The sequence below is a fragment of the Streptococcus salivarius genome (assembly GCF_009738225.1).
Classification (GTDB): Bacteria; Bacillota; Bacilli; order Lactobacillales; family Streptococcaceae; genus Streptococcus.
Genome location: NZ_CP018188.1, coordinates 57,672 through 115,342, shown reverse-complemented (window position 1 = coordinate 115,342; position 57,671 = coordinate 57,672). Strand labels below are relative to the sequence as shown.

Sequence of the window (57,671 nt, the reverse complement as noted above, 5' to 3'; positions counted from 1 at the left end):
AACTGCAGGCCCTAAGTCGAGATAGAGAATATCTCGCTTAGTAGCAAACTGCAATGCGTGGTCATCAGCTTCAAACAAATCTGAAGCTAGAAACGTTTTCGTAAAGACGGTTTCATCTTTACGCTTAAATGTTGCTGTATAACTATGTTTAGTCATTTTTTCTCCTTCTAATATTCATATTGTCCTTTGACTCCACTATAGAGCCAGTAAACAGCTTTATCATAACCTTGCTGAAGGGTGCCGTTAGCATCCTCCATTAGGTCTCTCAAGGAATAAAATCCCCGGTAACTATCTAATGCTGATTCCATCAAACAGAAAAGATATGTTGGCATATCTTTTGTTTCCCAAGCTAGAAGATCTAACTGACTTAAATCATCTCTTGCTTCCTTTGGAAAACGACTCGGAAAATTACTTGTCGTAAAATTTCCACATTCTTTGGCACGCTGTAACATAGTTAAGCGAGCTTCCAACATGCGAATATCCGATTCTTGAAAGGCTGCGGCATGTTCCGCTGTAACAACTAGCTTGGATAACCCCGGATTTATTTCTTCAACTTCATAATAAAGTGAAGATTCAAACGGGATTTCAATAGGTGGAAGATTAGATACACCCTCTCGATTCAAAACCACGTTTCTAACGGGTCTGAATCGCAAACTTTGTTGCATATCCGTCTTGTTACTAGCAATAATCGCTGAAATTCGATCATTGATTAAGTCTGACGGAAAGCCACCAATATTCGTATTATATTGGTGAACCTTTTCAATATAGTAGAGACCTTGAGTGATTCCTGTCATTGTTTTTCTCCTTCTTGATTCCAATCACGCCATTACAACATCGTCAAGACCGAGCTCCTTGAACTCTTCTTGTGTCTCGCTATTGCTTTCAGTTGTCATCAATTCGATGACAACATTCAGTCCCATAACACGTGCTTGTAACAATGCTGAAGCAAGTGCTGGTTCAGGTTTTCCCTCAACGAATAAGGTTTGAACCTTACGCTCCTTCATTTCTAGAATTCTCTTGAGATAAAGACAAGAGAGTTCCAAAAATGAATAAGATTGAGCGTTATCAATCCGAGGGAATGTTGTAACGCCTTCAAGAAGGTCTTTAGCAAAAAGATCTGCAAAGACTTCCTGTGTTTTTTTATTTTTATAAATATAGATATGTTTTTTTGTCATTGTTTTTCTCCTCCATAGAAAAAAGAGGAGGTGTAACCTAGAATTACTACCTTCCTCTTTCTCTTATATATCCAGTATACGATGTATCTTACACGATATACTATTTATAGATGTGAATTACCACTGCATCTCATCAAGTTCTCGTGGGCTTAACTTACGCCCCAATTTTTCTTCAACACGCGCAGCCCACACAAGATTACCGTTCTTGATCATTTCAATCTCCTCTGGTGTCTTGTATGGTTTTTCTGGTAAACCTAAAGACTTCCAATCGGCCTTAAATTGTTCTACTATCCTCATGGTTAGTCTACTCCTTCCTTCAAAAAGCGGTCAATAAGCAACTGGCATGCTGCCGTATGAAATATCACACGGTTGGTGTTTGCAATACGACTGCATCCATAGCGACGCACGTAGTAGTCTAAAAGAGCAGTCTTTGAAAGACACATCATGACCCCCTCAAAACCACGATTGAGAGCATCTTGGGCAACATGTGCTAACAAAAGCCCTGCTATCCCTTGATTTTTCTTGTCCATACGAACCTCTAACTTATGAACAAAGGTGTATGCATCACTTGGCTCTGGAGTGAACTCAATCATTCCAGAAACCTCCCCTTGAATCACAAAACCACTGGTAATAGCATTAGATGAACTCCTTACCGTCCAATCAACTTCAAAACCTTCTGACGTCAAATCAGATAAGGTCGAGATTGCATCTGAACTAAAGTTCCAAAAGAATGTCTCTTTCATGCTCTGTTTCCTCGCCAACATGTTTTTCTTTATGTCTATTATAACACCATTTTTAGATAGACAGTCGGCCTAAAGCAAGCTCTTGATCATAGGCTTCCTCTAGCTCTTTTAGATAAGACTCTGAGTAATCCCCAAGGTCTTCATCTGTTAAGAGTTCAGTGGTTACCCCTTTACCTGGGACATTGCGAGTCATAACGGTTGCTTTATAAATAAAGTTCACGCCAGACTCTGCATCTACATAATCAAATGTGGCAGACATTGGGATATCGCTAAGAGTGGTATCTTGCTTTAAGATGTTAGTCAAAAAGCTATCGATATTCTCTCGAATATTCCAGTTCCCACAAGCTGTAAAAGGAAGTGTCACTGAGACAAGTCCTTCTTCAGTTGTGATACAATCTGCTTTTCTTGGATGACCTTTTAGAGTCGTTGGGATCCAAGCTTTTTCATTGATTACCCTATGAGTAGCCACAAGCACCTCAATATCTGACATTGTTGGTGCGGAAATAGTTACCTTGCCAAAGGCATTAGAGATATTTCCCATTCTTTTTCTCCTTTCCTAGAAACAACGCATTCTTCCGTTATCTCTAAAAGAATAGTAATTATCCTTCGTTACGATAACATGGTCTAAGACCTCCATTTCAAAGAGCTTTGCAGCATCTTCAAGGGCCTCAGTAACATTAATATCATTACTGGAAGGAAACACACTCCCAGAAGGATGGTTATGAGCTACCAGCACGTAGCGAGCTAAATTCTTCACTGCATAGTGAAAAATCTCTCTTGGACACGCCATACTACGATGAACGCTACCGATGAAAACTACTCGCTCCTCGATAACGTTACAATGCACATCCAAGTACCACACTACAAGATGCTCTTGTTTCTTATGTCCATAGGCTTTTTGGATACTTTGAGCAAAATATCCAGTCCCAGTGACACAAGTTGGCTTTTCTTCCTCACCTTCTGAACGTTTGAAAAGTTCAAGCATTGAAAGAAAGGCAATAGCATCTCTCTGAGTTAATCCATAATGTTTTAACTCCTCGATACTTAACTCACAGACCTTCTTAAAGACCTTCTTAAAATCTCCTTGCAATTCAGAATACAAGGCATCAACCTTTTCTGAAGGAATCCAGTGAGTGAAAGCCCTTTTGAATAGCTCTCTATCACCAAAGTCTTTTGGATGTCTAACTTGTCTCCTAGTAATTGTTTCTGTCATTGTTTTTCTCCTTTACCTGTTAAACCACAAGCCATTTTTCCTGCAGTTGCATAGCGACAGTTACTGTTGTGCTTACTTTAAAAAGCAAACGCTCTTGATCATCTCTTGCAACTACAACAGCAGTACTACCCTTATACAAAACCGAAATGGTACTTTTTCGAGGAAGTGCTTCTAGCAGAATACTGATTCTATCCATAACGACCTCCTCCTAGGCTGGTGCTACTACCCACATAGAGCGGATAGCTTGCACCTTTCGATTCGTTTCTGCACGGTCTAAGCGACAATCGCTATCAAAATTAGTACCGTAGACATCTTCGTATACCTCTCGCATACGTTTGCCCAGGTCCTCAATATGAGACAATTGCGCTTTCGAAGCGCGTACATTCAGGTCAGTCATATAACGATGATAAGCTTTTCTAAACATCGCATTTAATCTGGCATCATTCTCTAGGTACCATTTAAGGGAGTAGTTCTTGTAGTGCTCTTGTAACCACAAGGCTTTTTCTCTTTTTGTCATTGTTTTTTCTCCTTTATAAAATAAAAAAATGGCCCCTAGGACCATTTTTCTGTTCATGTTTTGAGGACTGTCAGTTCGTTAAGCATGGCTTCGTAGTAAAGTCTCCGTTTCAGACGTGACGAAAACAAATCCACAAATTCCTTGTAGTAATGAATATCTTCATTCGTATAGGATTTACAGGGACGATCTTCATCATAAACGATTAACCAGACTCTTTTTCCGGGGACAGCTTCACTCATTGTATTGACTCCTCTGTTATCCAAAGCTTCAAGACCTGCTAGTGAAACATACCCTACTCGAACCTTATGCCCGTCGTTCTTTAGATAAGTACACACTTTAGCCATACATTGCCTATGTTTTTTTGGCTTATGGGCACCCTCTAAAAAACACAGTATATTAATAATAGACGTCTCCTTCCTTTGTCCAACTACAAAAAGGTGTTGAATCCCTTCTATCAAAAGAATGAGAATTAGAAATACTACGGCAACTACAGGTTAAAAACCAATTTGTTGCGAAGCAAGTTACATAGGAAAAAATAGTCTAGAATGGCCACAAACCCAATAAATAACAATTCTGGATGTGTCTGTTTAGAGAAAGTGTACCAAACTTGTTGTTCGACATAAGTTCGGTTTGAATGGAAAAGATCTAAAAGACTCGTGATTGTCTATCTGACAAAGTAGTCACGACTAATCACCTCTTTTTGCTTCTGTTGCAAAGCATGGTTGTACATATTTAGCAAAGACTCCTTCTTAATAGAGTCCTCTTCTGCGATATATGCTTCAAAAAGATCGTTAATGTTTTGCATATCCATTCCTACCTTCATTCTTATAAGATCATGTTGTATAATTCTCATCCTATTATATCATACTCTTTCTCACCCAGGGATAGTTCCACCCTCTGGATAATGTTCACTTAATGCCAATCAGATAATGGCACTAATGAACATTTCTCTTATTTTGTTGCCGTAATAAATCCTGACCACTTTTTGTTCTACACCTATTGTTGTTGTGCTTGTTGACGTTGTTTGGCAACAAAATCAGATAAAGCTTTGAGTTGAACAGTCAACCCTTTACTTTCGCCTAGTTCCGACCACTCAAGCAGCTGGCTTTCTGTGGCTCCAAGAGACATGGCCGCTTCTTCACCACGAGCAACCATTTGAATCAGTTGATCATCGTTACAAACATTTGCCTTTGTCCCTTTTGGCTCTAGAGTAGCTGTTTCACTCGTTTGAGTAGCTACTTCAGCTTCACTAGTTGCCTGTGATACACTCTCGCTTGCAACTTTGTTAGCAGCTGATGTCACCTCACTTAGTGATGTCTGTTCACTGCTACTCAAAGAAAACGCAACTGACGCAGACTTGGCTGACTTCCCATAACGAGCACCCGTTGGTTTGCGAGGTGTTCTCGCCTGGGCATTTGACTGATAAGTATGATTACTACCATAATTACCAGTCTCTTGTGTTGATTGCGAATGATTTGGCACATTGTCCATATCTAGTTCTTCGCTATCAGCCTCAATACCAAGAAGCGTTTTGACCTCGTATCGACGCAGGTAAGTCACCTGAGCTCCCAGGTTCTTAATGTCATTGACATTGTAGAACACAGGAACAGACTCAATAGCGTAAGAGGCACCACTTTCGTGAAGTAGTGTCGTCACAACTTTGAGTCCATTGGCATTACCAAACGGGATATGTTTGGTTTGCTGCGTCAAAGTTAGACCATGCTTATTGAGTGCTGGACGTACAGCCCCTAAAATCTCTGATAGAGGTGCGAACTTAAAGTCAACGTTCTTAAACGTGACTCTACTTGTCGCAGTTACCGACTCAAACTCAGCTTGAGCCTTGGCCCAAGCTTCAAACAGCGGAGCCATAACCTCTGGCTCCTGTTTAGAATGGTCTTTTTTAGCTTGATCAGCCTTTTGCCATTCTAGTTGCATTTCAGCCTTAGCTAGAGCCACCTTTGCCTCGATGATTTCATTTACCATAGTTTCAGTATTTACAGTCATTGTTTTCTCCTTAATTATAAAAAGTGATCAAGAGACCACTTTATTTCCTATTTATTATTGTTGTAAAAATTCTGCCACTGTTTTTGCTGTAACCAACGACTTATTCGTTAAACAGTAATCACAGTGACCGCATCCTTCGACAGACTTATGTGCTAAAGCATCTTTAAGTACTTCAAGATGCCCATAGAAGATGTCTCTCCCCATTTCAATGATAGTATCATCAATCATAATTAACTCCTTATCTGGAACAGGTTCTTTTGAAACTGCCATAATATAAGGTGTAAACTCATAACCGTAGGTTTGCTTCAGCAACTCCTGATATACGTACATTTGTAGCGTATACTGATATTCTACAATGTTATAGAGAAGAGACTTCGTATAACGATGAAGTGTCGTCGAATATTTTTCTGACTGAAGACTCTCCATCGTTTTCAGGTCTATGAAATAACCGCCTGAAAGATTCAGACTATCAATTTTGCACTTGAAGGGAATCCCTTCTAACGTACCAGTGATAATCCGTTCTTTCTCCACCATTTCATCATCTGTACCATGATACAAACGATTAAATAGCTCCTCTTTTTCTAAAGCAGCAATCATCTTATCTGCTTGTTTGAAAGGGGCTTTTACTTGGCCAGCGGTTTTTCCTCGTTGACTTATGATCTTATCTTGATTCATTTCCAAGAAAGCTTCATGAGCTTCTTTATTCTCAAAATAAGAATGAACATAATTACCAACAAGTAGGCTTTCTGTCTCTGTTTTCTCAGGCAAAAAGCCCAAGTCAACAACTTCCTGCCTTAAGGGACATTTGATGTACTCCTTAAAACGAGAAGTAGACATGTAATGCCTATCTTGGTAGTAATTATCCTCTGTCAATGGAGGTAGAATTGCTACTTCTTCTATCATTTTTCTCCTTTCATAAACAAAAAGAGCTCAGTATGACTGAACTCTCTCTATTTTCTTCTAAAGACCTTGCTATCTAGAAAGGAATATTTTCAAATATAGAAGCATCTAACGGTTCTCCGCCACCAGGAAAGCCCCCTTCTGCAGGTCCAAAATCTGGACTTTGCGAAGAAGTGTTACTATGATCACGAGGCTGTAAGTTGTCAAAATTTGACACATTAACCTCGGTCACATATACACGCTGACCTTGTTGGTTTTCATAAGAACGAGTTTGCAAACGTCCCTCAACTGTCACAAGATATCCTTTCTTGATCCAGTTTGAGAAATTCTCTGCTTTTTTGTCCCAGATTACGAGAGAAATAAAGTCTGTCTCTCGCTCCCCGTTTTGATTTTTATAATCTCGGGGACATGCGATTCGAGCCGTCGCCACCGCCTTGTTAGAAGGTGTGTAGCGTAGTTCTGGAGCGTCTACAAGACGTCCTGTTAGAATTACTTTATTAATCATTGCTTTCTCCTTTCTTAATCCTCTGCTACGACTTCAATGTCGAGGAATACGATTTCCCCTTCATCTAATCCATCAGAAAACTTATGGCTTTTTCCACAAAATTCTTTGTAACCTTTCTTGGTGAAATGGCTACGTGGGGATAAATAATCGATATACCCCTTAACATGATCATTAGACCATGAATTTTTAGGATTTACCTCCCCAGAAAGAACTAAAGTAGCCCATTCTGAAGCAGAGACCATCATGCCCTCTGCATCAAAGAACGACTTTCTTGTTGCCGTTTTCTGTTTTTTTCGTGCTGCTCTGTAAGTAGAGCTTGTTCTGAAGTGTTTTGGAGAATAGGTATCAACCATTCTCATTTTTTTCGTCATTGATTTTCTCATTGTCTTTCTCCTTTAAAAAACTAACTCGAGATCCATCATCTCGAGAACTTCTGCTTGAGTATCTTGTTTAGAGACATACCTTGATTTACCAAGGTACTCTCTGAAGCCTTTCTTAGTCCAATGGCTACGTGGGGAAACTCTCTCAAGTTTCCCTTTAACATTATCATTAGACCAAGAAGTCTTAGGATCTACCTCCCCAGATAGAACTAAAGTAGCCCAATCTGAAGCAGAAATCACCATGCCGTCAGCATCAAAAAAAGTATTTTTTGATGCTGTCATTTGTTGTTTTCTTGCTGCTCTATAAGTAGAGCTTGTTTTGAAAGAATTTCTCATTGTCTTTCTCCTTTAAAAATTGTTGTTGTAAAGTGACCTTGGAAAGCCTCGAACACCTGCTCATAGACTTTCCTCCGCATGACGACCATTTAGATTTGGGAACACCTGTTCCTCACCTCTAATCATCGAGATGTCGCCTTTCTTTTTGTCCAACTACCCAAACTCAAAACAAAAAAAGCATAACAAAGAAGCCGGCAAGCCTTGTCTCAAAAAACAAGATTGCGCGTGCCTATGGCAAACCATAGGATAAACTTCTCGTTATGCTTAGTTGCTAATAACGTTTGTTGTAGCCTTTCAAAGTAAGTAAAGGCAAATATCTCGTACCTGTTATAAGCGTTAAGCCTCTTCTTCTATCTGATGGCTTAACTGATAGCTAAAAGCGAGTACGCTCCCTTTTAACCCCTTATAAAACATGGTATGCCGATTGCTGGGACAGAACCAGTAATGACATCTCCTCCTCCATGCTTCTCTTTTCTTTAGTCACGTGACCAAAGGTTCACCGTTAGAGGTGGTGAATTAGATATAAATTAAACAATTTATGTCTTTAGTATAGCAAACGCATGAAAAAATAGCAACTTTAGATTAAAGGTGACTTACAGTAAAACAAAAAAAACACCTAAAAGGTGCATGATATACATTTTATGCTTTAGTCCCATATCAAATAGAACAGTAACAAAACCATGTACTTTAAAGGTTAACCTTCCTCTAAGTTTTAGTACCATGTCAAATAGAACAGTAACAAAACCTCAACATGGACCAGCTCCCGACCTTCTTGCCTTAGCTTCCGGTTAGGCTATCTGGTATTTACAAGGTTATTCATAATTACCTTGAAGGTTCCTAAATAAACCTTTTAGTCATTATAACATATTTATCATTTGAGGCAAGAAATCAAGCAATGAACCCGATATCACTTTTTCTTATGTTTAATCTTGTTCAGTTTTAGGTCTTTGAAAGAGAGTTTATTCTCTAAAATAGCCACAAATTCATATGGAGCATTAAACATAATTTCAAAGCCTTTTTGTTTTCGATGGTCAAACCAAGACATCTCTTCTGGGTTATAATCCTTACGGGATTGCAAGGATTTGAAGTCCTCTTGATAAAGAGTAAAGGTATCACCCAACATCAAGATCTGATTAGCAATCCGTCCAAAACGGTTCTTTCGTGCTTGTTTTACCTTATGCCAGATATAACGTTTTTGGTCTAGAAGTTTCTTATAGGCTGAGTCCTGCACCCATGCTCTCTTCCCTTTTTTCGGAACACCATTTTCATCGTAGTTGTCTGGGTTTAAGGCTTGACGCTTACTTTCTATAGCTCTATCCAAGTCCGCCAACCGTTTACTATACCCAAAATCATTGGAGAGATCATAAACAATAGTCTCATTATCACGCGCAGCTGTAATCGCCATCTGCTCAACAGATAACTTAATTTCCACGTTTCCTTTATTTGGTAGCTCATGGTCCAATCCATAAGGAACACCATCAAAAACTAATAAAATACTGTATTTCCAAATATTTCCCTTAACAAGAGTTCGCTTAATAGCATATAACGCTAATTTTGGGAATTCTAGTGCATAGGCAACCTTAATCTCTTGTTCTCGGCGAAAAGCAAAAGGGATAAACAGCTTGTCGTTTCTGCCTTTCCCAGTCTCAAAGAATACCCCTTCATCAGTCACGTTGTTATTGCATTTACGGTACCATAAAGTCGTAAAATTCGTTAAGCGACCAATTGATACATGGTTGCTACTTTCTCCTTGTTTACGACGCTGAAGATATGCTCCTTTAACTGTCTGAGCAATAATTTCCATAGTAGACCAGTGGATTATTCCTTCTTCTGCATACCTTTTATACATGGCAGTTGCTTGGCCTAATTCTTTATATCGGATGAATTTACCACTATTAAGGCCAAATCTATCATTTAAGGCTATCCAATCAGCTTTAAGTGTCGCTGAAAGCTCCTTATGAGTTTCCTTCATAGAGAGTTTTTTTGTCTTGTCTTTCTCTTTAGATATGGCTTCCTTTAACTCTGCTAGCTGTTTAGTACGTATAGACAAAGACTTATATTCCTCTGAACTAACACGACGATGTTCTTGACAGTTGATCCAATTTGTTACGGCTCGTTTTAACTTGTAGCCATATTTAAAACGTTTGGCTAGAAAATCATCATAACCTTTGGTATTCAAAGGGATCTCTAAAGTATACACTCTCCTACTCCTTTCTCTAAGAAATTATCCTGGCTATTTTGCTATATAGACCTAGTCCCTAATATATCATAGTATGTCATTATACTGTTTCATTTTCAATCCAATTAAGTAAGTAACAAGTATCACACACACGGATAAAGACAATTTGCTTGTTTCGATGGAGTTATTCGATACTATCATCAAGATGACCACCCATGACAAAACATTTCCTACTAATAATAAGAACCTAAAGTATTTATGTAACCTCACTTAAGTACCACCTCTCAACTATCAATCTTCTAATTCGGCAATATTTGCAAAATTTTTGTCTCTTGAATTATCAAATTAATCTTGGATTGGGGGACACTCTTTATTAAAGACATTTTGCCTATTTAACTTTAACAAACTTTCCATGTAAAGATTTAGTGTTTCTGATATCTCTTTTCTAGAAATGATATCCCGTATAATCTCAGTTTGACCTGTACTGATATCTAAAACATCATAGTTGTCATTAACAAAAGCCTGTAACTTCATCTTATCAATAAAGTACTTGAAATCTCTATTAAACTGCCTTAACCAAATGTATGTTTCTTCACTTTGATAGGCAGCCATCATCGGAGTCTCTTGTCCTCTAAAATAAGATTTTAAATCAAAAAGTAAACAATCAATCCTATCTAAATATTTAGTGTAGCGATAAGTATTGATCGTTGGAGCCTTATGTTTAGGCCACAAAAAATGAAGGTTTAAATTAGAACGAACAAGCTCATAATCTTTTCTCCACTTTTCATAATCATTGTTATGAAAATCGGCAATTTGCTTTCTACCACAAATTATATCGGCTGCAAGTCGAATCTTCCGTCCTTCAACCAAATCTATCAAATGATCTTTTCTAGCAGATAATTGAAATTTTTTACTTAAATCTTGGTATAAACTAACATCTCTAGCATCTGGATCCCCACATAAGTGGTCAAATAGATACGGAATATAGTTTGGGTGATGATTCTCTAGAAATTGGTAAAAATCACTTTTATAAAATGCATCACAACGCTTCAAGTTATCTTTGATTATTTCCAATTGTTCTCCTTACCTTGTAAATCATTAGAGACAAGTTGCTTCGTCCCTAGGAAAGAGCTTGCTATTATTCAATCCCATCCTTAACAAGCTCTGAGACTGAATTTCCTGACTCATGCAATTGAGCAATAGTTTCTTTGAATTATTTAGTGTATTTTTGTGACATTTAGACATCTCCTTTGGTTAGATATTATTCTTCCAGAACATGTCTATCAAATCATACTAACATCAAGTACCTAATAGTGCCATATGTGTCAAAGAAAATGAGTTCAAGTATTACTCATAATTGATGATTTACAAATAGTAAAATTAGTATAAATTCTCCCACTGCGTGATTGAGTCTGGAAGTATTACTTTGTAATTCTCGTAAAAGTCAATTAATTCATTTGGCGTAATAACGACAATATTATCCACCTTATCAGCATTCAATACTTCTGGTGCAAAGAGGAACACTTCATAACCATTCTGGGTAAAATCAGTAAATTGTAATGCATCAAGTGCTTCTGCTTTTCTACCTTTTACTTGAACAACTGCCTTTCTCACCCGTTTAGGATCTCTAGATAAAAACTCGCATTCGACTTTTATAGTCGTCGATTTACTTGCAATAGAATTCGAAAGAACATAATAGTCTTGTTTTACCTGTATATAGGAAATCACTAGCTCTTCCAAATCAAAATCAGGCAGGTTGTCCAATAAACTACCTTCTAATCGAGCAACGTCGTAGTGATTCGTTTGAGATAGTTTATTATAAATTGCTTTTGAGTACTCAACTATAATAGCATCATAAATTTTTTGAGCCGTTCCAGCATTAGCTCTGTTAAATGCTGCCTTGATTTGTCCTGGCACTTGCATACCGAATTTATAAGCATCTATCGGTAAAAGTGCTCCTATGTCTAATCTTTTGTCACACCTTGTAAGCACCTCTCCTTTAGCTCTACATATCCAATAATTACCATCTAAATCACGTGTCCAAAACAAATTATCTTCATGTGTATCCTTAAAGATATTCAACACAGTATTTAATCGACCAGGCTCTTGACGAAGTCGTTCATAAAATTCAGAATAAGTTAATGCTTCTCCCTCACCATATATTCGGCTCCAACCAATAGCCAAATACTGTTGTTTTCCTTTTAAACAAAAATCGATTAATTCTTCACGATAAGGTGTGTCAGTTTTCAAGTTAATTCTAGCTACAAAATTCATATTTCTACCTCTTTAAATAACAAAAGACTAAAGTGAAGAAAAATAATGAGGTATTGCTGTTAGATACTTTATGTCATTAAGACAATTCTCTTCGATTGATATTATAGCACTCTACAATGGAAGGTTCACTATAAAAATAAAACCCTTTAAATCTTTTATATAAGGTCTGAGCCTGTAGCCTCATCATAAACTGATAGTACTTCAGTAACAAAATCTAAGTAAGTGTTTGTCGTCTCATTCTCAATCAGAGGATAACCATAAGCCTTAAGTCTTCGAACTCTTTGACCAAATAATATAAATCTTGGCCAATAAAATGGAATTTCTTCTTCAAAAGTAATAGGTTCTAATGGATAAAAGCCTAATTGGTCAACTCCTTCAGAAATCGTTCCCCCAATTAAGCCCTCTCTAAGATCTTGAAGAAACACTACTTCCTCAATTTCTCTATTTGATATGAAACGTTTAAGGTATGATTTTCGTAAAGCTAGTTCTTTATTTATACGTCCCACTAATTCCAAATTTATCTCTGAGGTTGCAAATTTTTGGTTCTGAAAACCAAACCTCCAGCCATAAGATAGGGCTCTATTATTTACAAATTCATAAACTGTTACCAACTTTGGAAACAATTGCATAGCTTCCTTTAAAATAAGTGACTTCTTAATTACTTTATCAATCGCATTTGGATACTCATTAATATCAATCAAGTAACTATGTTCTAGCACTTCTAGTGACGTTCTATTACTCATATCGATTGCCGTAGCAAATCTATTACAAGCGTCTACTGCCAGTAAAAATTTTTACTCATGACCGTCTTCACTTGAAAAATTGATAACTTTGGGAATAATCATTAATTCTCTGTCTCTATCTAAAGCATGTTCTTTACTTCTAACCATAATCATTTTTCCTTCGTTAGTCATATTATTTATTAGCCTAATTATAGGATAGCACACAATAAAACATACCACTACACCTTAAGTCAGTTATTCTCTAATAATAGGGGGTGTGACACCCCTTAACTCCATTGTATCCATTCTCATAAACTGATATAATTTTCTTGTAGTTCGATGAAACTACACTCGAAAATTAATACTTTCAGTTCAGTCTCTAATCCTCCTAATAGAAATAGAGACTCCTAATCCAGTTCACATCATAATCTCCTACAAACCCAGATGTGAACAAACCTCCTTTAAAACTAGGGCGATGGCCCTAGTTTTTTTTGTGTTTGAAAGTTACAATAGACACTTCTCACGCGCGTGCTAATCCATTTCTCTGAAAAAGATGCAAAAATTTCGTAAAAATCTTTATTCCTTGAAATTTCTTGATACTTAAACTGGTATAAAAAAACACCAGCATAGCTAGTGTTTACATGTATTCGTTCTTATTCTTGTTCTCTTTGAGTTCTATCTTTAGTTGCTAATTCTAGGGCCTCTCTAATAGCTCTTTCATTAGCACGTTTTTGATGTCTTCCAAAGCCAATAGCAGCGGCCACACCACCCCCAATAACAGCAACCACACCAAGTAAAATTAATATTAACCAAAGATTCATTTTTTCTCCTCTCCTCAATACAATTAGGGACTTTCTTATTTTAACAAGTAAATATTAAATTGAATATATAATTTTAATATACATTTTGTCAAAGTTTTTGTCAATAAAATATACGTTCATTTCCCCCAAAATTTGTCGATAATATACATTCTCACTTTTAGTCACTAACTAAAAAACTTGCATGAAATGTAGGAAAATTAGTGTACCTTGCAGGAGCTACGCATTTAAGTTCTTTTTTAGTAATTTCGAACACAGCATAGCTAGAGTACAGTATTGGTAATAAATTAAACAAGAGCTTTATGATCTTCATGCCTATGCTCACTTAAAAGTACTTCACCAAATTGTACCCCACTATCTTCACTGACTCGTTCCTGGCAATCGACACAATACAATTCTCTAGCCAATCGCTGTTGTCGCCCACCTACATAGACCACCTCTTCCATTCCAGGCAACATATAAGGTAGCATGGTATCAACCAGCTCATCAAAATGTGATTCATCGTTACTTAAAAAGAAACGTGCAGGATGATCACTATTATCAAAATCTCCAATGGCCACAAGACTATCTTCTTCTGTCAAGAGATAGTAATAAGCAGCTGTGCGGTCTTCTGTGTATCGAAAGAATAAATGTGATTCATGACAAAATGGGCATGTTCTATACTTATGACCAATAAATGATTTTAACCAACGTACAAGCAAATCCGATAAAGAAGCTTTGATTCCCTTAAACAAGAACAAGACATTAGGTAGAATGAAACCAACAATTATAGGGGTAACAGTTAGGTTATTGTCTACCACCAAAAGATAAAACTGGAACATGGCTGTTAGTCGTAAAAACCAGACAATCGTATTAAGAAAAATCTGATTCGTGCCACTCAGAAAAGTACTGACTACTGTAGACTCTTTATTCTTCACAAAGGTAAGAGTAACACACTTGATGGCAAACATAACTACAAACATAATAACATAGGCTAACATTCACTTACCTCATTTTCAGCATCAGTAAATTCAGAAGCTACATCTCCCAAAAGAGAGATTAACTTAAAAGCACCCAAGGTATTATCTTGACTTAAATTGGCAAGCATACGATCCAGAGTCTTTAGACAACGTTTCTTCTCTGAGAGTTTCCGTCTATCCAATAAAGCACTATCTTCTAAGTCTTCTGTGTTACTAGAGGAACGTAGTTCATTTAGATCATATACATCACCAACGTCTAGGACTGATAGCTTACGAAGAACCCTAGAAACGACTAATGAAGAATAAGTCTGCGCGTGCTCTAGAAGTTCTGCAGACTCTTTCAACTTTTGAATAATGGTGTCTCTTTTGGCAAGTTCTTCCTCATCTAAAAGCAAAGCATCCAATGGAAAAAGTTGTTCCACGATTGTTTTTTGACCAGGGACAAAAGCATTACTTTGTCTCAAACCAGTGCTAGGAACAAAATGCTTTCCGTTAACAACTATAAGTCTCTTTCCTAACCACTTGTCGACAATGCCACGCTCACTAGAAACTATGACACCATCCATTCGTGTTATTTGGATAGCAACCTCGTCACCTACTTTTAGGCTAGCAATCCATTCTGAAATATCTTTTTTTGATAAATACATTATTTTGTTTCCTCCTTTGCAACTGACACAATATCATGGATAGCATCCTCATCAAGACGAGGTGCTTCATGTTTCCCTCCTGCCATTCGTTCAATTCGTTTGGACCATCCACCAGAAGTCATATCCTTATGATAGATAACTGCTGTTGCTGCTTTCTCTACTCCCATAGCTTTAGCTAAATCCTTACCACTTTCGTCAAGAACATTAACATAGATAATCTTGTTTCGTTCTTTTTCAGTTAAGCTCTTATTGAGTACTGGAATTGATTTTTGACAGTAAGGGCAATCAGGTCGAAAGAACACATATATCTCTGAATCTGTATTCTTCTTATAAGGAAAAATGATATTATCTTCTTTAAAATAATCAAGCTGGTTTGATGTAATCTTTGTTGCGTGGAAACTTTGTTGCGTGAGTTCCTGATCAAAAACCGTCGTAACCATACGATTACTATAACTGTATTCATTCTTATAACTAGAGGTAAAACCAATCAGAATTACAGGTAACATAAATAACCCAAGAACAACTTTAGTCGATGTAAACTGGTGGGCATGGTCCACACCTTGATATACGATATAAAAGGTCGTAAGAACCCAAGGTAAGATAATTCCAAAAAGCAAACCAAACCAATCAAACGGAAATGCATAGACAACCCTATGGTTCACTACAACCACCGTCAAAATAGATAACGTCACAAGGATCGCATAGCTAATATACCAACCCTTGTAAAGAGGATTATCCTTTAACTTGGGGAATGCATCACAAAGGGTTTTCCAAGCAGATTCAATTTTTATTTTCATTAATTACCGTTACCTTTCAATCTTTTTTATCTTTAAAACAACACCTGATACTTACAACAAATTCAAACAATCATGTGACTTTCTTACATATTTTTAAATAGTTGAGATAATGATTATATGTTGCAGTTGCTACGCGTGACTTATTCTTTTTTCGCTGATAAGAAGTCATCAACCTTCTTGATAACCTCGTTGTGCGGAACAAATAACGTATAGAGTGTTGGGATGATTAATACGGTTTGTAAAATCATTTCCAGCACATTATTCACGGTTAGCGAATGCCATGATAGGAAAAAAGTAACTACCGTAAACAAGTACAAAATAAAATATGTAACAAGAACTAGCCAAGCAATCGTTAAGAAAATAAAGTAGTTGATTTTACCGATAACTTCATCACTTACTAGGGCCAATCCTTTCAAAAGTCTTGGTCTTTTTACTACGATTACAACTACAAGCGAAACAACTAACCATACAAGTCTTCTTCCTAAGTATTCCAAATAATCCATTCACAAACTCCTTTACTCTATCTATAAACAATAAAGAAATAATCATCAAAAGGGAGTTTGATTTTTTCTGGCAAGACTTCTTTTGGGAATACAATGATCATATGTTCATACTCTATTGAGAATTCTTCATATAGACTAGTTAAATGTGGAATCAAGTCACTTTTGATATATGCCATAGGTATCATAGGGTACTCTTTCAATTCCCAGGAGTCTGTTTCAACAATAGCTGATAACTGGAATTTATCATCATCTAAAGGTTCTGATATCTCCTTTACAAGATAATCTATTTTATGTAGTTCAGAAAAATCATAAGCCTCGCAATCACACCAATCTTTATGATTTGAAAACATCTTTTCTTGAATGATTTCGACAATAACGTCAGAAGCATTTGTTGTTGTTTGACTGAATAAAGAAATATTTTTAAGCTTTAACATGTCATATCCAGTCACACCTTCAACCTCGACCTCATTTACATATTCCAAAAAGTTCATTAAACGTTTAGATACTTGCGTATTATCTTTACGACTACTCTCGAAAACGAAAAATAAACTAGAATTTTCGAATGCTGGTTCTTCTGCGTAACCAAATATTTTAGAAAGTAGAATTGTTTGGCGTTCTGTTGCTCGGTCATACTCAATAAAAAAAGGGTTATCGTTTACGAAGATGACAGCATCAGGAACCATTAGAAGGTTAACACGACTAATCGGAAATACGACTTGGATGTTTAGGTCATAAACTGACTTGTCTTTATTTTTTACAAAAAGCTTGTTTAAGATTTTAGCAACTAATCGTCTGGTCTCTAGATCATGAATATTTACGGTTTGAGGTTTCCCTCCTAATAGATTATTAGTGACAATGCTATATACTGACCTATCATATTCTGTCGTTGTCGTTAGCAACCGAATTTTCTCAATCCCCTTAATCATAGTAAGCAACCAGGTACTAAAACCTTTGTTCAGATAATACAGCTTTCTCTTACCGCTTCTAGCATCCGAACATGCTGAAATAGGATGATTAACCTTTCCAACAAGACGATAAAACCATGAATTAGGCGTTTTGAATTTTCGGGTTACTGCTGTATAAATGAGGTCTACTATTTCCTTATCAAAATAACCAAACCTTAGTAAATGATAAAAGATGATAAGCTCCTCTTCTGAAAATGACAGTGAGATATTTTGATTTTTGGAAACAAAATAAGTAGCTATTTTATTTCTCTGAGTGTAATGAATTTTATTTTTTTTATTTGAAATAAGTGAGGTAAAATCTCTATTTTTTATATCTTGCATTTTGTAGTTCTAAAATAGTCAATCAATAGGGTATATAGTCTAGTCTTTTTTCGAAGAGTGCAGCTATTACTTTTAAAGTCGTGTTATGCCTTTACTATTGCCCTACACAAGTATTCTCTTATACCCGTAAAATGCTGATTGATACTTTCATCTCCTCTCATTCATATAATCGTAGTATGCTGTTATAACGATAACCCTCTAAAACATAGTTTATTCTAGCTATGTAATACTCGACATTTACTCATTTATACTTTACGTGTTTCTAATATTAGTCATCATCCCTATAAATACAGTAAACTCTTAGACTATTGTTCACTGTATACTTTCATTCATAAAATCTGGGTATGACATAATACTTACAACAACCAGTTTTATGGGGTTTTAAGCACTTAAAGGCTACAACTAGGATTCATTTATAATAGGTCGCTATAGTGTTCAGTATACCCAAGAATAGATTATTTTCAAGGGAGTGACATGGGTTGACTTTTAATGTTTTCACTCTATACTATTAGATATAACTAATGAATGAGGAGCAAATTATGGCAGGAAAAAACAAAAAAACTGAATCAGATTTTATTAAGGAACTTGAAGCGTTAGAACAACAAAAAAGAGAAGCTACAGAGCAACTTAAAGCCTATCAAAAATCACAAACTGATAAACTAGGTCAGCTCTATTTCGAATTGAAAAAACTAGAAAATCCAGATTTATCTATTGATGATTTAGTTGTTGAAACACAAAATAAGGTTAAAGGGGTAAAGAAAGAAATTAAGAGTAAAAAAGCAGAAGAAAAAGCAAGAAAGGAGGCTCAGAAGACTAACAAAGAAACATATAATGACTCTCAAAATTAGAACAAAAGCAACGGAAATCCGTTGCTTTTTACGTTATCTAAAAACCTTCTTCATCAATAGCCATTTGTTCTACATTACTTTTTAAAGTTTTAGGTGCTTTCTCACGTGCTACACGAGATAGCTCTTGAGGTAATTCAAACTCTTGATTAGGTGCTTGAATATTTTGAGTATCAACTGTTTCGGGTGTAGATGATGGAGCTAGGATCACTCTTTGAGTTATTTCTTCGTCCTTCAATTCAACGATATCATTATTGTTATTTACAGTTTGTTTTTCTTCAACAACTGTAGGGATTTCAGAGATATTGTTCTCCTCTATTTGCTCAGTACCCTCTGTTGCCTCTTCTCTAATTGAAGTGTTTTCTCTATGTTCTGTCATACTTTCGTTGACTAGGATTGTTCTTTTAACTGATGGGGAATCATCCTTTTTGCCAACCGTATCATTTACATTACTATTAACATTTGGCACTTTGACATCCATGATTGCTTGCCATTCTTCTTCAGTAAAATCACTTTCATAGAGGTGGCTCTCAGACTCTTTTTGGGCATAATATTCTATTACTTCTGCTCTCCACAACTTATAGGCTTTTGCAATTTCCGGCTCTTCTTCTCCAAGCCCATATACCTTATTGAAAGGTGCATGTGAGACAAAAGAGTCCTTTGAAATATCCATTTCAAAATGCGGAGATTTTGTTAAATAAATCATTTTTGAGATTTCATCATCACTGACGATAACACCAGCAAGTTGGAATTTCTCTAGGTTATTTGCATCTCTAGCAGTGAAGTTATCTTCTTCTACTACTTCCTCTGAAGTCGCACTTGAGTTACCTCGATTCCCTGCTAAGAGGTCATCATTTGCTGCACGTTTAGTTTCTTTAAGAGCATAATGTTTTCCTCCTGATCGGAGATTAATGAACTCTACAACCTTTGTTGAGGCTTGTTGGAAGGTAAAGGCATTACGATAAGACATCTTGATTGCATCAGCTCCAGATTCGCCAATAGAGTCCCTAATTTGTTCGTCATGTTGATAAGCATGCATAACTGGAACATGGAACTTACGAGACTCATCAAGGAAGTTACTATCATTACCTGGCATCAAATAACCATTCTTTTCGTCTTCATAAAAAGCAAAGAATGGTGACTTATCTGGGAGACGCCTTTGAGCAGCATTTTGCATAACTAATGTTACCATCTGTGCTACCATTCGAGACTTCTCTTTACCAAGAACACCTTTTGCAGAATTGACCAAAATCATCCCACCCGTTTTCAAAACAATATCCAAATCTTTGGTGCTTTGAGAGAAAAATACACGACGAATTTCTGGTGAAGATGACAGGTCATCAATGACTGCTTTTAGACCAGACACGTTAGCATCAAAGGTATAATAATATTCCTCTGTGTACGAATTTAATTGATGAGCATTGATGAAATAATCATAAGAGCTTTGGAGGTTTTCAAGTTTATTTCTTTCATCATTAAATGCGTTAATAGCTTCATGAACTTTCTCTGGTCTAAGGATAGTATCAAAGAGTTGTTCGTGTTCACGATTGTACTCTGATTCCTCTAACCACTTTTCTTTTTCCTGCTCTAAGAACTCTTCATGCTTTTTCAACGTTTCTTCAAAAAGCCTTTTCTTTCGATTAAGTAATTGTTCAAAAACGGCAATATAGGCTTCAATCCAATCGCTAGAACGTAACATGTTTGAGAATTCAGTTAGGGTTGGAGATTTACCTTTTAACATATAGTTTATTGGTGCATCTGGTATCAACGCTACCTCTTTAATGACAGTAATGATATTATCAGTAAGTTGTCCTTCTTGATTAAGGAAGAAAGAAGAACCAGTCCCACTTGGATCACTAAATCGTTTAAATAAGTCTCGAACCGCCCCTTTTACCTGAGTCGTATCTCCATCTAAAATATTAATTGCACCAGTTCCTGGGTTAGTAGGATCTAGAGTCCAAATCATTTCATCAGGGAATCCCATTTTATGAGCGTACTTAACAATTGTGCCATACATCGAACCTGATGGTTCGGTCATGTAAATACCATTTGTAAGCTCTGCAGCATAACCATTGTTATACCACTGTTCCAACAATTCACGTCTTTTTTTCTTCCGTTCAAACTCTGTGCTAAAGAATTCTTCTTCCAGTTCTTCATCTATTTTCATCAAATACTTACGATAGGATAGGAGATAATATTTCATATTTTCCATATCCTGTAGCATTGCTGGAATCAGAATCGTTGCCGATTTACCAGTACCAATCAAACCAAAGATAATAGTGTGATAAGTCCTCTCATTAGCATGTAAAATCACTTGCTCTCCAGTCTTAGAGTTACGCCCCATAACCAAATTCGCTTGACCTTTTTCATCTTGATTATGAACGATATTACTTAATACACTGTCTTGGAAGTAACGTCCACCTAGCCATTGCTCAACAAGCTTCTCATAGGTTTTTTCAGCAATACCAGTGGCATAACTATTATAAAAAATAAGACCAATTGCTCCTATCGGAGTCAACAATAATAAACTGTTGAACCAGTCCGCTCCTATTAAAGGTTTGAGGGTATGATAACTTAAAACAATACCTGTCTGACTTCCATTTGGTATTGACCAAGGCATATATTTGAGATAATTATCTGCCACATCATACATACGATTGATGAGGGATAAGATAAAATTATTGATTGTTAGTACATATAATCCAGAAGATATAAGTACTGCTGCTAGTGCTGCTCTTATGGCATACTTACCAATAATCTTCTTTCGTTCTGCTCGTTTTAAGGTGTCGTATTTTTCAAATAACACGAAAATTTGACGACTTGTAACATTAGTGTGCCATACCCCAATGTATAAAACTAAAGCCATATTAACGAACAAAAATAAAAATAAAGATATAAATACCCAATTAGGCAAACGCCATCTAAAGATAAACATAATAATATTGAAAGCAAATAATCCAAAAGATATATGATATACCCAATCGATATATTTTCGCCAACAATAAAGTAAGATATCTATTGTTCGCTTACCATTCGTATAATAACGATTAAAAAATAATTTCAAGATTTTTCGCATAAAGCACCTCTCTAGTAAGCAAACATTTTTTTCAAGAATTCCATAAATACAACAATAGCAATCGGACTTATTATTCCAAGTCTAATGAATAGGTTACGTCGTGGTAAACTTGTTGTTTTCTTACCTTCTGTAATCAACCATTGATAGTGATATATATACCCCTGTATAAAACCATATGCAGGCAATATTCCAACTGCTAGAATTTCTATTAAGGTAAAGACTTCTACGAAACTAATCATAGAGAAGTCACCACTATGTACGCCTCCCTTTGATATCATTGCAAGTCCATAGATGATGAATATGGGGACAAATGTAACGATATATAAGAATAAAATTGATTTTAAGGCAAAACTTACTCCCATGATTTGCTTCTCTGGATTATTGATAGATTTCGCATAACTCCACCTACCAATACCGATAAAAACCAAGGTAATAGGTAATACATACCGAATAAAGACTATCAGATAATAGACAATAGCATTGATATTATGATGGTTCATGTTCCCTCCTTGTTTTGTTTCTCTGTTTCGAACGTAAACAAAAAGTTCCCATTTCAGAGGGAACTATATTTGACTCAACTAGTAAAAAAACTTGATAAGATTTTACTGTTCACTCGTTTTGGATAGAAACTATTGAAACGTGATTTGATACGAAACAGACATTTTTTCTCTTCCATATTCTGTGAATTAATGCTCACTTCTTCAGTTTTTTTGGCCACTCGACGCCCTCTGCTATTTGCGTCTACCCAGCGATAATGAGCATCTAGTATAACAACTGAAATTTCATCTCCTTGCTTAAAAGGAACCCGATTTAAGGAGCCTGAGTCCTTCATTTTAATTTTGATACCTGGAAAGTCAACCAACTCTACTGTATGTAGACTCTGTGGATCAAAACTGATAAATCGCACTTTAAACAATCGTCCTATGACTTTCTTATTATCAATCATCTCAATCAAAGCATCTTGAGGTGCTTCTTCGAGAACTTTCATATCCCCTTCGATACGAATATAGTCATGGATAATGTGACGTTCTCTTTGATTTGGACTTGGCTTTTGGGTATTAGCTCCAGTGATTTTTAATTCCACCCTATCAAAAACTGATACTACTTCGTCTAGGTTAACAAAAGAAGAATCACACTCATAACTTACCCTATGTTTAGGAATGAATACCGTTTGTAATTTTTTGGTTATTACCATGATACCTGCATTGCTACCATTGTTAATAACGGCTGATACAATACCTTCATGAGTACGCTCTAAGATATTTTTTCTATCTCGATTACGTGAAGAGTTATCTTTACTCTTTTCAATTTGCTGAAGAAGTTGATAATTAGTTAACCACTCAGCTAACTCAATACTACCTTCAACAACATAGTTTGATGGGTTATTGATTGTGAGTTTATAATTGTCGATAGTTTGGATATGGATGTCAGTTAATTTACAAGGAAAAATCCGTCCAACCATTTTAAAGAAATCTTTTGGCTGACGGAAGCCAGATTCAGTTTGTTTAATATAAACAGCTGTTCCAGCAAGTTCTCCATTTTGGATACGCCCTACTAACATATCACAAAAAGCTACACCTTCACCGATAGGGCGACCATTTCTATTTCTAGGTATAAATGGCTGTGTTTCAAGTACATTCTCTACCACAACTGATACAACCTTATTAGTTGCTTGTTCTAACAAATACTCATCTTCAGTATTTCCGAGATCAATATATGGGAGTGTGTAGTTTCGAATGATATCTGAAACTTCTTCTGGAACACATTCAATTTCTGGTTGCTCAAACCATTGATCTTGTTCATCTTTCCTATCTGCAACAACCAATGTTTTAAATTTTTGCTCCCCTAAACTAGCATAATGGACGTTTTCATAACCGTCCTCTCTTATAAGTTTAAGTGCTTTCATATTTTTCTCCTTTAATGTCTTTTTTGACATTAAAAGCATAACAAAAAAGGTCACTACCTGTAAGATAGTGACCCCCCTTGACTTTTGTTAATTCATTGCGATAAGAAGCCCGACACACAAGACTACAATTGGTGTAATTAAGGCGAAAATTGAAAAGATTTTCTTGGCAATACCGATGACAACGTATAAGAAACTCGCTAATGTAAGTAATAGAACCAAGATCATAAACATAATTCTCACCCTTTCTACTGGCTCTTTATTAATTATTATATAGATTTTTGATATCAATGCAAGGCTAGAGAGCCCCAAAATATTAGAATAAAATCGATAAATCCTATTACATGAGTCAATAGTTAGTTTCAAACCTTAAAAATGGAATATTCATTGTTATCACTTCTTTAAAAGTTCAAAACAGGCATTAATAAGATAAATTCTAATCGACATATATTCTTTAATTGTAATAGACATAAACTACTTTTGGAAAATACATTCACATGTGGTTTATATAAAAGTTTGTGAATGATAATCAAGGGGTCATGGATTATTCGTTGGATTAGTATTAATATTTTTATAAGATAGCAAAATAGAACTTGAAATAATGAAATTACAGAGAAAATTTCAACTGAATTTATTTTTAAAATGATAAATTGTAAAATATAGTGCAACAAAAAACTCATAGCGTTTCATTGATGTAAACTGTAAGTAACCACACAAACAGAACCCGAGGAAAAACTATGAGCTGTTCCCAGCTTACCATAACCGACCGAATAAAGATAGAAACCTACCTAAAATTAGGTTTGAAACCTTGCCAAATTGCAAGTAAACTTGACGTCCATAAGTCTACCATTTCAAGAGAATTAAGACGATGCCAAAATGGTTATTCCGCAGTCTTAACACAGGAACAGTACAAACGTAGGGTTAAGCAAAAAGGTCAGAAGTCTTGTTTGACACCAAAGTTGAAAAAGGAAATTGAGAACAGTTTAAAATCCTCCTGATTGCCTGAACGGATTTATGGCCACTATCAGCTTGAACAAAAGCCAATGTAACTTTTAAAACCTTCACTTCAGACAGGGGAAAAGAGTTTGTCTGCTATCCTCTGGTAGAGAATTTAGGAATTTCTTTTTTCTTTGCGGACGCCTATTCATCCTAGCAGAAAGGAAGCAATGAAAACGCAAGTGGCTTACTAAGAGAATATTTCCCAAAGAAAACAGATTTAGCCGCTATCTCTGATGATGCTTTGAACAAGGCCTTATATGATATCAATCACAGACCACGAAAATGTTTAGCTTATTGAACTGCTTATGAAGCTCTAGAGGATGAGTTCAAGTAAGTGTTGCACTTATTCTTCCAATTTATCATTACTAAAAACTTCGTCATAAATAAACTATTTAAATTTCTAACTTTTTGGGGTCAGTATACTAGCAACAGAGAGAGTTTTCTTACTCCTTGTTGGTATGGAAAATTCTGGCATGGCCGTATAACACTTTTCCATTGGTTAGGACACTTCATACTGGTTTTGAATGAGATTCTCTTCTTTTTTGCAAACCTCTCCTGGTATGAAGATTACAACCGTTTACGACGAATACGAGCTATCAAACCTCAAAAAAACAGTTTAAAAGATTCTCACTTAATCAGAGAAACGACCTTGTTTCACTCGAATTGACAAATTGAGGATAAAGATTTTTCTCGTTTCATATTTTTATTTCTCTCTGTCCGATTTTCGTAATAATCGAAAAAATGACCAACTTATACTTACATTTTCGTTGTTTTTCCAATAAAAGCAAAAGTAAAAAGATTACTAAATAAATAGCAATCTTTTTTCATGTTAATTACGATAAAATGGATAATTTTCTGCATCCTCACTTTGACCAATAACAAGATGGTCTGAATCGCCATTACTAGTTCCAGGAATAGCCCAAAAAGCTGCGCTATCAATATCAGAAGCAATTGTTCCTGAAAAATTTCCATTATTTAAATGTACAGAATAGAGATGATAAGTATAACCACTCCCATTTTGTACTGTGCCATCTGGTGAAATTGTGACAAATTCTCCTCGAGAGTTTGTCCAAGTACCAGCGATTGAACTATAATCACCTGAACTTAGTTGCTTCCCATTAAACGATGATGATGATTGTGTTTCTTCTCCTGTTTTTTCTTTTGTAGGCTCAGCAACTCCTCCTGAAGATAAGACCGTTTCATCAGTGTATTTAGTTGGAGAATCTTTGGCAACAGAAGACTCACTAACCTCAACTGTTTCATCTTTTGTGTCTTCATTTTTTACATGCGGGTTTGAATTTTTCTTATCGTTCTTAGTAGATTTACTTGAGCTTATAGATGATTTCTTAACAATTTTAGTTTGGCTGCTACTTGTACTAACACGTGCAGATTCATGGCTGTTAAACTTAGTCACAAGGAAGATGGCAAGAATAACAATAATGAGAGCCAAGAATGAACCAATAAGCTTACTTGTAGTTTTCATAATTTATGTTCCTTTTAATAAATTTTTTACGTTGTAAATATAACATTTTTATTTCTATATTTCAATACCGTTACATAAAATAATATAGAAATATTTTTCTGCCATCTTCTAAAATTGGATAGCCTTTAAAACTTAGTTAATCGCAATATAACGACGAGCACCTGAATATGATAAGTAAGAAATCCAATAGTGACCATCTGCCTGAATAAGGGTATCATAATTTACTGTATTTCCAGCATCATAATATGCCAACTCAGGTGCAGAAATCTTTGGTTCTGCTTTGATACTTGCATGGCCTTTGAAAGTATAAACACCACTATTAGGAATTGATGGTTTAGAAGGATTAGATGTAGTTGAAGCACTTTCTACAGTTGTCGTTGTCCCACCTACACCAATTTGTTTACCACTATCAGTAACATAATAGAGATGGATAAGATATTCTCCTCTGTCATTCTTATGATCACTGATTTTTACAGAAGTCTTATAGGTACCATCAGATTGTTTAACAGCTTTATACCATTTCAAATCATCTTGCCCATTTTTTGCTGACCAGATTGGAACTTGAACTTCTTTTAGTCCAACATTACTTGAAACATTTGAAATCACAACATCAAAGGTACCTGACTGGTCATTCTTATTTAAAACATTAATGGTTCCTTTAACCTCTGGTTTTACCTCCGTTGAAAGTTTTTGTACTGGAATATAGCGACGGTTTCCTGCATATGATAGATAAGAAATCCAGACATAACCGTCTGCTTGGAGTGTTTTATCATAATTGACAGTATTTCCTGCTTCATAATAGGCAAGTTCTGGGGCAGACATTTTTGGTTCAGCTTTAATGCTTACTCTCTCTGTAAATTGATAAAATCCTGAAGAAGCTAAATTACTTCCTGTATTATCTGTTGGTGTTGGAGTATCAGGGATACTTGTATTGCTACTTTTTAAATCTTTAAAGTGGATGTAACCAGTGAATGAATTTTTGGGAACCACACGACTATGATAACGGAACCGATAGGTTGACCCATAGTTATACTCCTCGATTTCTACATTATCACCTTTGACGGCTGACACCCAAGCAACGTGACCATAAAGACCATCGTCCAAATATGCTACAGAGCCTCTAGTAGGAATATTATCAACTCTATATCCCATACTTCTTGCATTTCCACCCCATTGTCTAGCATGACCTAAACCTCTAGGTGTATCCAATTTATTAACTTGGTAGAGTCTATTAGCAACAAAGGAAGTACAATAAGCAGTTGCATAACCCCAGCTATCCCATTCCTCCGGATTATTACGCCAAGCCACTGGATAGTCATCACCGATTCTAGAATTATTAGACAAAGGTCGTCTAATATTTCCAACACTAAATAACCTCGAATAACCAGTGCTTGGTGTTGATGAGTTATTATCTGTTATAATTTCAGGAACTTTTGGTTCAGAAATTTTCTCTGTTACAGTTGCTTTTTCAGTCTCCTTATCTTCATGTACCTCCGACTCAATTTTTTTATTTGGCTCATTTGGAATGTTTGGAGTAGTAACTTTTTTATCAGATACCTTATCAGTATTTGTCGCTACGTTAACCTTTTCTTCTACTGTTGATATTGGTTCTGAAGTATTTTCAACTTTGTGAGTTTCATCCGCAGTAACTGTTTCAACATGCTTAGAGCTCTCACTTGTCTTTTCTGGTGTCACAGCACTTGAGGGTGCTTCTGCAGGTGCCAAACTTTCCTTTGGAACTGAAACAGTAGCTTCAGAAAGAACAATCTCAGCGTTTGAAGAAGTTACTTTATCTGATACAACTCCATTATCGCTAGTAATATTTGTAGTTGATTCAGAAACAGCCACTTTCTCATCAGCATGAGCAGTCTGTACACCAGAAAGTAGGAAAACCCCTAAAAGCACAGAAGCAGCACCAAAAGAATACTTACGAATTGAGAAACGTTGAGCAACTTGATAAAAACTAAATTTCATAATAATATCTCCTAGTCTTTTTCATAACTCTCTCCTATGCAAAAAAGTATAGCACGACTATGACTATCAAATTAATATAAATCGCAAAAAGTCTAAAAATTGTCACTATTACAAATTTATTATATTTATTCACACAAAATATAAATATTTCTTTCATTGAGATTAGAAAGTCAGTTTTTTGGAAACTTTGCAAGTATTCTGGATATATATATATATATTTAAATAAACAAATATAGGATCAGGTACTTGTTTTCAAAGGACAAAAAAAGATGCGGTTCAATCAAACCACATCTTCTATTTTTAGTGTCTGTTTAAAACGATAGTCTTTAGATTGTGTTGACAAAGAACAATTAGGGTACTTCCCTAAAATCTCTCGAACAGTGGACAGACCTATACCACGTCCTTCTCCTTTACTTGAGCGACCAAGTTTAAAGATACCGACTGTATTGATAGATTCTTGAGCAATGGTATTCTCTACTATTACTACCTTTGTCTCTCCACTGATAAGAGCAATGTTTACTTCTTTAGTACTGCTATCCAGACTAGCTTCAATAGCATTATCCAAAAAAATGGACAGCACTGTTATGAAATCCAACAATTCCATCCTCGATACTTCAAAGATATCACTGACCTCAAGGTGAATGGTAATGGACTGACCTTGTGCTTCCAAGATTTTACTAGCCAAGACACCTTTAACAGCTTCATCTTTAATATTAATCAAGTTGGCAATTTCGTACTGTTTTCCCTCAATCTGAGTCTTTGTTTTTTCAAGAATGTTATCGTAGATATCGGAAATAATAGCCATATCCTTGGAGTCAATGCCGTATTTTATACTAGACAAAACATTTAGGTAATCGTGCCTGAAGCGACGAAGATCCGTATAGAGTTGTTCGATTTGTTGACTATAATGAGCCAAATCACTCATTTGCTTATCTTTTTGGAGAAGGACTTCTTCTTTGAGTCTTTCGCTGAAGGTCGCATTGATATAAACAAGGGTCGCAAGAAAGAGTAAAGCATAGGTCACCACCAGGTAAACATGCCAATCTCTTCCTCCAGGGCTCTGTTGCACAAAAAAGGTAATATATTGGAGAAGCGGGGCATAAGATAACATTGATATATCTATAAGCAATAAAAAGTACTTTGAAAATGACTTTCTAAAACCATAGTTCAACGCTTTGAAATTCACTTTTAAGGTCTTAATGATTAACCAAAATACGGGAAAGACCAACAACCCAATGACAAGATTTAAATGAAAATGGTTAAGTACAATCAGATAATGACGATTGATAACTAAGGCAATCCCATAAATAATAAGATTGTGAACAAGACTTTCTATGACGATTGGAAACAAGCCATAGAAAATATCTAATAACCTATTGCCATAACGATTTCTGTAGAGGGAATAAACAACCAAGAAGGCATGCCCTAAAACATAGGATAGAGCTGGAGAAAGCACAAATAAAAATCGGATAATCAAGGGGATGATGATATACCATCTTAGCTTTATCTTCTCGGAGGTAATGTATTGATAAATGAGAATAAAGAGGATAATCTCCACTAAAAAGTCGAGATTATCCAACACAAAATTGATTGCTATCATAGGCTAATTCTCTCAAGCAATTTCTTTAGTTTCAACTTTGAAACATAACAGATACCACCATTTTCAAAATAGACCGTCCCCGTACTTTTATCTAATTTGGTGATATTTTCTGGATTGATAAGGAAAGATTTGTGGCATTTAAACAGTCTAGGGTCACTCTTTTCAATTTGAGAGAGACTGCCATAAAACTCAATCTGCTCCTCTTTAGTATAAAGGATAACCTTGTGAACGATATCTGACGTCTCAAAGTACAAGATATCATGAAAGGGAACCTGAATAACGGTCTTAACATTCTCAATCCGAAAAGCATCTTCTGGACTCTGACTCTGTATCTTCTTGCAGGTTAATAAGATAATACTTTCCACACGCTTTTGAAAATCCTCTCCCTCCAAAGACTTATCAATAAAGTCTAGAGCTGCCAGTTGGTATTGAAAAGTCAAGGGCAGATACTCTGAATGGGTCGTGAAGAAAACAATATTGGCATAGGGATCATTCTTGCGAATCTGCTTAGCCACTTCCAAACCTTTTTTAGTATCATCTTTAATTTGAATGTCCAAGAAAAAGAGCTGATGAGATCCTCTCTCGGCAATAGACTCTAACAGTTGATTAGGTTTGTCAAAAACCTCAAAGTCCCCTACTTTAATGTTATTTTTCTTAAGAATCGTATGAATAACCTCTTCAATACGATTTTGTTGGATAATATGATCCTCTAAAACATAGATGTTAAGCATACCTTAACTCCTTCAGAATTGTAATAAAAATCACTATAGGTAGATATCTCTACTCCATAAAAAATTTAATCTTACTCCATCTAAAATGAGAGATATCTGTCTTTTAATTTATTTTACAAAAATATTACATTTTTAACAAGAGAACATATCATTAAAATGATAATATTTTTTCCTTCACCCCACCAAAAAACACCACCCTCAAAAGAGTGTGATGTTACAACTCTTAAGAAATATCCACATAGCGTCTTGCACCACTATAGGTTACATAAGACAACCAGGTGTGGTCATCAGCTGTTAGGACCTTGTCATAGTTTACTGACTTACCAGCATCGTAGTAGCTAACATCTGGGTTGGCTACCAAAGGTTGAGTCTTAATACCAGTACGATCTGTAAAGGTATATGAACCTAAAGATGGAAGGTTGTGGCGGGTTGCATTTTGTACTGGAACAGTTGTACTAGTGCCTCCGATACCTATCATCTTACCGTCTTGAACATAATAGAGATGGACAATGTATTCGCCCGCTTCAGCCCTATGGTCTCTAACATTGATGCGAACCTTGTAGCTACCATCACTTTGTCTGTCAGCTTGGTACCAAACTTTCCTTGGGAATTGAAACAGTAGCTTCAGAAAGAACAATCTCAGCATTTGAAGAAGTTACTTTATCTGATACAACTCCATTATCACTAGTAATACTTGTAGTTGATTCAGAAACAGCCACTTTCTCATCAGCATGAGCAGTCTGTACACCAGAAAGTAGGAAAAAACCTAAAATCACAGAAGCAGCACCAAAAGAATACATACGAATTGAGAAACGTTGAGCAACTTGATAAAAACTATATTTCATAATAATATCTCCTAGTCTTTTTCATAACTCTTCCCTATGCAGAAGAGTTCAACATGACTATATCTATCAAATTGTTATAAATCATAAATAGTTAAAAAATTGTCATTACTAGCAATTTATCATATTTTATTCGCATATAATACACATAGTATTATCATCAGATTAGAAAATTGTTTTTCCGAAATTTTCTATTATTCTAAACATATATGTTTTTTACAAAACCAATATCGGGGTAGATATTTGTTACAAAGGACAACAAAAAGATATGGTTCAATCAAACCACATCTCCTATTTTTAGCATCTATTTAAAACAATAATATTTAGATTATATTGATAATGAAGAATTAAGGTACTTCCCTTAATTCTCTTGAACAGGCGACAAACCAATACTATGTTCCTCCCTTACTTTAGTAACCAAATTTCAAAATATGAACAAAAAAGAGGCAATAGCCCCTTCCTCTTAGTGTCCAAACGCTTACGCTGATTATTATTGTAGCATAAAACATTCTATAGTCAATGTTAGGAATTACTTGTGGCTGTACCATCTAAATAGTTAATGTTAGCATTCTTTGAAACATTCTGAAGTGTGACCGAACTCACATTTCCATCACTCGTTGCTAATCCTGCTTCTGATAGTTCAACTCCATATTGTGTCCCATTTTCATCAAAGGATGTCCAGTAAAGCGTTACAGTCCTAGGTACTAACTCATTGTCAGTATAGTTTGCAACAACACAATAATCTAAGTACATATTTTGGTTTTTCTTCAACCATTTGGCTAGTGCATTTTCGTAGTATAGCATACCGTTTGGATTATTAGCATCCGTTTTACTATCAGACATCGTTCCAGCATTCAAATAGCGTGTCATTGGCACTAGATTCTTGATTTCAGAATTTAATCCAGAAAACTGATAACCAATAAGATGCCCACGATTCATCAGATAAGCTTTTTTGACTTTTCCGTGCTCATCTTCGTACTTAAAACGATAGTTATGCCAGCCGACTGGATCAACATTAATTTTACTTTCCCTATCATCTTGTGGCTTATCTGAATACTTTAGTCTGATGTGACCATATGTTGCTCTATCAAGGCTATCCAAATCTCCATTTACCATTAGCTTATGGTTTTCGAAAAGCAATGGAGTATAACTGAAAGTATCTGATTTTACTCCATTGTTTTCAGAAGAAGTGGTCCCGGTTTCCGACGATTCTGACTTGGGAATAAATTTCCCAAATAATTTTCCGACATCACTTGAATTGGCATGCTCTCCTTTACTAATAACATTAAAGCCACTAGATAAAATACCAGGTACATTAATTCCTTGGGACATACCATATCCAGCTATACAAAACATAACAACAATAGCTATCGGTATCCAAATCAGACTGCCAAGACAACCTCTTTTTTCATTGTTTTTTCTAAGCATAAGACCTCCATAATTCTCTATAAATTCATTATAGACTTAGGAGTCACTATTCGTAACCCAGTGACATAAAAAAGGCCTTAAGTGGCCTTCTAACTAATCTGGAGATAAGTTCATACTATCAATCAATAAATCTTATAAGGTGATTCTTATCTAAACTATATCCTTGAATTTCAGCAACTTTCTTAATATCACCTGTCTCTTTATAAACAATAGAGGCGTGGCTGTCTTTTAAAATACTAGGAGTGATTACCTTACCATAAGCATGTCCAATGTTCTTTGCTAGATGACCTATTGTATTTCTCCCCATAGGCTTTTTCAACATGGTTAAAAATAATGACGGTATAGAAGGGTCTAAGTCCCAGCGTCCACGTCGTTCCTTAACAAATGGAGCTATGTAAGGAATGGTGAAAGGAAGAAAACGGATAAACTGTTTCTCGTTGTTCCTAACAACCCAAATTCCTTTTTTACGCAGATCAATATCCCTAACTGTCAAGTTAACAACTTCTTGAGTACTTGCTCCAGTACCAATTATGATCGCAAATATAGCAATATTTCGCTCTTTCTCCTTTTCCCAATTATCAGCTTTTTTCTGAGTTGGTAGAGTTGTAACATAACTGTTTGCCATGAAATCAAGTAGCCCTTCAAGCTCTTGCTGCGTATACAAAATAGTCTTCTTCTTTGATTTGGAATATATTATGTTGTGGTAACTCTCTTTATAAACTATCTTCCATTCATTAAACACGTTACGATAAAACAACGGCATACCTCTCTCAATTGTAAAAGAGGTATTCGTAAGATAATTCCAAAATCCTGCTAAAGTATAGAGAATAAATCTTTTTCCCGCTGGCTTCAGACGTAAATTTGCCAAATATTTTTGAACAAATTCTCGTGGTAATTTTTCTAAGTCTGTCAATGATAATGAGACACCCTCTTTATCAATCGTAATTGCATAGCTATTTAAAAATTTCTGAATCACAGACAAACGTTCAACCATTTTGGGAGAAGGTTCTTCAACATCTACTTGAAGGTAAGCCATATACTCGTCTATTAGTTCTGGCAATTGCCTTCTAAGTGCTAGATATTTATCTTTCTGTTTTGACATGATTCCCCTCCTCTCAACACTGATAGCAATTAACTACAAGTTTACTACTTATATTTTTAGACCTATTATATCATACAAAAATGTATGTTTTTTTAAGATTTAACTAGTATAAATAATCTCTAAAACAAAATAGCGATACACGATGTATCGCTATTATATGTATAATCTATTTACGAAAACATATCTGACGTTATATTTTAAAATAACTCAGTACCTCAGCTAAAAGTTGTTCTCTCGTCTCTTCAAAATGACTTTCAGACAGTGATTCCAATCCTTTCTCACTAAGTTCAGACAGTTTCTCTTGTAACAGATTCTCTGCTAAATGTTTAATATTTACCTTATTGTCTTCATCTGCCGTCTTAGAGAGTTCCATTTTAATAGCTGATTTAACTGCTACTACTACTAGTCTTAAACGGTCTTTGTCATCAGTTCCATTTTCATAATTTGGCTCAGACCAGTCTGGAACATTTGATGAGCGATTATCTTTATTAGTTGGATGCTTATCTCTCAAGTCTGAAAGTTTTGTATATCCTGCTACTTCCCATTTATTAAGCAAGGTTCTTGTCCAACCAAAAGTACGGTTTCCGTCACTTCCTGTTCGTTCCAATGCCTCAATGACAAGTTCATGATCCATTGTTTCAAGCCAATGTTTTAGTTGATTTTTATTATTGTAGTTGTCTGCTTTACTTCCTTTAGGAAAGATTGTGTAGAACTTTTCCATCACGATAGCCATCTTACGCTTGATGTCCAATTCCTTCTTCTTCTCGAAAGTTATGACTTTATCATTTGTGGCAACAATACGTCTCAAATCATCATCGAATGGCTTAAATCTAAAAATATAATGGGTAATAGATTTCCCCTTTTTGATTCGCTCTACTGTTAAATCCTGTATGACAGGAAGGCCATGCTCATCAACTAATAGCGTATTAATTTCATCCAGTGCTTGCTGCAGCTTAGTCCCCTTTGAACGAAGTAAACTAGGACTATCCAAAATCAAAACTTCTTGTTCAAGCTCTTCAGCTGTATCTTTTACAAACCCAGTTTTACGCCAGTCCGCTAAATGCCTAAATAATCGTTTAGAATACTTACTCTTCAATAAGTTATGGTAATCACGCCCATACTGAATATACTTAGCTTTTTTACCCCACTCAGGGTTATTGAAAAGGTCTTTAACTGTACGCTTGACCTCTACTTTTACTTTTGTTCCATCTTCTGTAGTAACTTCTTCATACTCAGTGTATTCCGCATCAGACAAGTGGATTTTAATGAGTTTATTTTCATGGTCTACTCTAAAGGTCTTGAATAGTGGAATAGAGGTGTAAGAGACTACCTTACCATCGACAACTTTTTCGGGATGTCGATATACAATTTTAGTCATTCTTTCCTCTAGTTCCTCAACTGTAGTTTCAAATCGTTTCCCAGTCCTAGGAACAATCTTTTGCTCCCTAGAACTGAAAAAAGTATTTCCTGCTAGCATTGCTAGACTCGAATAAGAAAATATTGCTGCTTCATTTTCGTCATAAACATCTCGCAACTCACCAAATATAGAGTAAATCATATTTTCTTGAAGAGGCGAAAGGTCTCCAAGTTGGAACATTTGGGTAAACTTATTATCATACTTGATGATCTCTCTGAACTCTCTATTCTCTACCAAATGCTTCTACCTCTCTTAGTTCATTCATCATACATATTGGTTGTATTTTAAATAAAAGTAATTATTTTACTATAACCTAATTGCTTACTGCAATATGTGACAGGGTATAAACATATTAATTTACAGCCCTTTTGTATGACATTATACCACTAATTTTCTGATTTTCATAGTTATTTTTAAAATTTACAACCATTTTGTAGGATATACATACCATTTTATATGAAATCCATGCACTTTCGTAGACTTAACATACAACTTTATAGGACATACCTACCGTTTTGTAGGACACACCTACCATTTTATATGAGATACATACACTTTTGTAGACTTAACATGCAACTTTGTGTGACTTTCATGCAAAGTTATAGGATATACCTACCATTTTGTAGGATATACATACAGTTTTATAGGATAATGTTTAGCTAAACTCAATAACATCAAGGGTTTCAGGAGTTCTACTACTTAAACTATATTTAACTACTTAGTTACTATTCTTAACGACTTAATACTACTTAATACTATTTAAACTATTATTACTAAATATTCTTAATCGTAATTGAGACCATTAAATCATAATAAGTTCTTTAAAAAAAGCTACAAGTAATCTAAAAAAGAAAAAGTGTAGAAATACCTACACTTTTGTATGATAAAGAATAATTCATTCTATTTGAAACTCATTTCAGTTTCTACCAATGTATTAAACAACTCCTTTTGTTCTGGATCTAGAAGTTGATACATCTGGTCTAACATCTCAGTGAATAGCTTATCAGATCCACCACGTTTGGGATAATTCCCGTTTTCTCCTTTAAGGTCTTTTTTGTTTAAAACAGCTCTTAGTGCAGAAAAACGTGACATTGATAATTGTGTCATGTTGAGATTTGCACGCGATTTTTCTTCCGCTGTTTTAGCTGGCTCCAGTTTAGTGAGAATTTTGTTTTTTTCTTTTTTCTGAGTAACTGTGTTTACTTTTTTAGGAGAAACAACGGCTTTTTTTGGTTCTACACTTTCTTCAGTTAGATAGGCAATATCATGCTTTTCCTTAAGTTTATCAATTACTACTTCTTCAATCTCTTTCCCTTTAAAAAAGCGTTCAAATACTTCTTTAGCTGTTATGCGGTCATTTGATTCTACTGCTGCTAAAAGGTTATTATAATTTCTTTGTTGGATTGTATTAAGCTTCTTCGCCATTGTGTTCTCCAATCGTCTTAATTAGTTCATTCATAACATTTGTGATTTGTTTTTGAGGGATGCTATAACCTGTATTGGTAAATACATTTGCTTGATTAGCAATCATATCTTTGTATTGTTTATTATTAAACAAGTATTGTTCAAAAACTTTAGTATTATGCTCTTCAGCAATTTTCTCAAGTGTTGCTACTGCTTCCCTAGCTTTAACTTGTTTTATAGATTTTTTACTAAAACCAGACCCCTTATCAACTTGAGTTATAACGATTCCTGCTATAACAATATCAATTCCAAAGAATGAAAATCCTTCTTGAACAGCTTCAATATCTTCAATGGTATCTTTTACCCCTTCGATACCAAACTTATCTGGTGTTGTAGGAATAAGAACATAAACTTTTGAATTTGTAAAAAGGGTACTTGTTGTAGAAACACCGAAAAATGGAGGTGTGTCAAAGAGTACAAAATCATAGTAGTCATTGATATCTTGAACAACGTTTCTTAAACGAAAATCCCTATCTTTTAAACCAGATGCTTCACTCTCCCAGTTCTTCATTAGTTTACTACCTGGAAGTAAATCATATCCGTCGACTGGAATAATAGCATCAACTATGTCTACTTCTTTTTTTAGTACGGAATAGATTCCTTCTTGTTCGTCTTCATTCACTCCTGCTGCTGTAGTTAGATTGCACTGGCCGTCTAGGTCACCAGCACACGTTTTATATCCAGCATTTCCTAGAGCTTGAGCCAATAACAAACTTAACGTTGTTTTGGCTGCCCCTCCTTTTTCATCCATGACTACGATTGTTTTTGCAACCATATCTACTCCTTTCAATCCGATATACGATACACTATGTATAATAAAACGATACATATAATTAACTACTTAAAGTATACCATATAGAAATCTAATATCAAGTAGTATGTAAGATATATCGTAAACAATACAAGATAAACTATGTATAGTACATAGTGGATAACTCTATTTCCAAAATAGCTTATACATAGTGTATCGTTCACTATATGCTAGTCAAAAGAAATCATACTACATAGAATAAAATCTTGACTAGAGTGATATATAATACACGATACAATATATACCTAAAGGTAATACATTGAAGACGATGTACTGTTTTATTATATACTATGTATATTGTAGAGATAAATAGTTTACATAAAACCTGCTAGTTATCTCACGGACTAAGTATAATTTGTCAGGAGACATTACACTATATAATATACATAGTATATCTACATATAGTGTACTATAGAATCGTACACACTTAATAGTGTATCGTAGACGATATAAATATTATCAATGTACTATAGATAGATAAAAATGTATCGTATATATTTGAATTATTCGCATGTTCCATAGGTTGTATAATACCCGATACATTATGTATTGTAAAATATATATATTATATATATTTATAGTATATATTGGATAATCTACGATGTATTGTGAACGATACATAGAAAAACTATATATGACTATTATTCTATTCATCTTAAGACATTTGAGAAATTAGTAAAAGGTTTGGTTTGAATAGCCTACGATACAAGATACATAGTTTAATAATGTATCTTGTATATTCTAGTGAAGATTGCTCCCTATCTTATCATAGTCGAAAAAGCGATACATAATGTATTGTAGATAATATATATTCTATAGTTCTATAGTATATAGTGGATTATCCACTATGTATAGTGAACGATACATTTAAAAACTATATAACATTATTTTTATTCTATTCATCTTAAGGTAATTAAGAAATTAGTAAAAGGCTGATTCGAATAGCCCACGATATAAGATACATAGTTTAACATTGTATCTTGTATAAGCTTTACTAAGAAAGGGTTGTTTCTCTATTTTATTATGTCCATCAAACGATACATAGTGTGTAGTAAACTATGGGCTATGTATCATGTGCTATATATAATGTATTGAAAAATATAATTGAGAGCAGTATATAAAGTTATTATCCGAATAACGATAAACTTGTAATGTTAATTTCTCTTTGCTATACTAAAGACATAAATTGTTTAATTTATATCAATTCACCACACCTCTAACGGTGAATCTTTGGTCACGTGACTAGAGAAAAGAGGAAACATGGAGGAGGAGATGTCATTACTGGATCTGTCCCAGTGAAAAGCATACCATGTTTAATTGGGTTAAAAGGGAGCGTACTCGCTTTTAGCTATCAGTTAAGCCATCAGACAGAAAAAGGGGCTTAACGCTTTGAAACACGTACGAGATAATTTGCCTTGAGTTTTTGAAAGGCTACAACAAACGTTATTAGCAACTAAGCATAACGAGAAGTTTATCCTATGGTTTGCCATAGGCACGCGCATCCTTGTTTTTTGAGACAAGGCTTGCCGGCTTCTTTGTTATGCTTTTTTTGTTTTGAGTTTGGGTAGAAGGACAAAAAAGGAAGGCGACATCTCGATGTTTAGAGGCGAGGAACAGGTGTTCCCAAGTCTAAACTGTCAGTAGGCGGAGGAAAGGCTACGAATAGGTATTCGAGGCTTTCCAAGGTAACTTTACAACAACATTTTAAAGGAGAAAAAATGACTAAACTAATCACAATTGGAAATCAAGAATTAATTCGCGTAGGACGTGATTACCCTTGTCCTATTTGTGGAAAACCAGATTGGTGTCTGGTTTTTGCAGATCAGACTAAGGCAGTCTGTGCTAGAAAGATTGACCCAGACAAACCACAATTTGGTAGTGCTGGGACGATCTATGAATTGGACAAAAATAAAGCCAGAAAGGTGACTTTTGAACCAAGTTGGAAAAGTCAGCCCTTGGCAAGTATCTCAACACTTCACAAGGTGAACTCTCTTGTGATTGATGTGTTAGGATTGACTAAGGACCATGTCAAGCACTTAACAAGTGCAGAACGAGGTCTTTCTGTTGAGACTATTGCCTTACGTGGATATGCTTCATCGACAAAAGAGACACGGCAGAAGCAGGTTGATACTACAGTATCTCATCCTGCAACTATTTGGGAAAAGCTTTTTGTTGCAAATGGCCTTCCTAAAGATGCATGGCGTGGAGTTCCTGGCTTCTACTGGAACGAAAACGCAAAATGTCCTATTTTTGAATCAAAAGATGGAATCCTAATTCCATGTCGCAATTCATGGGGACAAATTGTAGGCTTTCAAGTACGTCTTGATAACGTTAGTTATCAAGCTAAAGTTAATGAAGGCTTTCAAGAGGGACGAAATGCACGTACTGCTAAGGTCTTCCAAAATGACGATGGGACCTTCAATTGGTATGTGTTTGCTAAAGGTTCATCACATGAACTAGCAAGTGGGACAACTAAGGAAACTAGTGTTAAGTTTTGTTCTGGACTTGAGTTGACTTTTAAAAAAGGACAAAAATATGTCTTTGTATCATCAGCATATAAGCCAGAGGGAACAAGTGCTAAGTCCTTTCCACATTTTGCTTATTCAGATGATATTTTAGAACTAGCACGCTTTTCTGATGAAGGTAAGGCTAAAGTCAATCTTATGAGTAAGGTTGATAACCTTCTAGTTACTGAAGGTCTGCTTAAAGGGGATATCACCGCATCGGTTGCGAAAAACACTCGTCTCTCACAACTGGGTAGCATCTGTGTTATTTCTATGGCAGGAGTAGCAGCATGGCGTCCTATCTCGGACTTTATCGGAAAGACTGAACTCAAAAAGGTTAAACCAATTTATCTTGCATTTGACCAAGACTTTGAGGATAATGACTCGGTATTTGAACGTATGTATGACATGGTTAAAGATCTAGTCACTAAGCAGTCTTGTACAGTTCGTGCTCTAATCTGGCCTCACGAAAAGGGAATCGATGATTTTCTTTTAAAAGCTTCCCCAGAAGAAAAAATTAGATTTAAGACCTATAACCTGTAGCAAAAAGGGTTATGGTATAATGGAGAAAAAATATGGAGAAGTATAAGCTTGTGACAGATATCAATAAAGTAGAGCGACTGATCTCTGAAATCAACACCATTCATAAAAAGTACTCAGAAGAGTATTTTGAAAGTGGTAAACTTGCTAAAGTTAATCTTAAGCACACTTTTGTTAAGGTGCCAGTTGATGAGATTCTAAAATATCGTTTGAATCTGCACGAGTCAATCAACGATTATTTGATGGTAGCAGATGTCAGCGATATTAGTTACTTCTATCGAGTGAAAACATCTGAATCTATTTTAGATAAGATTGAGCATTTTACTAAAAGACCCGAAGGGTATCCAGTAAATTCAGTTTTAAATGATATTTTTGGAGCACGTGTCATTTTGCCAACATCTGTCATTACTGAAGTGGTGAATCGTTTAGATGATTGGAAGGAAGAATACGGTCTTAAAAATTGGTATTTAAAGGATACAGAAGACTACACTGGTATCTATGTCTATTTCAAAAACGGAAGTAATTTTTCTTATCCTTGGGAATTACAAATCTGGGATAAGAATGATATTTCTCGAAATATAGAGAGTCACAAACGCCATAAACGAGATTTCGCAAGGAAACTTGATAACAATAATTAGGTTTCCTTTTTTTACGCGATAAATAGCACATCATAATATGTATAGTGCATAGTGTATCGTACATAATACATATAAGAGAAAGAGGAAGGTATTAGCTTTGAGCTAACCTTCCTTTTTGCTATGAAGGAGAAAAAACAATGACCAATTTACTAACAGTAGCACAAAAAACTGCTAAAAAAGTCACTTTTCCCAAGATAAAAGAGACTGATAAAGCTTGCGATATCGTGAGAAAGTTTTGTACTTATTATGCGAATATTCGCAGATATCACTGTCAGGAACTTTTATCTCAAGAAGTCGGAGCACTAGCAGTAGAGGTATTCGGACAGGAAAATGTCTATACAGCCTACAAAGTCAAAGACATTATGGCTGATATTGAAACCATTGGTTATGATCAAGCTCATTTTTCGAATAAACTAAAAAGACTGTTCGAGGGTATGAATTTGAGAGATGAAGAAAATAAAGAACACCTCTTTGGTGAACAGATTCTTCTCACACTACATGGAAGTAGATTACCTGCTACTAAAAGTGCAGAAGATACCAAACGAACCTTGTATCTTCTCATTATTGACGATTCAAAGGTTAGAGTACCGTTGAAGAAAAACCTAAATTTTTGGAGAGAGAGTAGCTCTCAAACGAGGTATGGACTAGTATCTTTTAGCTTTCTTGAATTGATGTCTATCCATAGTGAAGGTATCTACAAGGAATGTAGTTATTATGGAAATATCCAAAAAATAGCTAACGTCCTTAAAAGAGAGTATGAAGATGCACTTGCAGCCAACCTCAATGCACAATATGTTAATCAGTCAACTAAGACGATAGCTAGTGTGCGTGAGGATAAAATCTTTCAAGATTATGAAATGAACAGTAACACGTCATTTCTTGATTTAGGGTTTTCGAAAGTTGAAGTTGATACTGAGCGTTATCGAGGTAGTGATTTTAACAAGGAGAAATTCAAGGTTCTAGAGAAGGAATGGGAGAAGTTGTGTAATCACTTACCTCATTCGGCTGTAGAGCCAGAACTCAAATTCCGAAAGCTAGGAAAACATAAAGCAAGCGGACTTTATGTGCCTGGATTAAATATCATGGCAGTTGATGTAAGAGATTCCTCATCATTCATACATGAGTATGGACATTATTTAGACTATACGTATGATAAAGCTGGGATCATTAGTTCTACATCACATAGCTTTAAAGATATTCGTCATATCTACAAGGCTAGCTTGCTGAAGTTAATTCAAATAGCTGAGGAAACCAGAACGGACTTAGCTCAAGCTGTTCACATTAAGAAGAAGTTGGACTATTATTTGACACCAACCGAGGTGTTTGCACGTGGCTTTGAATGGTGGGTTTTTGAAACTTATACCAAGGATTCAGAATTGCTATCTGATGAAGCAACTTACTATACTCGATTAGAGTATAGGGCTTTAAGGCAATGTCGACACCTTTTGTTTGCATTTTTTGATACGTTCTTTGAGAACTATCGTGCTATGCAACCAATTTATAAGGTCGAGAAGGTGCCAAAAGCATTAGTAGCTTGTCGAAAGCCACATGATGATAAACCAACGACTGAAGGAGAGCAGTTAAGCTTGTTTGAGTTCTGAGAGGAGAAAAACAATGATTACTTACATTAAACAGGCTTTTAAAAAAGCTATCGATAACAATATCCAAGATATTACCTTCTTCCCACATGGTGAAGAATACGAGGTAGCATTTAGAAAAGCTGGTGTCAAACAGGTCTATGACCACATTTCATCAGAAGATGCGGATGTTCTATTTAATCATATAAAAGTTATGGCTGATATGATTGTAATCGAAAAACGGCGTGGGCAACTAGGTACTTGTGACTATCCGTTGGATGATGGTAGAGTTATCACCATCAAGATATCAACGGTAGGCGATTTTCGAGGTCTAGAAACGATGGCTATACGACTATTAGATTGTATCAATGGGGATGAGCATCGAGTTTCTTTGCGTGACTTTGATTTTGATAGTAGCTTGGAAAACGTACTTGAACAAGTACGCATTCCGGGCTTACACGTCATTACTGGTTGTCCAGGTGTTGGTAAAACGACTTTAGCCTACTTGATACTTGCTGAAGCTTTTAAAGAAGGGCAAGTAATGACAATTGAAAGACATGTCGAAATTAAGGATGTATCTTTTGGCCAGCTACAAGTCAATGAGGTTAACCGTATGGACTATGATGCTCTGGTCACTTTAGTCCCACGCTTTAATCCTAATGTCTTGTTTATCGGTGAAGCTAATACACAAGAAGAAGTAGAAGCAGTACTTAAGGCTGTTGCTGCAGGATTAAGTGTCGTTACAACAGCCTATCAAGATGACTTTTTAATCCCACATGATGTTTTAGAAATGAAACAAGGACAAGATGGGAAACGAAACGTAGCTTTAGTTAAATAAAAGAGGAGAAAAACAATGACAGATAAAATTAAGATTGATGCTTTTGACCGCTTCATGGCAGTAAGCCATTTTGATGATGAAATGGCAGAAGCTCACACCCCGACTGAGGATGCTATTCATAATTGGATAGTTGATCATCAAGAGGATGATGAGCTGATTTCTGGAATCCTCACACACCTTGATCGTACGATTAAGAATGCTATGCGTTACTGCATCAGAAAAGCCAGTAAATCTGACTATAAAAATGGTCAAGGGGCCATGGTTGATGATGATACGGTCTTTTCTTGGGTTAAGGAGTATTTTACTGCGGAAGAAGTAGAAATAGGTTCTGTTTTTGGTAGGATGTCTACTGGTAGTAAGAAACCAACAAAAAATCCAAAAAAGAAGAGCCAAACTAAAAAGAAAACCCCTAAAGTTGAGACTAAATCAGTAGTAGGTAAAATGACTACTGGTAGCAAAGAATCAACCAAGAAGCCTAAAAAGAAACAGACTAAAAAGACCCCAAAAACAAAGAAAATGCCTAAAGAGGTTGGGGAACAGTTAGATCTTTTTTCAGATTTATCTATTGAAGAAGGGGAATTTTAACAACAAGGAAATAAAAAATGGTCCTAGGGCCATTTTTTATTGATTAAGGAGAAAAACAATGACAAAAGAAATGACTATTCAAGAAATCGTTGACAATCGTCTAAAAGTTCCTAACGGATTTTTCAAGTGGGCGATGAATGATTTTCCTATCTATGAATGGACTAATAAGTCCAGGACAATTATCTCTTCAGACCGAAAAAAATTTTCGAAAAAGGTTACAAAACGCTTATCACTTAACAGCCGTTTAACCTTTGTAGGTGATACTTTTTACTATGTCTGGATGGGAGTCACAAAGAAACGCATTGAAATGCAGATGTATTCTGTGACTCAATCCTTCGAAAAAGGAAAAGAAAAGTTCAAAGTCAGACTTTACAACTTTTATCAGCTTGCCAACAATAAGATTGTTAAAGCACACCGGGATCCATTTCTTTCAGCCCAAAAAGGTAAAGATATCTATAGAAGTGGATTCCAAAATCAGAGGAATGCTCTCTTTTTTGGTTCTGGTGCATTTAGTGTCTATACGCTTTATGGGGATATGGAAAGTCTTATTCAGAAATTACAAACAAAGTCTGAGTTGAGATATTTAGATTTTGGACAAGTGATTAAAGATAATTTTGAGATAAGCTTAGTGCTACCTCATCTTTATAAATATAGAGAGCGTATTGAATTCGCTCAAAAAATCAAGGCGCGTGGAATCGTCAAAGATTTGGTAGGGTCTACGTTTTATAGATCATATTACTCATATAGTCTTGGGCACAAGCATACAAATATGGGGAAGGCTACCATGAACTTTCTTAAAAGGAATAAACCGTATCTAAAAAATACGGATATAAATGTTGAAAAGGCATTTTTCGAGGAAGATTTGCGTAGACGATATGGTCGAACCTTCGAGGGGTTATATGAGTTGATTATAAACGCTATGATTTCTGACAAGAAGCCACTAATTAAGCGTTTGGAAAGTATCATACCATCCACTGTGAAACCAATTCGTTTTATTAACTGGATGATGAAAAACAATATCTCCCTTCGTGATTATGAGGACTATCAAGAAATGGTAGAAGCTCTGGGAATTCCATTTGATGGAGATTATGTAGTTATCCCAAAAAATTGGGAAAACAAACATACAGAGGTCGTAGAAAATTATTCAGCTCTTCTCGAGAATCAACAAGCACGTGGTACATATTTACGTGTAACTAATGCTGTCAGAGATTTGAGAGAAGAGAAACAACGCCTTGAGGACGAAAAGAAAGAGGCGAAGTTGAAGATTGAAACAGCTAAACGTTTGACAAACATGATGAAGGCTCAGACCGCATTTGACAAGTATGCTTTTATCTTTCCTAAAGACGAAAGTGAAATTGTCAAAGAAGGCAAAACCCTACATCATTGTGTTGGAAGTTATGCAAAAAAACACTTTGTCTACGGAACTTCTATTATTGTCTTTGTTCGTGATAAAACTGACAGAGAAACCCCTCTCTATACTCTTGAATTGAAAAACAATAGGATCATTCAACTGAAAGGAGAAAGGAACAAATCCGCAGATGAAGAGGCAAAGAAAGAAGCAGAACAATTTTTAGCCCATTGTGGAAAGCTTAACATTCAGTTTTAGATAAAAGGAGAAAGATAGAATCGTCAATAGGTTATTAGTCAATCTCGAATTTTCTGTGCTATACTAAAGAAAATATTAGATGTATTCTCTAGTAAAATGCAGGGAGGGACAATAAAAGTAATGAAATTGACTATTATTATATATAACAACAAAAGGATGATTGGGAAATACCTAGTTGATACGGTTAGTGAGACTATAGAAACGTTTGTAAGAAAAGATGATTATCTGTTGAATACAGAATTCACTTATGAACGTATGGTAGACTTTCTAAAAGGGCGTCAAATTGATTTTGGGCGAAAAAATCGAAAAGAGCTTTTAGGCTATACTTATAAAGCTCCAGATGTCTGGCATGAAATTGCCATGACGCACGGTTTTGATACCGATGATTTTTATTGGATATCAATACCAGAACTTAATAATGAGCCATTTGTTTTAGAAGATCATCATCCTAACTTGGTGAGACGATAAACAATTACTTTAACGAAAAAGAAAGACTTGGTATTATACCAGGTCTTTTTTAGTTTTAAGGAGAAAGAACAACAATGGAAGAACAAAAAAATAATACTAAAACAATGACAAAAGCAGAAAAGGTTCAAGATAACCTTTCTGCCATTAAACTTGTGAAAGCACTCGAAGCAGATAACCGTCTAGCCGATAGTGCAGAACAAGAAATTCTCTCTAACTATGTTGGTTGGGGAGGACTTGCTAACGATTTCTTTGATAGTAAGATTAATCGTTTTGCAAAAGAACGTGATGAGCTAAAAAGTCTTGTCACTAAAGAAGAATATCGTGCGATGGAAATGAGCTCCCTTACGGCTTACTACACAAGTCCAGAGATTGCTACTGCAATGTGGGATAAGATTGTAGAAAGTGGTTTTAAAGGAGGTAATGTTCTTGATCCATCAATGGGTACTGGTATCTTCTTTGAAACAATGCCAGAGGATATCAAGAAGAATTCTACTCTTTATGGAATTGAACTTGATACCATTACTGGTGCTATTGCTAAACACCTTCATCAAGATGCTACTGTTTTAGTCCAAGGATTTGAAACAGTAAACTTTGAAGGGACACCATTTGACTTGGTCATTACGAATGTTCCATTTGCGGATGTTCGCATTGTCGATAAAGCTTATGATAATAAACCTTATCGTATTCATGATTACTTCTTTAAGAAAGCTATCGATTTGGTACCCTATCATGGGATGGTTGCTGCTATCACTTCAACTGGTACTGCAGATAAGAGTGCTGGTTCAATTCTGCCAGAACTCCGTCGTAGCGGAACTCAGTTTTTAGGTGGTGTCCGCTTACCAAATACTGCTTTTAAAGATGCTGGAACACGAGTGGTAACAGATATCCTATTTTTCCAAAAAGGAGCTTTTATCCCTGTTCCCGATAATAATATTGACTTCTGGTCTTCAGATAGAAATAAACTCCCCTTTGATAAACGTGTCTCGCTCAATCCCTATTTCTTCCAGGATGCTATTTGTAAAAATCCTTGTGTCCTAGGTGATTATCAGGTACGTAATTTCAATGGTGGAACACTGGATCTTGTGGTAGATAGCTCTTTTGATTTAGCTTCAGAGCTTCAAGAAGCACTATCAAAAGTAACCGTGCCTTTCGAAGTGGAGAGACTAGAACCTCGTGATATTATCCTTAAAGAAGAAGTGAATCATCTTGACCAAGAATTACTTGCTTCACTTGATATTCGATTGAACGAGTATGCTTGTGATAAAAATGGGCGTGTCTATTATCGTGATAACACGTCTATCCGTCCTAGCTCACGCGCAGCGGAAATGATTTTTTATCAAGACGAACAAGGACAGTTCGTAAAATATGATGATAAATACAAAGAAGAGGCCATTTTAGACTTTGAAGCAGCAGTAGAAGCAGACCCTAATATTGTTACGAATACATGGGTAAGTCAAACACCTTCTAAAGCAGCTAAAAGTAAAGGGCTTTACAAAGGTATTTATTTCTATGAAACACCCCTTACGGATACAGAAAACAAGCGTATCCGTGGCATGGTTGCTATCAAAAATGCTTATCAAGCCATTATTGATATTCAAATGACGACAGACTATGATGAAGGTAAATTCAAACAACTGCTTGCAACACTTAATCAAGCCTACGATACTTTCAAGAAGAAGTATGGCTATATCAATCAAGCGGTGAATGCTCGCCTCTTTGACCGAGATGATCGTTATCCTCTTATCGCTAGTCTTGAATTAGAGGAGTTGGACGAGAATGACAGCTCAAAGGTAGTTTTTGTGAAGTCAGATGCTTTTAAAAAGCCAACTATTCGTCCTAAAAAACACCTCCATCAAGTGATGTCAGCAGTAGAAGCCTTGAATGTATCGCTTTCGGAAGGTCGTGGCGTTGATTTGAATCTCATGAGTTCTGTTTATCCAGATGTCTCAGAAGACATGATGATTTCAGAACTAGGTGAGACAGTGATGATTGATGTGGAACGCTATAGTGATGATAAGACGGTACACTATGTTACTAAGGATAAATTCCTTTCAGGTGATGTGCTCACTAAACGTGATTGTATTAACTCCCTTATTGAAGAAGGAGATACACAAGCGGATTGGGAACGTTATTTGGAATTGATTTTATCTGTTGTACCAGAACCAGTTGTCTTATCTGATATTGATTTCAGTATTGGTTCTAGCTGGATTCCTGGTAACGTCGTTTCTCAATGGGTGTTTAGTAACCTTTTGGATGAACCAGTTGGTCTCCATTCTGATGAAGCTAAATCGCTATTAGTGAAATCCAGAATTGGACGAGGTTTCAACGAACGATTGTTAAACCGCTATATTCATCGTCAATCTAACCTACGTTTAGGTTTACGTGATGAGTACAATAAAAGCTACTCACACGCAACAGATATTGTGGCTCACTTGCTTACAAGTAATCAACCAACTATCATGCGTAACTTCGGTACGACTGAAAACCCGCAACGTAAGGTGGATGAAGTGGCTACAGCAAACCTACGTGAGTGTGAACGTGTGCTACAAGAGAGTTTTAAAAACTTTATTCATGAAAACCCAACAGTCCAAGAAGTGATTGAAGATACCTACAATGAAGTCTTTAATCGCTATGTAACACGTCAATATGACGGTAGTCTCTTGGAATTTGATGGCTTGGCTAAAGGTGTAGAGCTTCGCCCTCACCAAAAGAATGCCGTCCAACGTATTCTTGAAGAGAGACGTGCACTCCTCGCTCACGAAGTAGGTACTGGAAAGACACTAACTATGATTTCAGCAGCTTTCAAAATGAAAGAGCTTGGGCTTATTCATAAACCATTGTTTGTGGTTCCGTCTAGTCTAACAGCACAATTTGGTCAAGAAATTATGCGTTTCTATCCTACCAAGAAAGTGTTTGTTACGACTGAGCAGGATTTTGAAAAGTCACGTCGTCGCTTGTTCGTTTCTCGTATTCTAACTAGCGACTATGATGGTATTGTGATTGGGCATTCTCAATTTGAGAAAGTTCGTGTCTCACAAGAACGTGAACAAGCCTTTATTTCTGAAAAGATTGATGAGCTTGATGAGATCATTAGTTACGCAAAAGCTAATGACGACAGAATCACATTCAAGCAAGCACAATCTATGCGTAGAAGTCTTGAGGCAAACTTAGAAACGTTGCTTGAGAACAAGACTGGTATTGATGAGTTTATCAACTTTGAAAGCCTTGGTATTGATATGCTCTTTGTTGATGAGGCTCACGGGTACAAGAATGTCCGTCCTATGACACGTTTGGGGAACGTTGCTGGTATTACCAACCGTACCTCAAAAAAGAATATGGATATGGAAATGAAGGTGCGCGTGCTTCAAGAAGAGCATGATACACGTCATGTTGTTTTTGCGACTGGTACGCCTGTTTCCAACTCTATCAGTGAAATGTATACCATGATGAATTACCTTCAACCAGATGTTATGGAACATTTCGGTGTAAGTTTCTTTGACGCTTGGGTTGGTGCATTTGGGATTGTTGAGAATAGTCTCGAGCTTAATCCTACTGGAGATAAGTACATCTCACGTAAACGCTTTGCTAAATTTATGAATCTCCCTGAGCTGATGGCAATTTACCGTCAGACTGCAGATATCCAAATGACTGAAGACCTTAATCTTCCAGTTCCTATGGTAGAAAAGGTAGCGGTTGAGAGTCAGTTGACTGATAACCAAAAGGTTTATTTGGACGAGCTTGTAGAACGCTCAGACCGAGTTAAAAATGGGAGTGTAGATCCTAGTGTAGATAACATGCTCAAAATCACTAGTGAAGCCAGAAAGTTGGCTTTAGATATGCGTTTGCTTGATGCAAAGCTCTATGTAAGAGCTGATGCAGATAAACTCATGCAAGTGGTTGAGCGCGTGGATAAGATTTATCACAAGGAAGCTAAGCATAAAGGGACACAGATGATTTTCTCTGACCTAGGAACTCCTAATGGCAAGGGTTTCTCTGTTTACCAAGAGTTGAAAGATTTGCTTGTTGAACGTGGGATTCCAGAAGAAGAGATTGCTTTTATTCACGATGCTGCTAACAAAAAGGCTAAGCTCAAACTTCAACGTCAAATGAATGCTGGTGAGATTCGTATTCTCATGGCTTCAACGGAAAAAGGGGGAACCGGTCTTAACGTACAACGTCGTATGAAAGCTGTTCATCATCTCGATGTGCCTTGGAAACCGTCTGACATTATCCAACGTAATGGACGCTTGGTTCGTCAAGGAAATATTTATCGGAAGGTAAATATTTTCCACTATATCACCAAGGGAAGTTTTGATAACTACCTTTGGCAGATTCAAGAAACAAAGCTCCGTTATATTACGCAAATCATGACCAGTCGTACACCGATGCGAGCTTCAGAGGATATTGACGAGCAAACACTTTCAGCCTCTGAATTTAAAGCCATTGCGACAGGCAATCCATATCTTAAACTTAAGATGGAACTTGATAACGAATTTGAGTTGTTGTCTAATCGTCGTAAGGCTTGGAAACGTTATATTGCTTTGTCTCAAAAACGTATTAAGCAAGCCCTTAAAGATAAGGAAAATTACGAGAAGAAACTTTCTCTATTAGTCCAGGATAAAGAGCTTGCAGAAAAGACAAAACCTTGGAAAGAAGTGGTTGAAAAAGAAGATGGTAAGAAATATGAGGTTGAACATAACCCATTTGTTATGACATTTGAACCAGATGGATACGAAGCAACTAAGAAAGATGTTGCAGGTAATCAACTGAACTATGCTATGCAAATGAATGTTGCCTCTGATCCACTACATATGAAAATGACAACCCTTGCTCATTATCGTGGTTTTGTCCTTCGTGCGTTGGAACAAAAATCACCTTGGCAACCAGAACGCATGCTTGACTTGCATATTATTGGTCAAAATAGCTATGCTGTTCGTCTAGACTTTGCGAGTGGTATTGGGACTATCCAGCGTATCAACAATGTTATTGATGGTATGGATAAACAAGCCAAACTCTTACAGGAAAACATTGACCGTTGTTCAGAAACTATTAAGCGAGGAGAAGCTGCAGATGTTTTTGCAGATCAAGCTCGTCTTGACTATGTATCAGCTAAACGTGCCATTGTTAATCCTCTTATCGAAGTCGAGGACGAGTCTAAGAAGCCTACTGTAGAGCAAATTGAAGAAGTTATCAATGCTTTCGAATCACAGTACAAGGCAGACCATCCAGAGATGGATGAGGACTCTGATGTAAAAGTTAGCTCAATCACTGAGGAATATAGTGCTAGCTATAATCCTGATGAAGAAAGCGAACTTGTTGAAGTTATCGATGAGTCAGTAGATGAAGCAGAGGCTGCCTTCGAGGAAGAAGTAGTAGTTGCTCAAGAAACCGTTGAAGAAACGACTCATGTTGTTGTTTCACAAGAAGTTCTTGATATGGCTGATGTCTTCCTAGAAAGTATTTCTGCACTCTTTGGAATGACTGAAGAACATAATGACAATGTTTCTACAGAGGTAGTTACTGAAACCTCTGTTAATGAGGTAGTAGAAGTAGAAGTCTACGAAGAAATTTCACTATTTGATTTCGTTTAATCATAAAAAAAGGATAATATCTTCTTGAGGAGATGTTATCCTTTTCTATTATTGATTGTCATAAATTGAAATGTTTCAGATATTTGGAATAGCCGTCTGTTCAATATTTGGTTAGAAATTTTCTTTATGTTCAAAAGGAGTCAGAATGACTCCTTTTGAATAAAGTTTATAAAAAAGGTAGTGATGAAAATATTATAATAATTACCTCAAAAAGAAGTATGTATAAGTTAAATTGTTTTTTCATACTCAAACCTCTCGGCAAGAAACAAGAATAAGAGCTAGAAAATTTAGACAGTAGACAAACACTATTTTGAGTGTTTCTCTTTGTTAAGTCACCTAGTCTGAATTTAAGGGATTAATTTTATAATAAGAAGGCATTGGATTGTAAAATAGCTACAAAAAATGAAATTTGAGAGACTGCTTTTTATAAAGCGATATTTTACATTTTAAAAATATTAATAAAAAAACAATATTTGCACTTTTTACTCACTAAAAATAAAGATGTATTGGTTACAATAAGAGCGTAGAAAAAATTTACTACATACTAACAGAAGGGAGAATGAATGCCATGAAAAACTCAAAAGATATTTTGAACAATGCTATCGAAGAAGTTTCTGAAAAAGAACTCATGGAAGTAGCTGGTGGTAAAAGAGGTCCAGGTTGGATTGCAACTATTACTGATGACTGTCCGAACTCGATATTCGTTTGTTGTTAATTAAAACAATCTGGATAAGCAGACTAAAAAATCCTGTTTAGACTTTGTCTAGGCAGGATTTTTTAGCAATGGTAGGGATAAATATGATAAAAAGAAATGAATTAAAGTTAGAATATCAGCAACATCAGTTTTACGAATACTTTAACTCAATTTTTAATTACGACATACTAGATGCTTCTATTAGTGAAAATATTTATTTATTGAGGAAAACGACAGATAAGTTATTTTATATTGAGTTTGAAAATCAATTATTTGAAACCGTAATGTTCCTTTCAATGAAAACACTAGTTTTAGATATAAATAATTTTTCCAAGGAAATTGGAAATAAGTCAGAGGCATATGAGCAATATATACAGCAAATAAAGGAAGAAAATGGAATAAATAATTTTTTTGATAGGTATCCGTATTTGTTAAAACAAATCAATAGAGAAGTCAGATTAATAGAAGAATCATATTCTTTACTATTTGATAGATTTTTAAAAGACTTGTCTGAGTTAAGGTCGTGTTTTAATATTACTGCACCCCTAAGTAATGTTGAGTTTTCACTTGGAGATAGTCATTCTCAAAAACAAACAGTTGTTAAGATTGAATTTAAAGGGAAATCCATTTACTACAAGCCTAAGAGTTATGATTCATACAACATTTTGTTAGAACTTATTAGTTTATTGAAATCTAATAATATACCCTCGTTCAGTCTTCCTGAAAGCTTAATTAAAGCGGATTATTGTTGGCAACTCGGTGTGGATTATATAAATTCTAATAATGATGAAGTAAAGAGAATATACCTTAAGTATGGTGTTTTAGCAGCATTTTCTGAAATTTTTTCCATTACGGACTTACATATGGAAAATGTGATTGTTTCAGGCGGAGATTTATATTTAATTGATGTTGAAACATTTTTTCAAAGAAAGTTGAATGTACAAACTAATAATTTTGAAGGGATTACTGTTGATACTTATCAGAGAATTTATGAGACATCACTTTCAAATGGTTTATTTCCTGTACAATTTGAGAAAAACAGCGCTCCTAACATTTCTGGAATAAGTGGAAAAGGTGGAAAAAGAAAAAAGGGGAAGTATGAACTGATAAATAAAAATCGTGGGGATATGAAGTTAGTGAAAACTGACTATTTTCAGGAAGATAGCTATAATATTCCAACATTAAATGAGAAAATGGTGGAACCTCTCGACTATGCTAATGAGGTAATTGCAGGATTTAGAGAATGCTATACATTTCTCATGACGCAACGTGCAAAGGTCAAAAAAATTTTATATGGTTTCCCGAAATTGAGAACTAGAGCCATATTCAGAAATACTTCCGACTATGGAAAATTTTTGCAAGCCTCTACGAATCCAAAATATCTTTTCTCAGAAAAAAAGAGGGAGAATCTATTTTCGATACTATATGAGTCAAAACATATTGAACAATTTATTGTTGATAGTGAAATTAAAGACTTGATGAATGGTGATATTCCTTACTTTTCAATGGATCCCAATGGAAATGTATATAATTCTTTAGGAACAGTAATTGGAAATCTAGGAAAGACAACCTCGTTATTTGATAATATAGCCACCCTGAATGATGAAAGAATGAAGTTCACTTGTGAATTGATTGGAATAGTCTTGAAAAAACCGATTAAACATTGGGAGAGGAAAGATGGGAAATCTTATTATTTTCCATCGATATCCTCAAAACAAAGTTTTAATGAGGAAATCTTAGACAGCGTTAGACAGATATTTATTGATGCAAATAAGGATAGTTTTTCTTCAGAGGAGGAGATGACATGGCTCAATATTGATATTACGGAGACCGAACAATGGGTAATATCTCCTCAGAACATTACCTTGTATAATGGATTAATTGGGAATGCCTTAGGTTATTTATATGCTTATCAAATTCTTGGTGAAGAGCGATATCTAGTCTCATTAAATAAGATATTGAAAACACTGGAAACCACAAAGAATCTTATAGAAAGTAGTGATATGTCAGTCTTTTTAGGAAAAGGAGGTTTGATTTATCTATACTTTAGTTTGTGGAAAAGACTTAAATTAACTCAATACCAGAAATTATATTTAGATATAATCAAAGAATTTTCCAGCCAGTCACTGGAGGAGCAAAATATAGATTATATTTCTGGAGTATCGGGCTTATTAGTTGTTCTGTGCAACATATATAACGTAGAGCAAAATAAAACACTATATCATTTAATTAATAGGATATCTGAATTTATTATTGATAATGTGAAAAAAGAAGATGATAAGGTTTATTGGGTATCGGATTTTTCAGATTCAGAAGTTCTAAATGGATTATCTCACGGACAATCTGGAATTGCTTATGCATTACTTTTATCATGGGAAATCAATAAAAATTTAAATTATTTTAAAATAGCGAAGTCAGCTATTGATTTTGAAAATACCCGTATTTCTGATGGAAATTGGATTGATTTTAGAAATAAAGGAAAACGTTCAGAGTTAGGAATGCCAGATCCTATTTATTGGTGTCATGGTGCAACAGGTATCGGATTAACGAGATATAGAGAATCAAAATGGTTAAACGATAAAGAGTTGAAAAATAATTATGAAATGGCTAAACAAACGGTATTAAATAATGGTTATTTGAATTCGGATTGCCTTTGTCACGGGAAAATGGGTAATATGGAATTATTTATGAATTTAGATGACTCCTTGAAGAATGAAGTAGATATAGAAGGTATCATGCTTAATATTGTTCGTAATTCTCAAAAATTTGGTTGGGAATCTGGCTTGCCACAACACACAAGGGTGTTTAATATGATGGTTGGTGAAATAGGGATAGCATATCAGTTGCTTAGATATATATCCAATTATGAAGTACCATCATTATTGTTATTAGATGTTCCAAAAGGGAGTGTTGAAAGTGAGAAAAATTACACCGATTGAACAAACAACTCCAACTGAATGTGGATTATGTTGTTTATATATGATGTTGGATTATTTTGATATTTCAGAAACATATTTTAAATTGAAACAACAAGTCAATTTAGGGAGAAATGGACTGAGTATAAAGAATATATCAGATATTGCATCTATCTACGGAGTTACATGTAAGACTTATCGTTTTTCCAAATATCCCGAAAACTTACCTGTCATGGTATTTGTTTCAGATTCACATTTTGTAATTTTAGAGGATATCCGTAATGATGTCTTTACTATTGTTGACCCTGCTGTTGGGAAATATGTCTTAGCAAAGAATGAATTTTTTGAATTGTCTCCTAAATTTTATACCGAATTTTTTTATGATAAGGTGACTAATTCTTCAAAAAAAATAGTCAAACGAGGGTTGGTTGGCAGAAACGTAAAGGAAATGATATTTGTAAATAGGAAGGATATTTTTTTAACCATTCTATATACTCTGATTTTTCAGATTATCACAGTGTCAATTCCATTTTTTATAAGGGGAATTATTGATGGAAATTGGGTTTTCCTTAAAAAGTTTGGCTATTTAGAAAGTGCCGTCCTACTTTCTATAATAATTTTTTTTCAGGGAGGATTTTATTTTCTAAAGAATATCTCTTTAGTGAAATTGCAAAATAAATTTCACAGCACTATTTCAGAAAAGTTTGTGACTAAGTTATTGAAACTTCCCATAGAATATATTGGAAAAATAGATAAAACAGACATCATTCATAGATATAATGGTTTGATGATTGTGAGGGAGTTACTATCAGAAAGAATTATTTCTATCTGGTTGGATATTATCTTAATGTTTGCGAGTATTAGTTATATCACATATGTTTCCACACCTTTGGGAATTATATTAGGTATAGTTTTTATTGTAGAAATGATGATTTTTTTCCTGTCACTAAGCATTAAACAAGAAAAGTTAGGTAAAGAAGTTTTAAGACAAAAGAACTCTTTACAAACATTCTTTTCACTGATGGACGGGCTATTTCTTTTTAAAGCTAAAAATTCTGAAAAAGAACTTTTGTCAAAATGGGATAAAAGTTTTAAGGACTATATCAATTCAACATATGATAGAAATAGATATTTCAATCTTTTAGGAGCAGTAAATTATGTGATAACTTTTTCCATACCTATTTTGTTAATTCTGTTGTTTCTATATTATTCACCAAATAGTGGCAGTGGTGAGCTTATTCTTCTTTATATGATGGTTTTAAATTTTATTAATCCCATTAATAATATTTTGAATTCGATTGATGAGATTCTATATGGTGTTAAGTATTACGAAAGGGTATTAGAGATATCAACTCTTGATAATGAGACGAATGGTACTTATAAGTTATCAGAGGATACAGATATAGAGATAAATTTAAAAAATATAAACTATCAATATGAGTTAAATGGGGTAAAGGTGTTAAATGGAATAAACCTAAAAGTCCATTCAGGAGAATTTGTTGCAATTATAGGGAAAAGTGGAAGTGGAAAGACAACTCTAGCTAAGATGTTGTTAGGCTATGTAAGCCCTAGTAGTGGAGACATCACATACAACAATATATCCTACTCTAAAATTGATAAAAAAGATTTTAGGAATATATCGGCTTTTGTATCTCAAGATTCTCCCATGTTTGATGGGGATGTGATGTATAATATTTCGCTAGGGAGAGAATCTGTTTCAGGAGAACAGGTTATTGAAACTTGTAAAAGAGTATCAATATATGATGATATCAGGAGTATGCCAATGAAGTTTCATACTCTACTTTTTCGAGATAATCCGTCAATATCTGGGGGGCAAAAACAACGGATTTCTTTAGCAAGAGAACTTGTAACCACCCCTAGAATCTTAGTTCTTGACGAACCTACATCAGCTTTAGATGTAAAAACTGAAAGAATAATCCAAAAAAATGTTGAGGCTTTACATTGTACGAGGGTTTTGGTTACTCACAGACTTAATACAGTTGAAAAAGCTGATAAGATTTTAATAATGGATAATGGCAAAATTATTGACTATGGAAACCATTATTATTTGTACAAAAATAA

53 protein-coding genes and 1 pseudogene (2 of these 54 cut by a window edge) are annotated in these 57,671 nt (G+C 35.3%); 14 read left to right on the top strand and 40 right to left on the bottom strand.

Annotation, left to right across the window (positions count from 1 at the left end):
• The 26 genes from BSR19_RS11530 to BSR19_RS10945 form a co-directional block, all read right to left on the bottom strand.
• Positions 1-156, bottom strand: the 5' portion of a protein-coding gene (locus BSR19_RS11530; protein ID WP_197092262.1) for a hypothetical protein. Its footprint begins 6 nt before the window's first position; the window shows 156 of its 162 coding nt (coding positions 1-156); the start codon lies at positions 154-156; its stop codon lies beyond the left edge, outside the window.
• 11 nt (positions 157-167) lie between these two features.
• Positions 168-794 (bottom strand): hypothetical protein, encoded by a 627-nt coding sequence (locus BSR19_RS11055; protein ID WP_156247170.1) that lies wholly within the window; start codon positions 792-794, stop codon positions 168-170.
• 24 nt (positions 795-818) lie between these two features.
• Positions 819-1,175: a hypothetical protein gene (locus tag BSR19_RS11050; protein ID WP_156247169.1), complete on the bottom strand. Its 357-nt coding sequence runs from the start codon at positions 1,173-1,175 to the stop codon at positions 819-821.
• Between the two features lie 117 nt (positions 1,176-1,292).
• Positions 1,293-1,472: a hypothetical protein gene (locus BSR19_RS11045; RefSeq protein ID WP_156247168.1), complete on the bottom strand. Its 180-nt coding sequence runs from the start codon at positions 1,470-1,472 to the stop codon at positions 1,293-1,295.
• Positions 1,473-1,474: 2 nt separating this feature from the next.
• Positions 1,475-1,918 carry a GNAT family N-acetyltransferase gene (locus BSR19_RS11040; protein WP_156247167.1) on the bottom strand — a complete coding sequence of 148 codons (444 nt, stop codon included), beginning with the start codon at positions 1,916-1,918 and terminating at the stop codon, positions 1,475-1,477.
• A 52-nt stretch (positions 1,919-1,970) separates the two neighbouring features.
• Positions 1,971-2,459 carry a hypothetical protein gene (locus tag BSR19_RS11035; protein WP_156247166.1) on the bottom strand — a complete coding sequence of 163 codons (489 nt, stop codon included), beginning with the start codon at positions 2,457-2,459 and terminating at the stop codon, positions 1,971-1,973.
• 15 nt (positions 2,460-2,474) lie between these two features.
• The gene (locus BSR19_RS11030) at positions 2,475-3,131 is read right to left on the bottom strand and encodes a JAB domain-containing protein (protein WP_156247165.1); all 657 of its coding nucleotides are present in this window, start codon (positions 3,129-3,131) and stop codon (positions 2,475-2,477) included.
• 19 nt (positions 3,132-3,150) lie between these two features.
• Entirely contained in the window at positions 3,151-3,327 is a 177-nt protein-coding gene (locus BSR19_RS11525; RefSeq protein ID WP_197092261.1) for a hypothetical protein, read from the bottom strand.
• A gap of 12 nt (positions 3,328-3,339) precedes the next feature.
• On the bottom strand, positions 3,340-3,648 hold the full coding sequence (locus tag BSR19_RS11025; protein ID WP_156247164.1) for a hypothetical protein: 309 nt from the start codon (positions 3,646-3,648) through the stop codon (positions 3,340-3,342).
• 53 nt (positions 3,649-3,701) lie between these two features.
• Positions 3,702-3,992 (bottom strand): hypothetical protein, encoded by a 291-nt coding sequence (locus BSR19_RS11020; protein ID WP_125411933.1) that lies wholly within the window; start codon positions 3,990-3,992, stop codon positions 3,702-3,704.
• 320 nt (positions 3,993-4,312) lie between these two features.
• Positions 4,313-4,453: a hypothetical protein gene (locus tag BSR19_RS11520; RefSeq protein WP_180948424.1), complete on the bottom strand. Its 141-nt coding sequence runs from the start codon at positions 4,451-4,453 to the stop codon at positions 4,313-4,315.
• 191 nt (positions 4,454-4,644) lie between these two features.
• A complete protein-coding gene (locus tag BSR19_RS11015; RefSeq protein WP_156247163.1) occupies positions 4,645-5,652 on the bottom strand; it encodes an ERF family protein in 1,008 nt (335 codons plus the stop codon).
• A gap of 54 nt (positions 5,653-5,706) precedes the next feature.
• A complete protein-coding gene (locus BSR19_RS11010; protein WP_156247162.1) occupies positions 5,707-6,555 on the bottom strand; it encodes a PD-(D/E)XK nuclease-like domain-containing protein in 849 nt (282 codons plus the stop codon).
• Between the two features lie 73 nt (positions 6,556-6,628).
• The gene (gene ssb / locus BSR19_RS11005) at positions 6,629-7,057 is read right to left on the bottom strand and encodes a single-stranded DNA-binding protein (RefSeq protein WP_156247161.1); all 429 of its coding nucleotides are present in this window, start codon (positions 7,055-7,057) and stop codon (positions 6,629-6,631) included.
• Between the two features lie 14 nt (positions 7,058-7,071).
• The gene (locus BSR19_RS11000) at positions 7,072-7,440 is read right to left on the bottom strand and encodes a hypothetical protein (protein WP_156247160.1); all 369 of its coding nucleotides are present in this window, start codon (positions 7,438-7,440) and stop codon (positions 7,072-7,074) included.
• A 12-nt stretch (positions 7,441-7,452) separates the two neighbouring features.
• Positions 7,453-7,719, bottom strand: a complete 267-nt coding sequence (locus tag BSR19_RS10995; RefSeq protein ID WP_231606015.1) for a hypothetical protein — start codon at positions 7,717-7,719, stop codon at positions 7,453-7,455.
• 961 nt (positions 7,720-8,680) lie between these two features.
• The gene (locus BSR19_RS10990) at positions 8,681-9,973 is read right to left on the bottom strand and encodes a hypothetical protein (RefSeq protein ID WP_156247158.1); all 1,293 of its coding nucleotides are present in this window, start codon (positions 9,971-9,973) and stop codon (positions 8,681-8,683) included.
• Between the two features lie 324 nt (positions 9,974-10,297).
• Positions 10,298-11,026: a DUF6994 family protein gene (locus BSR19_RS10985; protein ID WP_156247157.1), complete on the bottom strand. Its 729-nt coding sequence runs from the start codon at positions 11,024-11,026 to the stop codon at positions 10,298-10,300.
• Positions 11,027-11,332: 306 nt separating this feature from the next.
• Positions 11,333-12,226, bottom strand: a complete 894-nt coding sequence (locus BSR19_RS10980; protein WP_156247156.1) for a ribonuclease D — start codon at positions 12,224-12,226, stop codon at positions 11,333-11,335.
• A gap of 155 nt (positions 12,227-12,381) precedes the next feature.
• A complete protein-coding gene (locus BSR19_RS10975) occupies positions 12,382-12,969 on the bottom strand; it encodes a hypothetical protein (protein ID WP_231606013.1) in 588 nt (195 codons plus the stop codon).
• Positions 12,970-13,601: 632 nt separating this feature from the next.
• The gene (locus tag BSR19_RS10970) at positions 13,602-13,769 is read right to left on the bottom strand and encodes a hypothetical protein (RefSeq protein WP_231606011.1); all 168 of its coding nucleotides are present in this window, start codon (positions 13,767-13,769) and stop codon (positions 13,602-13,604) included.
• A 284-nt stretch (positions 13,770-14,053) separates the two neighbouring features.
• Complete coding sequence (locus tag BSR19_RS10965) at positions 14,054-14,746, bottom strand: hypothetical protein (RefSeq protein WP_156247153.1); 693 nt, start codon at positions 14,744-14,746, stop codon at positions 14,054-14,056.
• Entirely contained in the window at positions 14,740-15,372 is a 633-nt protein-coding gene (locus BSR19_RS10960) for a hypothetical protein (protein ID WP_070578325.1), read from the bottom strand. The genes BSR19_RS10965 and BSR19_RS10960 overlap by 7 nt, the downstream gene beginning before the upstream one ends.
• Positions 15,372-16,169, bottom strand: a complete 798-nt coding sequence (locus tag BSR19_RS10955) for a thioredoxin family protein (protein ID WP_156247152.1) — start codon at positions 16,167-16,169, stop codon at positions 15,372-15,374. The genes BSR19_RS10960 and BSR19_RS10955 overlap by 1 nt, the downstream gene beginning before the upstream one ends.
• 140 nt (positions 16,170-16,309) lie before the next feature.
• Complete coding sequence (locus BSR19_RS10950; protein ID WP_156247151.1) at positions 16,310-16,672, bottom strand: hypothetical protein; 363 nt, start codon at positions 16,670-16,672, stop codon at positions 16,310-16,312.
• A 17-nt stretch (positions 16,673-16,689) separates the two neighbouring features.
• On the bottom strand, positions 16,690-17,958 hold the full coding sequence (locus tag BSR19_RS10945) for a replication-relaxation family protein (RefSeq protein WP_231606009.1): 1,269 nt from the start codon (positions 17,956-17,958) through the stop codon (positions 16,690-16,692).
• 539 nt (positions 17,959-18,497) lie between these two features.
• On the opposite strand from BSR19_RS10945, the gene BSR19_RS10940 reads away from it, so the two are divergent.
• Positions 18,498-18,806 (top strand): hypothetical protein, encoded by a 309-nt coding sequence (locus BSR19_RS10940; RefSeq protein WP_156247150.1) that lies wholly within the window; start codon positions 18,498-18,500, stop codon positions 18,804-18,806.
• A 37-nt stretch (positions 18,807-18,843) separates the two neighbouring features.
• Here BSR19_RS10940 and BSR19_RS10935 read toward each other — a convergent pair whose 3' ends face one another.
• From BSR19_RS10935 to BSR19_RS10925, 3 genes are all read right to left on the bottom strand, one after another.
• Positions 18,844-21,879 (bottom strand): type IV secretory system conjugative DNA transfer family protein, encoded by a 3,036-nt coding sequence (locus BSR19_RS10935; RefSeq protein WP_156247149.1) that lies wholly within the window; start codon positions 21,877-21,879, stop codon positions 18,844-18,846.
• An 11-nt stretch (positions 21,880-21,890) separates the two neighbouring features.
• Positions 21,891-22,379 (bottom strand): hypothetical protein, encoded by a 489-nt coding sequence (locus BSR19_RS10930; RefSeq protein WP_156247148.1) that lies wholly within the window; start codon positions 22,377-22,379, stop codon positions 21,891-21,893.
• 74 nt (positions 22,380-22,453) lie between these two features.
• Positions 22,454-23,785, bottom strand: coding sequence for a hypothetical protein (locus BSR19_RS10925; protein ID WP_156247147.1), 1,332 nt, complete (start codon positions 23,783-23,785; stop codon positions 22,454-22,456).
• A gap of 734 nt (positions 23,786-24,519) precedes the next feature.
• Between BSR19_RS10925 and BSR19_RS11935 the strand changes: the two genes are divergently transcribed.
• Both BSR19_RS11935 and BSR19_RS11930 read left to right on the top strand, forming a co-directional pair.
• Entirely contained in the window at positions 24,520-24,780 is a 261-nt protein-coding gene (locus BSR19_RS11935; protein ID WP_414820576.1) for a helix-turn-helix domain-containing protein, read from the top strand.
• A gap of 56 nt (positions 24,781-24,836) precedes the next feature.
• Positions 24,837-25,079, top strand: a pseudogene (locus BSR19_RS11930) (IS30 family transposase); the annotation flags it as partial.
• A 531-nt stretch (positions 25,080-25,610) separates the two neighbouring features.
• Here BSR19_RS11930 and BSR19_RS10915 read toward each other — a convergent pair.
• The 11 genes from BSR19_RS10915 to BSR19_RS10865 form a co-directional block, all read right to left on the bottom strand.
• Positions 25,611-26,264, bottom strand: a complete 654-nt coding sequence (locus tag BSR19_RS10915) for a DUF6287 domain-containing protein (protein ID WP_156247146.1) — start codon at positions 26,262-26,264, stop codon at positions 25,611-25,613.
• Positions 26,265-26,396: 132 nt separating this feature from the next.
• Positions 26,397-28,238, bottom strand: coding sequence for an SH3 domain-containing protein (locus BSR19_RS10910; protein ID WP_156247145.1), 1,842 nt, complete (start codon positions 28,236-28,238; stop codon positions 26,397-26,399).
• Between the two features lie 280 nt (positions 28,239-28,518).
• Positions 28,519-29,838 (bottom strand): sensor histidine kinase, encoded by a 1,320-nt coding sequence (locus BSR19_RS10905; RefSeq protein ID WP_156247144.1) that lies wholly within the window; start codon positions 29,836-29,838, stop codon positions 28,519-28,521.
• Positions 29,835-30,569: a response regulator transcription factor gene (locus BSR19_RS10900; protein WP_156247143.1), complete on the bottom strand. Its 735-nt coding sequence runs from the start codon at positions 30,567-30,569 to the stop codon at positions 29,835-29,837. The genes BSR19_RS10905 and BSR19_RS10900 overlap by 4 nt, the downstream gene beginning before the upstream one ends.
• A 223-nt stretch (positions 30,570-30,792) precedes the next feature.
• Entirely contained in the window at positions 30,793-31,215 is a 423-nt protein-coding gene (locus BSR19_RS10895) for an SH3 domain-containing protein (protein ID WP_231606050.1), read from the bottom strand.
• Positions 31,151-31,414 carry a YSIRK-type signal peptide-containing protein gene (locus tag BSR19_RS10890; RefSeq protein ID WP_231606049.1) on the bottom strand — a complete coding sequence of 88 codons (264 nt, stop codon included), beginning with the start codon at positions 31,412-31,414 and terminating at the stop codon, positions 31,151-31,153. Before BSR19_RS10890 ends, BSR19_RS10895 begins: the two co-directional genes overlap by 65 nt.
• Before the next feature lie 519 nt (positions 31,415-31,933).
• Entirely contained in the window at positions 31,934-32,767 is an 834-nt protein-coding gene (locus BSR19_RS10885; RefSeq protein WP_231606047.1) for a DNA/RNA non-specific endonuclease, read from the bottom strand.
• A 190-nt stretch (positions 32,768-32,957) separates the two neighbouring features.
• Positions 32,958-33,941 carry a tyrosine-type recombinase/integrase gene (locus BSR19_RS10880; protein WP_156247141.1) on the bottom strand — a complete coding sequence of 328 codons (984 nt, stop codon included), beginning with the start codon at positions 33,939-33,941 and terminating at the stop codon, positions 32,958-32,960.
• 190 nt (positions 33,942-34,131) lie between these two features.
• A complete protein-coding gene (locus BSR19_RS10875; RefSeq protein ID WP_231606046.1) occupies positions 34,132-35,538 on the bottom strand; it encodes a replication initiation protein in 1,407 nt (468 codons plus the stop codon).
• Positions 35,539-36,258: 720 nt separating this feature from the next.
• Positions 36,259-36,783, bottom strand: coding sequence for a hypothetical protein (locus BSR19_RS10870; protein ID WP_156247139.1), 525 nt, complete (start codon positions 36,781-36,783; stop codon positions 36,259-36,261).
• Positions 36,767-37,597: a ParA family protein gene (locus BSR19_RS10865; protein WP_118189708.1), complete on the bottom strand. Its 831-nt coding sequence runs from the start codon at positions 37,595-37,597 to the stop codon at positions 36,767-36,769. Before BSR19_RS10865 ends, BSR19_RS10870 begins: the two co-directional genes overlap by 17 nt.
• A gap of 1,754 nt (positions 37,598-39,351) precedes the next feature.
• Here BSR19_RS10865 and BSR19_RS10860 point away from each other — a divergent pair.
• The 11 genes from BSR19_RS10860 to BSR19_RS10810 all read left to right on the top strand — a co-directional run.
• Complete coding sequence (locus BSR19_RS10860) at positions 39,352-40,680, top strand: DUF3854 domain-containing protein (protein ID WP_156247138.1); 1,329 nt, start codon at positions 39,352-39,354, stop codon at positions 40,678-40,680.
• A gap of 32 nt (positions 40,681-40,712) precedes the next feature.
• Positions 40,713-41,315: a nucleotidyltransferase family protein gene (locus tag BSR19_RS10855; RefSeq protein ID WP_156247137.1), complete on the top strand. Its 603-nt coding sequence runs from the start codon at positions 40,713-40,715 to the stop codon at positions 41,313-41,315.
• Between the two features lie 137 nt (positions 41,316-41,452).
• Entirely contained in the window at positions 41,453-42,916 is a 1,464-nt protein-coding gene (locus BSR19_RS10850; RefSeq protein ID WP_156247136.1) for a hypothetical protein, read from the top strand.
• Positions 42,917-42,929: 13 nt separating this feature from the next.
• Entirely contained in the window at positions 42,930-43,730 is an 801-nt protein-coding gene (locus BSR19_RS10845; protein WP_231606045.1) for an ATPase, T2SS/T4P/T4SS family, read from the top strand.
• A 15-nt stretch (positions 43,731-43,745) separates the two neighbouring features.
• Positions 43,746-44,315, top strand: coding sequence for a Cas9 inhibitor AcrIIA9 family protein (locus BSR19_RS10840; RefSeq protein ID WP_156247134.1), 570 nt, complete (start codon positions 43,746-43,748; stop codon positions 44,313-44,315).
• Between the two features lie 58 nt (positions 44,316-44,373).
• Positions 44,374-45,921 carry a PcfJ domain-containing protein gene (locus tag BSR19_RS10835; RefSeq protein ID WP_156247133.1) on the top strand — a complete coding sequence of 516 codons (1,548 nt, stop codon included), beginning with the start codon at positions 44,374-44,376 and terminating at the stop codon, positions 45,919-45,921.
• Positions 45,922-46,041: 120 nt separating this feature from the next.
• A complete protein-coding gene (locus BSR19_RS10830; RefSeq protein WP_156247132.1) occupies positions 46,042-46,389 on the top strand; it encodes a hypothetical protein in 348 nt (115 codons plus the stop codon).
• 74 nt (positions 46,390-46,463) lie between these two features.
• A complete protein-coding gene (locus tag BSR19_RS10825; RefSeq protein WP_156247131.1) occupies positions 46,464-51,980 on the top strand; it encodes an SNF2-related protein in 5,517 nt (1,838 codons plus the stop codon).
• A gap of 559 nt (positions 51,981-52,539) precedes the next feature.
• A complete protein-coding gene (locus BSR19_RS10820) occupies positions 52,540-52,695 on the top strand; it encodes a type A2 lanthipeptide (protein WP_145517187.1) in 156 nt (51 codons plus the stop codon).
• Between the two features lie 83 nt (positions 52,696-52,778).
• Positions 52,779-55,613 (top strand): salivaricin biosynthesis lanthionine synthetase SalM, encoded by a 2,835-nt coding sequence (salM, locus tag BSR19_RS10815; protein WP_156247130.1) that lies wholly within the window; start codon positions 52,779-52,781, stop codon positions 55,611-55,613.
• Positions 55,567-57,671 carry the 5' portion of a peptidase domain-containing ABC transporter gene (locus BSR19_RS10810; protein ID WP_156247129.1) on the top strand. Its footprint extends 64 nt past the window's final position, so 2,105 of the gene's 2,169 nt are visible here — the first part of the coding sequence; its start codon is at positions 55,567-55,569; its stop codon lies off the right edge, out of view. Before salM ends, BSR19_RS10810 begins: the two co-directional genes overlap by 47 nt.

Excerpts from the sequence above, each read along its gene's own strand:
- BSR19_RS11055 (WP_156247170.1), bottom strand. The coding sequence starts at position 794 with ATGACAGGAATCACTCAAGGTCTCTACTATATTGAAAAGGTTCACCAA.
- BSR19_RS11050 (WP_156247169.1), bottom strand. The coding sequence starts at position 1,175 with ATGACAAAAAAACATATCTATATTTATAAAAATAAAAAAACACAGGAA.
- BSR19_RS11045 (WP_156247168.1), bottom strand. The coding sequence starts at position 1,472 with ATGAGGATAGTAGAACAATTTAAGGCCGATTGGAAGTCTTTAGGTTTA.
- BSR19_RS11040 (WP_156247167.1), bottom strand. The coding sequence starts at position 1,918 with ATGAAAGAGACATTCTTTTGGAACTTTAGTTCAGATGCAATCTCGACC.
- BSR19_RS11035 (WP_156247166.1), bottom strand. The coding sequence starts at position 2,459 with ATGGGAAATATCTCTAATGCCTTTGGCAAGGTAACTATTTCCGCACCA.
- BSR19_RS11030 (WP_156247165.1), bottom strand. The coding sequence starts at position 3,131 with ATGACAGAAACAATTACTAGGAGACAAGTTAGACATCCAAAAGACTTT.
- BSR19_RS11525 (WP_197092261.1), bottom strand. The coding sequence starts at position 3,327 with ATGGATAGAATCAGTATTCTGCTAGAAGCACTTCCTCGAAAAAGTACC.
- BSR19_RS11025 (WP_156247164.1), bottom strand. The coding sequence starts at position 3,648 with ATGACAAAAAGAGAAAAAGCCTTGTGGTTACAAGAGCACTACAAGAAC.
- BSR19_RS11020 (WP_125411933.1), bottom strand. The coding sequence starts at position 3,992 with ATGGCTAAAGTGTGTACTTATCTAAAGAACGACGGGCATAAGGTTCGA.
- BSR19_RS11520 (WP_180948424.1), bottom strand. The coding sequence starts at position 4,453 with ATGCAAAACATTAACGATCTTTTTGAAGCATATATCGCAGAAGAGGAC.
- BSR19_RS11015 (WP_156247163.1), bottom strand. The coding sequence starts at position 5,652 with ATGACTGTAAATACTGAAACTATGGTAAATGAAATCATCGAGGCAAAG.
- BSR19_RS11010 (WP_156247162.1), bottom strand. The coding sequence starts at position 6,555 with ATGATAGAAGAAGTAGCAATTCTACCTCCATTGACAGAGGATAATTAC.
- ssb (WP_156247161.1), bottom strand. The coding sequence starts at position 7,057 with ATGATTAATAAAGTAATTCTAACAGGACGTCTTGTAGACGCTCCAGAA.
- BSR19_RS11000 (WP_156247160.1), bottom strand. The coding sequence starts at position 7,440 with ATGAGAAAATCAATGACGAAAAAAATGAGAATGGTTGATACCTATTCT.
- BSR19_RS10995 (WP_231606015.1), bottom strand. The coding sequence starts at position 7,719 with ATGACAGCATCAAAAAATACTTTTTTTGATGCTGACGGCATGGTGATT.
- BSR19_RS10980 (WP_156247156.1), bottom strand. The coding sequence starts at position 12,226 with ATGAATTTTGTAGCTAGAATTAACTTGAAAACTGACACACCTTATCGT.
- BSR19_RS10975 (WP_231606013.1), bottom strand. The coding sequence starts at position 12,969 with ATGAGTAATAGAACGTCACTAGAAGTGCTAGAACATAGTTACTTGATT.
- BSR19_RS10970 (WP_231606011.1), bottom strand. The coding sequence starts at position 13,769 with ATGAATCTTTGGTTAATATTAATTTTACTTGGTGTGGTTGCTGTTATT.
- BSR19_RS10965 (WP_156247153.1), bottom strand. The coding sequence starts at position 14,746 with ATGTTAGCCTATGTTATTATGTTTGTAGTTATGTTTGCCATCAAGTGT.
- BSR19_RS10960 (WP_070578325.1), bottom strand. The coding sequence starts at position 15,372 with ATGTATTTATCAAAAAAAGATATTTCAGAATGGATTGCTAGCCTAAAA.
- BSR19_RS10955 (WP_156247152.1), bottom strand. The coding sequence starts at position 16,169 with ATGAAAATAAAAATTGAATCTGCTTGGAAAACCCTTTGTGATGCATTC.
- BSR19_RS10950 (WP_156247151.1), bottom strand. The coding sequence starts at position 16,672 with ATGGATTATTTGGAATACTTAGGAAGAAGACTTGTATGGTTAGTTGTT.
- BSR19_RS10945 (WP_231606009.1), bottom strand. The coding sequence starts at position 17,958 with ATGCAAGATATAAAAAATAGAGATTTTACCTCACTTATTTCAAATAAA.
- BSR19_RS10940 (WP_156247150.1), top strand. The coding sequence starts at position 18,498 with ATGGCAGGAAAAAACAAAAAAACTGAATCAGATTTTATTAAGGAACTT.
- BSR19_RS10935 (WP_156247149.1), bottom strand. The coding sequence starts at position 21,879 with ATGCGAAAAATCTTGAAATTATTTTTTAATCGTTATTATACGAATGGT.
- BSR19_RS10930 (WP_156247148.1), bottom strand. The coding sequence starts at position 22,379 with ATGAACCATCATAATATCAATGCTATTGTCTATTATCTGATAGTCTTT.
- BSR19_RS10925 (WP_156247147.1), bottom strand. The coding sequence starts at position 23,785 with ATGAAAGCACTTAAACTTATAAGAGAGGACGGTTATGAAAACGTCCAT.
- BSR19_RS11935 (WP_414820576.1), top strand. The coding sequence starts at position 24,520 with ATGAGCTGTTCCCAGCTTACCATAACCGACCGAATAAAGATAGAAACC.
- BSR19_RS10915 (WP_156247146.1), bottom strand. The coding sequence starts at position 26,264 with ATGAAAACTACAAGTAAGCTTATTGGTTCATTCTTGGCTCTCATTATT.
- BSR19_RS10910 (WP_156247145.1), bottom strand. The coding sequence starts at position 28,238 with ATGAAATTTAGTTTTTATCAAGTTGCTCAACGTTTCTCAATTCGTAAG.
- BSR19_RS10905 (WP_156247144.1), bottom strand. The coding sequence starts at position 29,838 with ATGATAGCAATCAATTTTGTGTTGGATAATCTCGACTTTTTAGTGGAG.
- BSR19_RS10900 (WP_156247143.1), bottom strand. The coding sequence starts at position 30,569 with ATGCTTAACATCTATGTTTTAGAGGATCATATTATCCAACAAAATCGT.
- BSR19_RS10895 (WP_231606050.1), bottom strand. The coding sequence starts at position 31,215 with ATGCTGAGATTGTTCTTTCTGAAGCTACTGTTTCAATTCCCAAGGAAA.
- BSR19_RS10890 (WP_231606049.1), bottom strand. The coding sequence starts at position 31,414 with ATGAAATATAGTTTTTATCAAGTTGCTCAACGTTTCTCAATTCGTATG.
- BSR19_RS10885 (WP_231606047.1), bottom strand. The coding sequence starts at position 32,767 with ATGTTTTGTATAGCTGGATATGGTATGTCCCAAGGAATTAATGTACCT.
- BSR19_RS10880 (WP_156247141.1), bottom strand. The coding sequence starts at position 33,941 with ATGTCAAAACAGAAAGATAAATATCTAGCACTTAGAAGGCAATTGCCA.
- BSR19_RS10875 (WP_231606046.1), bottom strand. The coding sequence starts at position 35,538 with ATGTTCCAACTTGGAGACCTTTCGCCTCTTCAAGAAAATATGATTTAC.
- BSR19_RS10870 (WP_156247139.1), bottom strand. The coding sequence starts at position 36,783 with ATGGCGAAGAAGCTTAATACAATCCAACAAAGAAATTATAATAACCTT.
- BSR19_RS10865 (WP_118189708.1), bottom strand. The coding sequence starts at position 37,597 with ATGGTTGCAAAAACAATCGTAGTCATGGATGAAAAAGGAGGGGCAGCC.
- BSR19_RS10860 (WP_156247138.1), top strand. The coding sequence starts at position 39,352 with ATGACTAAACTAATCACAATTGGAAATCAAGAATTAATTCGCGTAGGA.
- BSR19_RS10855 (WP_156247137.1), top strand. The coding sequence starts at position 40,713 with ATGGAGAAGTATAAGCTTGTGACAGATATCAATAAAGTAGAGCGACTG.
- BSR19_RS10850 (WP_156247136.1), top strand. The coding sequence starts at position 41,453 with ATGACCAATTTACTAACAGTAGCACAAAAAACTGCTAAAAAAGTCACT.
- BSR19_RS10845 (WP_231606045.1), top strand. The coding sequence starts at position 42,930 with ATGATTACTTACATTAAACAGGCTTTTAAAAAAGCTATCGATAACAAT.
- BSR19_RS10840 (WP_156247134.1), top strand. The coding sequence starts at position 43,746 with ATGACAGATAAAATTAAGATTGATGCTTTTGACCGCTTCATGGCAGTA.
- BSR19_RS10835 (WP_156247133.1), top strand. The coding sequence starts at position 44,374 with ATGACAAAAGAAATGACTATTCAAGAAATCGTTGACAATCGTCTAAAA.
- BSR19_RS10830 (WP_156247132.1), top strand. The coding sequence starts at position 46,042 with ATGAAATTGACTATTATTATATATAACAACAAAAGGATGATTGGGAAA.
- BSR19_RS10825 (WP_156247131.1), top strand. The coding sequence starts at position 46,464 with ATGGAAGAACAAAAAAATAATACTAAAACAATGACAAAAGCAGAAAAG.
- BSR19_RS10820 (WP_145517187.1), top strand. The coding sequence starts at position 52,540 with ATGAATGCCATGAAAAACTCAAAAGATATTTTGAACAATGCTATCGAA.
- salM (WP_156247130.1), top strand. The coding sequence starts at position 52,779 with ATGATAAAAAGAAATGAATTAAAGTTAGAATATCAGCAACATCAGTTT.